We start from the raw sequence: 57,671 nt of genomic DNA, 5'->3' as shown, positions 1-57,671 counted from the left end.
CTCTGGTCTGGTAGGTTCGAAACCAAGGGTAAGGGTACGTGGTACATCAACCTTACTGGGTAACCAGGAACCGGTTTGGGTGGTAGATGGCATTATTCAGGAAGACCCGATTCCTTTCGATTACCAGCAGTTAAATTCAGTTTCAGGCCAAACATCAACCGATGCCATTAAAAATTTGGTAGGCAGTACGGTGGCCTTTTTAAATGTAGATGATATTCAGGACATCACGGTTTTAAAAGATGCCGCCTCTACTGCTATTTATGGGGTTAAGGCTGCTAACGGAGTAATTGTAATTACCACTAAAAAAGGTAAAGTTGGGAAAGCATCAATTAATTACAATACCAATTTTACAATTGCGCAAAAGCCAGGTTATAGTCAGTTTAATTTGATGAATTCGAAAGAACGGATCGATGTATCAAAAGAGATATATGCCAAAGGTTTATTGTTTGGCGTAACTCCCGATCCGATTTCTTACGAAGGTTTATCCGTTAATCTTTTTGATAAAAAAATTACCCAGGAGCAATTTGTTGCAGGTGTAAATAAATTGGAAACCAATAATACCGATTGGTTCGATGTGCTTTTTCAGAATCCAATCAGTCAGAACCACAGTTTAAGTGTTTCAGGAGGTTCAGATAAAACAACCTATTATGCTTCCATCGGATATATGAATGATAGGGGGAACACCAGAGGTAACGAACAGGACCGTTATACGGCTACAGCCAATATCAATAGCAGTTTAACCGATAATTTACGTATTGGTTTTAAGTTAAACGGATCAAGAAGCACAACGAACGGTTTTTATCAGGTAGATCCTTTCAATTATGCATTTAATGTAAGCAGAACTATTCCTGCATATAATGAAGATGGGTCGTGGTACTCGTATGCTGCTCCAAATACCCGGTCTGGTTCTTATTCTTATAACATTTTAAATGAGTTATCGCAAACAGGTAATACCAATAAACTCACTTCAATAAACATGGCTGCTAATCTGGAATACAAATTCTTAAAAGATTTTACATTTCAGTCTTTAGTGGGCTATGGCAGTAACCAAACTACTGCGAATACTTATGCTACAGAAACTTCCAATTACATTACAACTGTTCGCGGCTATGAATATGGTACTGCCTTGCCAGGCTCAATTGCGTACCTGGGTTCGCCACTACCTGTGGGCGGTATTTATAATGCTTTTTCGGTTAACAGCCAGTCTGTTACCTTTAGAAATAATTTAAGCTATGCTAAACGGTTTAGGTCGGGTAAGGATGGATTGAATATTTTGGTGGGTCAGGAAATCAGAAGTTCTAAATATGATGGGTTAACCCAAACCAATTATGGTTATCTGCCGGATAGGGGACAGTCTTTTGTTCAGATTCCTGTTACTTATACGGGTGCCACCGGAACCTTGATTAATAACCTGGTTGCCAGTACCATTCCAGTGATAACCAACAGGGTATCTAACTTTGTTTCCTATTTCGGTACAGCAACATATAATTTCAATCAGAAATATGTAATTAATGCGAACGTACGCACGGATGCTTCTAACCGCTTTGGCCAGTATGCTAACCATCGGTTTTTGCCAGTTTGGTCTGTAGGCGGAAAATGGAATATTGCTGAAGAGCATCTTTTCGATGGCTTGTCCTGGCTAAACCAACTTTCGGCACGGGTGAGTTATGGTTTTCAGGGAAACGTAGCCGAAAACTTCAGCCCTGACCTAATTGCGCAGATTCCATTAGGATCTTCCTCCATAAGCCCAATATCTGGTGATCCGGTATTAAACATTAAAAGCCTCGCCTATAAAGATCTCCGTTGGGAACGTAACAAAACAACTAATTTAGGTTTGGATTTTGCTTTTTTAAATAACCGCATTTCAGGAAGTTTAGATTATTACTTAAAAAAAGGTTATGATGTGATTGTACAAAAAACAATCCCTTTAGAGTATGGCCTACTGACTATGCCAATCAACGCAGGTAATGTAGATAATAAAGGTTTCGAATTATCATTAAACTTTATTCCGGTCAGAACAAGCATTTTCGAATGGAATTTAGGCTTCAATACTTCTAAAACCACATCAAATGTGGTTCAATCAGGTGCAATCTCTTTAAATAACTGGGAAACTGCTGCCTCTGGCGGACTATATAAAGCTGGTTATCCTTCATCAGGCATATTCTCTTTCGATTTTGCAGGACTTGATCCAACCAATGGAAATCCAACATTTAACGGTTTAAATGTAGCAACCAACCCTGAGGCGGCCAGTGATGTGACCAAAGCCATGGTCTATTCAGGTCAGCTTGATCCAAAATTTACAGGTGGAATCACCAATAACTTTAGGTATAAATCTTTCAGTTTAAATACATTTTTTTATTTAAGTACGGGTAACGTAAAAAGGTTAGCGGCATTGTATCCTACGGCAACATCTGCTAGTTCGGCACCATATCCTTTTCAAAATCTTTCGGCTGAGTTAGTTAACAGATGGCGCAATCCTGGTGATGAAGCAAATACAATCATTCCATCATTACCAAGTGCAGGACCTGTTTCGAGTACAAGTTTAGCCATTCCAAGTACTGCAGCTGTTGTTTTAACAAGAACAATGTACGATTATTCCAATGCCAGGGTTGTTGATGCCAGTTTTTTAAGGCTGAGGAACTTATCACTTGGCTATTTAGTACCCAACAAACAAGTTAAACAACTGGGGTTAAGATCATGCCAGATAATGGCTTCGGTTACCAACCTGTTTTATATTGCCGATAAACGCTTAAACGGTCAGGATCCCGAGGTTAATGGCAATAATTTACCCATTCCACGCACCTATTCTCTAACGCTAAACATTGGTTTATAATCAGCAGATGATGAAAAAATATTTTAAAATACTTACGCTAATTTGCTTAACAATAAGTGTTGTTTCCTGCAAAAAAGGCTTCTTAGAAGAAAGTAGCCAGGATTTGGTAAGGCCTACTACTACAACGGCCCTAAATCAGTTAATGGCAGGTGAAGCTTATCCTTTGGCAACAGAAGTTAAACTGAACGATTACCTGGATTTATTAACAGACGATATCCAATCTGATTTTAATGCCAATGCAACCATTGTTGCCGGCTTAAATAAATATGCACCTGTATTTACCTGGCAGCGTAACATGATCGATAAATTATTGGAAGTTGCACCTACAGGTAATAATACTTATTACAACTATTACGCAAGGATTAAGGGTTGCAACGTAATTCTGGATTATGTAGATCAGGTTGAGGGCCCTCAGTCAGAAAAGGAAAATCTTCGCGGTCAGGCATTAGCCTTAAGATCATATTATTATTTAATGCTGGTTAACCTGTTTGGGAAACCTTACACCGGAGCTACATCGCATCCCGACACGGATTTAGGAGTTCCGGTTCTTTTAACGGCCGATGTTTCTGATGCCCCTATTGCCAGATCAACCGTTAAAGAAGTGTATGATCAGATCGAAAAGGATTTATTAATGGCAATTCCATTATTGGATGCATATGGCGCAAATAACCATGCATTTAAATTTAATGGCACAGCGGCGAAATTTTTGCTTTCGAGAGTATATCTGTACCTGGGCAATTGGGATGCAAGTATAAAGTACGCTGATGCGGTGATACAAAAGAAACCTCCCCTACAACAGTATAATGCTATTGTATCTGCAACTGTTCCGGCCACCTTTGCAATCAGTTATCCTGTAACTTCTCCTGAAGTAATTTGGGGTTATGGAAGTGCTGCCGAACTCACTGTTATGCCATTTGGTTTAGCTGCAGGAGTGGCCGCAAAAGCAGCTTTCTCCATATCCGACAGCTTTATCGGTACCTATGAGGCCAGCGATCTTAGATTAACCTATAGTTTTCGGACCACAGCTTATTTTGGTGCTAGCGCTATTGTGAGTTACAGATCTGGCTCGGCCAAGTACCTAACTACCAATGCAACTGCAAGTAATGGAAAAGCTTTTAGAACCGCCGAGGCCTATCTTAACCGTGCGGAGGCTTATATTCAAAAGGCGATTGCAGGTGATGTTTCCGGGGTAACAAAAGCCTTGGCAGATATTAATTTTTTGCGTTCAAACCGGATTAAAACTGCTAATTATGTGCCAATTTCCATTACCGATCCACAGGAATTATTTACCTATTACAAAGCAGAGCGTAGGAGAGAGCTTTGCCTGGAAGATCACCGTTGGTTTGATTTACGCCGTTGGGGGATGCCCGAAATGACGCACACCATCCAGGTAGTTTTAGGTTCGCCACAAACTGTAACAATTAATCAAAACGATAGCCGGTATACCTTAGATATTCCTACCGAAGCTTTAAAACGCAACCCTAATCTGGTTCAAAATCCATAATGCTAACTCAAAAATAAAAATGAAAAACTTAAAATATCTATTGTTTACAGCCGCAATTAGTATGATGCTGTTCGCATGTAAGAAAGAAGAAGTTTTAGCGCCTTCTTTTATAGAAGTTCAATATAAGTTACCGCAAGGAAATCACGATTATGATCCCACCCTGGTAGAATTAAATAAAAGATATGGCTCTTTTTTTCTGTACAAATTTAGCATGGTAGATTTTGCGGCAAATCCTGTGTATTCAAATGGTGGTTTTAACGAATCTTATTTAGTTGATATTGCTGATGAAGCTTACGTTGGTAAAGTATTGACATTTATTCAAAAAAATTGGTTAAATTATTATCCTGATGCTTTTTTAAAGGCAAACCTTCCTTTCAAAGTGCTGCTAGGTCAGAATTTAAGGTTTAAGGCATCGCCAACTACAAAATATACGGTATTGTCAAACTTTAATCAAATCACTTTGAGCAACTTTTCTGTTGATTTTGATTTGATGACTGCCGCACAAATGAAAACGTATGTAAACAATTTACATGCGGAGTTTTTTAACTTTATTTTTACCAGAGGCAAACTAGATATTCCTGGCGAATTCACCACTGTAACTAACTATACCACGGCAACAACAACCACTAATTACAATGCTTTGGGTTATGTATCCTTAGTTGTAGCCCTGCAAACCGGCGACCGTTTAAACAAAGATTTTCTTTCTTATATCGCTTTAATTACCTCAAAAACTAAAGCAGAGCTTGATGCAAGCGTACTGAAACCGACAACCGATACTGGTGGACTGATCAAAAAGAAGTACGATATCATCATCAATTATTATAAAACAAAATATAACATTGATTTACAGGCGATCGGAAACGCTGGTGTAATTTAACTGCTTATGAAAACGAAATTATTAAGTCTATTTTTAATATTGCTCTCCTTTTCAGTGTTTTCTGCTACCATTACAGGAAGAAGGGCAGGTGCAAATGAAAAATCTTCAGGTTTTTTCGTAGAGGCTTTTTCTGCAAAGGGTAGGGTACTTTTTAAGTCACTAAAGTTTGATCAAAACGGGAAATTCACCTTGGATTTTCCAACAAATGAAGCGTTGGTTTACTGGATCGATAACTTTCCGGTTTATGTTTTACCAAATCAGAATCTGGATGTTGTTTTACCGGCTCGCCAATCGGGCGCGTTTGTGATCGGCGGACCAGCAGATCAAAAAGCCGCAACTCCCGAAATGGTGCTGGAAAGCAATATTAAAATAAACGGGAAATCCGACATTAACAGCCTTTTGATTAATGAGATCCATGTAACCTGGGCTGATTTAATTAAGGAAAAAAAAGGGGCACTATCTATCCAAGATATCGATCAGCAGTATATAAATGAGATGAAATTGATCAAAAAAACGAAGGAGCCAGGTTTAGTTTCAACTGCGAATTTTTATAACGATATGCGTTATATGGAAGTGAAACTACAATATTTGCGTAGTCATCAGCCCATTAAAGTGGACAAAAGTTTCTTTAATATCATCGGCAAAATCTCATTGAATAACCCTGCTGTAAATTCGTTAAAAGCCATTGGACTGAGATCGCTGATGACCAATTATTATACTTTTTTAAAGGTAAGCCAGGGAGTGGATATAAAAGAAGATGATTTAATTGATAATGGCTCCGTTGGCAAAATGGAACTTTTAATTAAGCAAGTAAGTAACGAACGGTTGATTAATGAACAATTGAGTCAAAATATCATTTACCATCTTTCAATAAGTGGATGGGACGTTCAATTGGATAAAATAATAGTTGCGGCTATTGGAAAAACTACTGATGAAACAGTAAAACAAAACCTGACCGACCTGCGAGAAAAATACAGTAAAGTTTCTAAAAATGCACTGGCACCAGATTTTTCAATCCCTGACGCCACCGGTAAAATGGTAAATCTGAGCGATTTTAAAGGTAAAGTTGTAGCGATAGATGTGTGGGCCACCTGGTGTATACCTTGTATGCATTCTTTGCCATATTTTCTGAAAATCCGCGATCAATATAAAAATAACCCGAATGTGGTGTTTATGTCGATATCTACCGATAATTCGGCATCAAAAACAAAATGGCTTGATTTCTTGAAATCAAAAAATATGAACGGTGTCGATCTACATGCTGGAGATAAAAGTGCATCAGCTTTCGAAAGAGCATATAATATTACAGGTATACCAAGGTATATATTGATTGGTAAAGATGGTAAAATCATAGAAGATCATGCCCCACAGGCATCAGAACCCGCTTACGAAACCTTAATTCAAGCCGCGCTCCAGGCCAAATAGCTATTAGAGAAAGAAATAAAAATCGATACGAAATGAAAAAAATTAGCAGACTACTTCTGGTCTTATTGCTACCGCTTTGCTTAAATGCACAGCAGAAAGCAGGCTTTTCCGCCGCTAAGAAAAAGGATTTATTTATTCATCATCCTCAAAACTGGCATCTGTTGTCGTTCGGAAAAGATAGTGTATTCGGAACTGAAGTAAACAGGGCTTATGCCGAAATTTTAAAAGGAAAAACTGCTAAAAAAGTTGTGGTCGCGGTAATTGATGCAGGTGTAGATATCAGTCATGAAGATTTGAAATCCATTATCTGGACGAATAAAGATGAAATTCCCGGCAATGGTATAGATGATGATCATAATGGTTATATCGATGATGTACACGGCTGGAACTTTTTGGGCAGTGCAGATGGTAAAACCAATATCGAATTTGCCACCAGCGAAGATGACCGTGAATATTTGCGGTTAAGTAAACTTTACGAACATACCGATACCACAAAACTGAAGCTTGCTGATCAGAAATACTTTAACCTGGTAAAACGTAAATCAGCCTTGGCACAATCAAAACGTTCGTTGGATGGTGTGCAGAATTTAGCGGTCAAAATTGATTCTATTGATCGGTATTTTAACAAAACGTTTCCAAATAAGGTTGTTACCATTCAAACCCTATACAACACCAAACCTGAGTTTGAAAAAGATAAGGAATTGATTTTAATGTACGAATTGTTAAAGATGCGTGCGCAGGCCAGTAAGTACAGTCCGGATCTTCCGATAAATGTGCTTTATAAAATTGCGCCATTTATGATAAACAGTGCAGAGAATAATCTTCAATCACAATTCGTATCTTCTTCAATGGATGGCCGTGCAATAGTAATGGCCGGGTTAAAACCCACAGAAAACTGGGGCAATAACCAATTGAGTTTTAAAAATTCTGATCACGGTACCCACGTGGCAGGTGCCATTGCTGCGGTTAGGGGCAACAATATCGGTATGGATGGTATTGCCGACAATGTAGAAATCATGCCCATCCGTGTGGTGGTACCACAGGGTGATGAATATGATGAGGATGTAGCAAGAGCAATCCGCTATGCCGTTGATAATGGCGCCACCGTAATTAACATGAGTTTTGGTAAACGAATTTCTCCAAAAAAGCAGTTGGTAGACGATGCGATTAAATATGCTGAAAAGAAAGATGTGCTCATCGTTCGCGGTGGTGGTAATTTTACCGAAGACACCGATCAATACGTTTTTTATCCTTCGCAATTTTATGCAAATGGCAAAAAAGCAAGCAATGTAATTACCGTTGGGGCAACAAGTCCTTTTGGCGAAATTATGGGCTTTTCTAACTATGGTAAAAAGTCAGTAGATCTTTTTGCGCCAGGTTTTGATGTGTATTCAACGGGAATAAACAATACGTATTCGGGTATGCACGGCACGAGCATGGCATCGCCGGTGGTTTGTGGTGTGGCTACATTACTTCGTTCCTATTATCCTAAATTATCTGCAGCTGAAGTAAAAAGCATTTTAATGCAAACCGTAACCATTGTACCAGAAGAATGGCAGGGAAAGCAAAAATTACAGAACATTTCGGTTTCGGGTGGAATTGTAAATGCATACCAGGCTTTAAAACTGGCCGATCAACACACACAATCAACTAAATAACATGAAAAAAATATTATTGGTAGGTTTATGCTTATTCGCTAAAGCTGCTTTTGCACAGCAGGAACCTGGAGATGTTCAGATAAAATATGCACTGCAACTCTTCGGACAGAACCTGAAAAAACATAATATAAAAGATATTACTTCGGTATTGGATGAAACCTTCCATATTGCCGAATACCGCGACCGTGATTTAACCAACGTATTGCCACAGTTAATCAATCCGGTAATACTGGATACTGTTTACTATGAAAATATCATTAAAAAGAACAATAGGATTTATGCCAGGCAGATAGCCATTCCACATCAAGGGCCAAAAATGACTTCCTGGGTAAGAATGAACAACTATCTGATGTTCGATAGGATTGGTCATTTTGAACAGCTGATGGGCATGTCAGACCCTGTTGGACAGGAACTACAGCCAGCCAAACTGCTTTCTAAAACTGCTATTAAATGGTCCTCATCCTTAATGTTTATAGAAGTGCAGATCAAAGGAAGCAACAAAGTTTATAGCTTTATGTTTGATAGTGGAGCAGGGGCGACTTCTTTAAGTGAAGATGTAGCGGCTAAATTGGTTTTAAAAGTAAACGAGAAAGTAATTGATATTAAAACAGCTGGAAATGGCGGTCAGTTTAAAACCATTGATACATTAAATTTAAGTATAGGCGGATTAAATGTAAAAGGTAAACAAGTTGTGGTAGCAGATTTAAAAGGTCTGCAAAAAGTAATCGGTCGCCCGATGGATGGTATTATAGGTTTTGATTTATTGAAAGATTATCAGGTAAACATTAATTTAGACGATAGCGAAATGAGTATTTATAATTTTGGCTATTTCGAAGGTGACGATAAAACTAGGCTATCCATCAGATTAACCAACAATATTCCCAAAATTGAAGCCACTTTAAAAGTAGATGGACTTAACTATAAAACCCGTATGCTTTTCGATACGGGCGCAGGGGGTGCTATTTCAGGTAATTATTTTCTAAATGCCTATACCAGTGGTTTAACCGATAAGATGAAAAATAAAATGGCATCTGCAGCTATGGATTTAAGTGGTAATGTAAACAGATCGGAGATGGGTACCATTGATGCCATCACTATAGCAGGTGCTACCCTAAACCATCCCGTTATTTCCTTAGATCTTCCAAAAGAACAGCCATCTTTTGGTTTCGACAGGCATGGTTTATTGGGGATGTCGCTTTTGGGTAGGTTTAATTTTAGGTTTAATTATAACCTGGGCTATATTTCCATTTCGCCAAATAAAACCTTTTCTGCACCAATGGTCCCGTTATATGCTTTAGGATTGGGTTTTGTGCAGGATGGGTCAAAATTTATGGTTACACATGTAGATGAGAAAGGTTTGGCCTATAAAGCAGGATTAAGAACCGGCGACGAGCTAATGAGTATTGACCAGATCAATCCTGCCTCAGTTGATCAGATTACGCAGCAATTGCGGCATTTGGCCAAAAATAAAATCGAAATAGAAGTAACCCGAAACCAGCAAAAGAAAAAGATAGAACTGAAAAAGTTCGAAATCTAAAACCATTTTAAAAAACAAAAGGCTTTCTGATCCGATCAGAAAGCCTTATTTCATTTGTGTGTTTGTGTATTATTTGATTGCTGCAATCTCTTTTTCTACCGCAACAGTTTCTACCGCGCTGATATTGGTTTTTAAAGCTGCAAATCTGTCGATGGTTAATTTTTGTGAGTTACCCATTACCAGGGTATGGTTGTCGGTAGAGCCACTTAATTTCAGATCTGCGTTGTCTGCAATTACAGTATACAAACCTTCAGAGCTGGTATTGATTTCGGCATGCGCATTTCCTTTTAAAAAGATCTGAAGATATTTTGTAGTTAATTTTCCTTCAGTTTTAACTACTGCATTTTCTGAAGCTTCAATTCTATAGAAGTCGTTTACATAAACTGTCAATTTTACTTTATCAATACTGGTAGAGGTAATTCTTAAATTATCACCATCCTGCATCACTTTTGCAGTTCCGGTATTGTCGTCGTTATATGAAATGCCGGCAGTACTTCTCTGGATAATAGTTAATTCTACGTTTCCTTTAACAGAAACTCTTTTAAAAGCTGTCAATTTTGAAATGCTTTCGGGATCTTTTTCTGTTGCAGATACACTTGTAGTAAATACTGCGGATGATAAAACGATAGCTGTTAATGTAGTTGCGATTAGGGATTTGATTGAGGTTTTCATAATATTTTTATTTAAAAATTAAATGTTAATTAATTGTTATATAATTGTTTAAGTATTTTTTTGTTTATGTTTTGTAGATAAGACGCCATGAAATGAAAAACGTTGCAAGCGATGTTGCGTTTTTATACAAGCGAGATGTAATACTCGACGAACAGGCTTTAATTCAAGACGAAAACTTGCAACATTTACTTATCAATTGTAAAATATTTTAAGATTCATTATTGGATTATTCTTTTTCATTATCTTTAAAAAGATTTTAGTCTGTTTATTTATGAAGAAAAAGGTTGTACTTGTTCAGGATAATAAAGATATCCTTGATATCATGGACCAGGTATTGGAAGAAGAGGGCTTTGATGTTACCCCATCGTTAACCACCGAACCGATAGACAAGATAGATGAAATTGATCCAGATGTGGTGATTGTGGATGATCACATTAAGGGAAAAGTGAAGGGATCGGAGATAATTAAAGCACTTAAATCCGATCCAGAAACAGAAGATGTATCTGCTGTATTAACTTCAACATCAAATAATCTGCCCCAACAAGCGGAAGACTGCAAAGCCGATGATTATATCGAAAAACCATTTGATATTGATCATATGGTAGAAGTGGTAAAGAAAAATGCTTAGATTTAGTCAACCAAATCGTATTTTTCCAGATACTAATAAAAAACTAAATTTTATGAAGAAAAATGTTTTTTACTTATCCTGTATAGTTGTATTTTTTCTGATCACTTCCTGTAAAAAGAACCCAGAAATTGGAAAATGGAGCGATAATATAAAATTATCTCAAAAAGCGGTAAATTTTAATGCTAACGTTAATTCAGTTGTGGTAACAACCGAATCAACAGGTTGGTGGTTGAGCGGCATTACCTATAACAATGTAAACGTTGATTTAAAAGATATCAACAGAACGGATCAGGGTTTTGTTGTTACCAAGCCTGATTTTCGTGTGGAGCGGAAAGATGGGAATAAAATTATGATTACCATGAATCAGAATACAACTAATTCTGATCGGTTATTAATCATAGGTCTACAAAACGGGGATTATTTTGATGGTGTGAAAATAACACAATCAAAGTAAAATAGACTTTAAACCCCATCAATTCACTAACACTTATTTTTACTTGTTCAATGTTGGCTTAAAGGTATCGGTTTTAACCGTTGCTTTTAGCTCATGTAAAATGGTATACAATCCGAAATTAGTTCTGTTAACATATATAAAGTGTTTTACCCCTCGCGCCTGTTTAAATTCTGGCATTTTAGAGATTTTTTCGCCATAGATATACAACTGCTCAAAAAAATCAGGTTTACTAAAGTCGAACGATTTACTGGTGTAAGGTCTGGCGAACAAACTGATCATTTCCCTGTAAGATTTATGGTAAAATTCGATCTGATCGGGTGTATCGTCTGCATGGATCATATCCAGTTTTCTAAAAGCGTCAATCGTTTTATTTTTATCGTTGATGACATCCGTAGAAATTAAAGCGAAAAACGGATAATAAAAGTCATCAGGCATCTCTTTAATGCAGCCAAAATCAATTACACCTAGGTTTTCGTCAGGGGTAATCATAAAATTTCCAGGATGTGGATCGGCATGTACGGCCCTGAGTTCGTGCTGTTGGAAATTGTAAAAATCCCACAAAGCCTGACCGATTGTATTCCTTAACTCCTGCGAAGGATTGGTTTGTAAAAATTCTTTCAAGTGTAGTCCATCAATCCAATCCATGGTAATAATCCTTTTTCCGGATAATTCGGGATAATATTTAGGGAAAATAACATGTCCGAGGTTTTTACAGGCTTCAGAAAATTCGATGGAGCGTTTAACTTCCAGTTCATAATCTGTTTCTTCCAGCAAACGTTCTTCAACCTCTTTAATGTAAATATTCAATTCCTTTTCCGACATGCCCAATAAGCGGAATGCGAAGGGTTTTACCAGTTTTAAATCAGAAGAAATACTGTCGCCAACGCCTGGATATTGAATTTTAACAGCGAGTTTTTTGCCATTAAGCGTAGCCTGGTGTACCTGCCCAATAGAAGCTGCATTGCTCGATTTTAAGTTAAAACTATCAAAGATATTTTCGGGTGTTTTACCAAAGTTCTTGGTAAATGTGCGTACAATTAAGGGACCGGAAAGGGGCGGAGCGTTATATTGTGACTGGGTAAATTTATCTACATAAGATTTTGGCAGGATATTTTTATCCATGCTCAGCATCTGCGCAATTTTTAGGGCACTGCCCTTTAATTCGCTTAATGACTTGTAAATGTCGGTTGCATTATCTTCGTTCAGTTGCTCACGGTCCATGTCCGGATTAAACAGTTTCTTGGAATAATGTTTAATGTAATTACCCCCAATCTGAATTCCTGTTTTAACAAATTTTGCAGAACGTTCTACCTTGGTTGTTGGAATACTCTTTTGTGTCTTCATCTGGTGTTTAAAACCTCATCTTATCTGCAAACTTTCCATTTCTAGACAAAAACTTGCCGTATTCCAATAAATTATCAATCGGTGAGTGCTGAAAAAGATCGAAAGTAACATTAATGCCTTTTTCTATTGCTTCATCACTTTTCTCGAAACCCTCGCTATCATCGTTGATCCAGAAATTAACGATAAATGCAAACTGGATCCATAAGGCATCTTTATATCTTTTACTTAAAAATCGGCGTTCGGCAAGCTCTCCGCTGTCCAAACCTTCTTCAATAATTTCCTGTGCAAAGTTTTCAAAAATAGGTTTTACACCAGCCAGAACATCAGGAGTCGAAAATTTACCGCGGTGGTTCTTTAGACTGTAAATTACAAAACTGCGTTCGTTTTTCAGATTTTCAAGGTAACTGTAAAAAAAGGAAAGCATTTTTTCTCTGGCTGTATACTGAAGCCAAACTTCCTGTTCTTTTATTTTGTTAATGGTTTCGAAAGTGAGTTCAAACCAAATGGTTTTTTCAATGCTTTCGAAAGAAGAAAAAAACTGATAAAAATCAGCTTCTGTAATTTTAAGTTTCTTTACAAAAACGTAAACCGATTTTGGTTTTTCGTTGTTTGTTAAAACATAATCTAAATATGCTTTTCTGATTTGTTGAGCGGTTGCCATATAGCTGTTTTTTACAATTATAACGTTTAATTTATTTCCTTGTTTTTGCAAGTAGTTTTTTATCGATCATGAAATTGTAATAATAGCTTTCAAAATATTTGAAAGTTGGTTTTTGGCTAATTTATTTAGTTTTTTATCGCATTTAATGTGGATAATTATTTATAATAAAGCTAAAATATTTAGTATTTTTGCTTTTAATTATTCCCTAATAAAGCAGATGATATGGTTCAGCTAAATGATTTTTTATATGGCAAAATGGAATTGCCTGAGGTGTTTTCTGATCTGTTGAAAACTGATGCCTTAAAACGGTTGTCTGGAGTACATCAAAGTGGTGCTATCTTTTTGGTTAATCCAGACATTTGTCATTCGCGCTTAGAACATTCTATTGGGGTTGCTATGTTAATCAGGATGCTGGGAGGTTCTGAACTTGAGCAGATTGCAGGCTTGCTGCATGATATTTCACATACTGCCTTTTCCCATGTGGGCGATTATGTTTTTGATCACACGGATGAAGATTACCATGAAAAGATTTTTGCAGAAGTTTTATGTAAATCTGAAGTGCCCGATGTAATGTTAAAATATGGCTATAATATTAATCAGATCCTATATGGAAAGTTTGATATTTTAGAACAGCCTTTGCCATTACTTTGCGCTGACCGCTTAGATTATACCTTACGCGATGGCATTCATGGTGGTATCATTTCGCGCCAGCGCGCACGAGAATTTTTAACAGCGATTGTGTTAAAGGATGGAAAAATTGCGGTGAATGTAGAAAATGAAGTATCGTGGATTAACGAGGTATTTGAAAAATTGAATAACGAATTGTTTAAACTGCCACTTCACCTTTACGCCAACGGCAAGATGGCCGAGCTGATTAAGAAGTTTTTGAATAAGGGGATTTTGGTTGAAAGCGATATGTTTAAAACCGATACGATGTTACTGAATAAAATCCGGACATCATATGAAGGATATGAAGCCATTAAATCGATCAAACAATTAAAAGGTTTTGCCGAATTTATGCGACACGGTGCAGTACCAAAGATTAAAAAAAGGACTTTAAATGCTTTGTTGGTTTAGGGTTTTGGTTAGGGGAAGCGCTTGGTATCTTGTTTGTACGTGTTTATTAGTCAGTTAATTATCTGGTTGATTTGCCTTGCGTTTAGGGATAGGCATTTGGCGTCAGTTAACCGATTTAAACAATTAACCGATTAACCCAGTTCACAGCTGTCAGTTTTTAATTTCCAGTTAAACCCATTGATTAATGAACCAATAAACGAATTATTAAGTATCTTGTATAAAATATAAAGAAATGTCTGCAATAGAAATTATTTTAATCGGAGTAGTCATCCTATTAATTTTTGGCGGTAAAAAACTACCAGAATTAATGAGGGGAATAGGGAAGAGTGTGAAAGAGTTTAAGGATGCCAAAAATGAGCCACCTGTTAAATAATTGTTGTAAACAAAACTTTCTGTTGAGGGTAATGTTGTAAATAAAATATAGCTCAACATGGAAAATCAAAATCAAAACCAGGCCAAATCAAAATCCGGTTTTACTGAAGAAAATAAAAAAAATCCTGTTAAAGGACAAAATGACTGGAACGATCGTTTAGATGAAAATCTGGAACCGGAAGATCACAACGATAGTGAAGCAGATGAGAAAGCAAAAGATTTCTCAGCAAAATATGGCAGTGGCGATCAGTCCGACCAAAATAGCAAATGAATATTTATAATCTAGCCAATTTTAACAAAATTGGCTTTTTTGTTTCCGTACCTTTATTCGTTCAAATTTATTCCTGTACCAACTTTTTTACACCACACTATCGCTTTATTACATAAAAGCTGGTTTTTATATTAAAAACTGTTAAAATTCCACTAATTGTTTTTTCTTGTGATTTGATAAATGTTATATTGCATACCCAGATTATCCAGATATGTATAACGTTTTCAACTAAACTGATAGGTAATGAACAGGCATTGGTTATTGGTTTTGTTTTTTTTGCTTTTTGCGAAAACCTTATCTTTTGCTCAGAATACATCTAATAAGGGGAAAGATTTTTGGGTTACCTATAGCGGGCACGTCAACGGAACTTCTTCTAAACTAACACTATTCTTATCTGCAGTTAGAGCAACAACATATACCGTTTACATCGGGAATGCAGTTATAGCAAGCGGCAATATTACGGCAAATACATGTTTGCCAGTCATTATAGATCCCAATAGCCGTCCGGTTTATATAGATGGAAGCGATATCATCGAAAGTAACAAAGGTATACATGTTGTTACCGAATCACCCATATCGCTATATAGTGTAATTTCTTTTAATGCAAGAACAGGTGGTACTTTGGTTTTACCAACCAATACGCTTGGAAAAGAATACTATACTTACAGTTATCAAAGCACCAACACAAACGGGAATTATGCCCAATTTACCATTCTGGCTGTAGAAGATGAAACTGAAATAGAGATTACACCTACAAGTGGAAACGAGCAGCATCTTGCCAATATAACTTTTACCATTACACTCAATAAAGGTCAGATATATCAGTTCCAAGCCAGAAATGATCTGTCTGGAAGTCATATCAGATCAACCAAGGGATGTAAAACAATAGCTGTTTTTTCTGGCAATACCTGGGCATCTTTTTGTGAGCAAGGCAGTGACCGTGCAGCAAATGGTGGAGACAATCTGTATCAACAGTTGTTTCCTGTTACGGCTTGGGGACGGAATTTTGTTACTGCACCTTTTTACAATACGATTCATGGCAATACTGATATTATCAGGGTAATTGTTTCAGAAGATAATACTGTTTTAACGGTAAACGGAAGTACTAACAACGCCAATGGAACTTCGCTTAGCAATCCTTATCGTAAAGGATCGGTTGTGACTTTTTTTTCTACTTCTGCAAATGTAATTTCAGGTTCAAATCCAATTTCGGTTGCACAATATCAAACCTCTCAAACCTGTAACTTAAACAACCGTGCCCAGGTAAATCAAAATGTCCATGATCCCTATGAAGGCGATCCTGAAATAACCGTATTAAATCCGGTAGAGCAAACCCTGAGTAATATAACCGTATATTCTAAACTGAAGAATGTTCCTACCAATATTGTGAAATTCTTTATAAATATAATTATTAAAACTGCCGATATACCTTCGTTCCGCTTGGATGGTAATCCTGTTTCAGGTTTTGTAAATATTGATGCAGAATATAGTTATGCCATTATAGATGTGACTTCAGCTCCACAAGATCAGCACCAGTTAACAGCTGCGGGAGGATTTTCGGCCATTGCATATGGTTATGGCTATGTAGAATCGTATGCTTATTTAGCGGGTGCAAATATCCAGAATTTCATTTTTCAACCACTAAACGAAGCAACAGGCAAGAATGTAACCAGTGGTTGTTTGGGGGAAATAATCAAACTTAAAATTAACCTGCCTTATCAGGCAACCGAATTAATATGGAATGTAAATAATGGTGATGGTGTAATTACGGAGACCGCACCCCATTCCTCTGATACTTTTACCGAAAATGGCATTGTTTATTATACTTATTTTTATCCTAACGAAATTAAGTATAATACTCCGGGTGATTACCAGTTTAAAGTGATTGCCACCAAACCTACTGCTGATGACTGTGGTAATACGGAAGAGTTGATAGCTGATTTTACGGTTGATAATCAACCTACCGCTGATCCTGATGCGCCGGCTACCGGTTGCCAATCTGTCGGGACTCAATTTACAGATAAAAGTAAATCCAATTCAGATACAAGAAGTATTGCAAGCTGGTTATGGGATTTTGGAGATGGGGAAACTTCTACAGAACAGAATCCAGTTCATATTTTTAAAAAGGCAGGGCTTTTCAATGTAATTTTAACGGCAACAACCGATTCTAAATGTTCGGATACACATGTACCGGTTTCCATTCTTATTAATCCCCAACCGCTATCTGATTTTGATGTACGTGCATTGTGTAAGGGAGAACCGATCAAAATAACTGAAAAATCAAAGATAGAAAGCCCAGGGAAGATTGTGAAATGGACCTGGAATTTTGGCGATGGTTCTGCTGATGATACCAATCAAGTCCCTGTACATCAGTATGCGGATCTTGGTTCTTATGTTATTACCTTAACCACCGAAAGTGACAAGGGCTGTGTAAGTGTTGTGAAAACTAAAACAGTAACCGTTGTTGACCCGAGACCGGCAGAATTTGAATTACCAGATTTTTGTTTAGCTGATGGGATTGCTAAGTTTAAAAATATCTCTAAAAATCCTGATGGTACCATAACAGGTTTAACCCCACAATGGACGTATGCTGATAACAATGGCAATGTATTAGCCAGTTCTGTAGGATTTGAGGGTGCTTTTCAGCCTATTCATACGGGAGATTATATCATAACGCTTACCCTGACCAACCAAGATGGATGTGTGGTGCAAACCGCTAAAAGATTTACGGTTAATGGTGATGTTAGGGAAGCTAATTTTGATATTGTAAATAACCGTAGTTGTGTTAGTGACGACATTCTTATCAAAAATACATCTACTGTATTTAGCGGCAAGATTACCAAAATTGAAATTTATAGAGACAATGATCGTGAAAGCACCATCTATAAAACCATTAACTATCCCGATGATAGTGATATTGTTTTGACATATAATACATTCGGGGGGACTGTTGACCGTAAGTTTAATATCAAGCTCGTTGCTTATTCAGGGGAGAGCTGTTCGAAATTTGTGATTAAAGAACTTACTTTAAAGCCAATTCCACAATTGATATTTAATGATATGCCAGCGGTTTGCGAAGCAGATGGAACCGTACTGATTACCCAGGCAAGGCAGAAAGCCGGAGAAGAAATGGCCGGAACTGGTGTATACAGTGGTGATGGCATTAGAGAAGACGGTGCTTTTAACCCTAAAATTGCCGGAGTAGGTTTTCACGAAATCACCTATACCTATTCTGGCAATAATGGTTGCCCAATATCGGTTACCAAAAGCATAGAAGTGTACAAATCGCCAATAGTCGACGCAGGCTCATCGATTTATATCTTGGCAGGTGGACAGATCCAAATCCAGGCTACCGCGGAGGGTACAAATTTAAAATATGCATGGTCGCCTGCCACAGGTCTGAACAGAACAGATGTGTTAAACCCAATTGCCTCTCCCGAAAAAGATACAGAATATACAGTTACTGCAACTACACAGCCAGATGGATGTACAACAACATCAAAAGTATTGATCAAGGTTTTACAATCTTTAAATCCGCCAAATGCTTTTACACCAAATGGAGACAATGTAAACGATACCTGGATCATTAAGTATTTAGAATCTTACCCAAATGCCACGGTAGAAATTTTTAACAGAAACGGAAACAAAGTGTTTTTCAGCAACGGATACAAGATCCCTTTCGATGGAAACTACCAGAATGAGCCTCTTCCCGTAGGCGTTTACTATTACATTATTAATCCACGGAATGGGCGAAAAACAATAACAGGACCTCTCACCATAATTAGATAAAATTGAAAAAATTCATCATCATATTTGCGCTTTGTATATCATTTAAAGGTTTTGCGCAACAAAAGCCGCAGTATACCCAATACATTTTTAACCAGTATCTGTTAAATCCGGCACTCTCTGGAATTGAAAATTATTTGGATTTTAAGGCGGGTTACCGGAAACAATGGTCGGGCATTAACGATGCGCCGCAAACTTCTTTTGTATCGGCTCATTGGGCCTTGGGCGACAAGCAGTTGTGGAGCAATGCTTTAACATCTTTTCCTGAGCAAACAGGAAATCCGATGGACCGGAATTTTATGCAAAACTACATGTCGTCGCCATCACATCATGGAATGGGGGTAACCGCTGTGCTGGATAAAACCGGCCCGATAAAAAGATTGGATGCAAATATTACTTATGCTTATCACTTACAGTTGAGTAATGATTTTAATTTATCTGCTGGTGTTGCAGCAGGGATTTCGAGTATTTCGTTAGATGTGAATGCACTTTCTTTTGATACGCCAATAGATCCGGTAATGAATAGAGCACTTATTAATCAGATAAAACCCGATTTAAGCATTGGTTTATGGTTATATGGCGCAAGGTTGTTTGCTGGTTTGGCTGTACAGCAGATTTTACCGCAAAAATTGAGCTTTTCCGGAGATAACAATTATAATTTAGGTAAAGAAGCACCACATTATTTTGCCACAGCCGGATATAAGTTTTTTGTGGACGACGAAATCTCAGCAATACCCTCGGTGATGGTGAAGTATGTATCACCTGCACCGGTATCTGTTGATTTAAATCTGAAACTGGCTTTTAAGGATAAAATCTGGTTGGGGGGAAGCTATCGTAAAGATGATTCCTTTGCCGCAATGGCGGGGTTTAATATCGGTAAGATGGTCAATTTAACCTATTCTTACGATTTTACCACTTCTGAATTGAATCAGGTGAGTAACGGCAGTCACGAAATTGTGTTGGGGCTTTTGCTTAATAATATCTACAAGGTACCGTCGTATATTAGAATGTGGTAACTCAGTTGGCAGTTGGTAGTTTTCAGTTGGCAGTTTGGAATTGGAAATTGCAGTGAAATGAAAACCAATTACTGAATACTGCCAACTGAACTAAAGTTCTTTTCTCAACCTGGCAACCGGGATATTCATTTGCTCACGGTATTTGGCAACTGTTCTTCGGGCAATGTTATAACCTCTTTCCTTTAAAATTTCGGTCAGTTTTTCATCTGCCAAAGGTTTGCGTTTGTCTTCATTACCGATGCAGTCTTCTAATATTTTCTTCACTTCCTTATTTGAAACTTCCTCACCGTTTTCTGTTTGTATCGCTTCCGAGAAGAAAGATTTTAATAAGAAAGTACCAAATTCAGTCTGTACATATTTAGAATTCGCCACCCTCGATACGGTAGAAATATCCATATCAATTTTATCCGCAATATCTTTTAAGATCATCGGGCGCATTTTACGCTCATCAGCCGTTAAAAAATATTCGTATTGATAGTGCATAATGGCATTCATCGTTTTCAACAAAGTTTGTTGTCTTTGTTTGATGGCATCGATAAACCACCTGGCCGAATCCAACTTCTGTTTCACAAACTGAACGGCTTCTTTCAGTTTTTTATCTTTCGATGAAGCTTTGTCATAATGCTCGAACATTTCCTGGTACGAACGGCTTACCTTTAGTTCAGGCGCATTTTTAGAGTTTAAGGTTAAAATCAGAATGCCATCATTATTGCTGATGTGAAAATCAGGGATAATCTGCATTTGTTTGGTGGTAACCTGGTTGGCATCACCCGGCTTAGGGTTTAAACGCAAAATTTCGTTAACAACCTCCTTCAGTTCTTCGCTATCTAAACCTAAACTTTTTTCTAATTTATCGTAATGTTTGCGTGTAAACTCATCGAGGTAGTTTTCTACCACATTCATGGCTTTCACAATGATAGGATTGCCAGGATCTTTTCTTTTTAACTGGATCAATAAACATTCTTTCAGATCCCTTGCACCAATCCCTGGAGGATCAAAACTCTGGATCAGTTTTAACATCTCCAGTACATCCTCTTCTTCAACCATCACATTTTGAGAGAAGGCAAGGTCATCAATCATCGAACCCAGTGGGCGGCGTAAATAACCATCGTCGTCTAAGCTGCCGATAATCTGTTTACCGATGATAAAATCCTGATCGGATAGGGGGATAAGGTCTAATTGTTCCTGTAAACTTTCGAAAAAGGTACTTTCGATGGCGATAGGGGTTTCTTTTTTCTCCTCATCGTCATCGCCGTTATTGTAGTTGGTGCTATAGTCGTTGGCAGCGTCGTCCTGCAGATAGTCATCCACATTAAACTCATCCATGCCCGTGTCTTCTGATGATTTTTCGTAATCCTCTGGTCCGTCGTTCAAATCATCATATTCGCTTTTTGGCTCATCCTGAGTCATTAAACTTGGATCTTCAAGCGCTGGATTTTCTTCCAGTTCTTCTTTTACCCGGGTATCTAAAGCAACGGTTGGCACCTGCAACAGTTTGATAAACTGTATTTGTTGAGGTGATAACTTTTGTAATAATTTTTGTTGTAAGTGTTGCTTTAGCATATTAAATATAAAAGAATGGGGCAAAAATAAACAATAGATTTCAGATATTATGCTGATTTGACCTAAATGCTATCGATATGTGTGGTTTTAAAATTATTTCCTAAACATTTGTATTGAGTTTAATGTTTGCTACTTTAGTAAATAAAAAAACTAAAACTGAATAAAATATGGGCTTTGTAAAAGAATTTAAGGATTTTGCGGTTAAGGGAAACGTACTTGACCTGGCTGTTGGTGTAATCATTGGCGCTGCATTCGGAAAAATTGTTAGCTCTTTGGTTGAAGATATTATTACACCAGCGGTTTTGGGGCCGGCACTAAAAGCGGCGGGTTTAGAAGATTTAAGTAAACTTACCATTGCGGGTACCGCTATTAAGTATGGTAATTTCCTTTCGCAGGTCATATCATTTATTATCGTTGCATTGGTTCTTTTCCTTATTATTAAAGCGGCCAACAACCTGAAGAAAAAAGAAGCCGCTGCTCCGGCAGCAGCACCCGTACCAACAAAAGAAGAGGTACTTTTAACCGAAATCAGAGATTTGTTAAAAGCTAAAGCATAATATAAAAAAAGCCGTCCGGATGTCAATCTGAACGGCTTTTGAATTTAATAGCTTCTTTTTACCGTAGGATCTGTGATAATGATATAATCACCAAGGTTTTTAAACTTCTCCCAATGGGGCTGAGCAAAATTTTCATCAGAAAAGGATGAAATGTTCAGAATTTTTAGTTTTGGATTCAATTTTGCCAGTTTCGACAGCGTACCCAGTTTTTCGTCACTATGAAAACGACCGTTGAGCTGTAAAACCTTTACACCCTTATTTGCTTTTACAAACTTATTGATAGCCCATGCCATAGTTGCATCCCATAAGTTTTGGGTTTGATAAATCTGCATCGATCCCATGGTATGGCCGCCTAAAGTTTCTGTGAATTTTTCATAATACCTGCCCTGGGTAGTATCAACAGGCAAGGGCGGCAAAAAATTAAATGATGTTTTGGGGAATTTTTCCAATACCTTCAGTCCGCCCATGGTTACCGCATTACTGTAACGTGTGGCCGCGTTGGACGCAACTATTTTAAGTTGATGCTGTTTCGCATACTCTACTAAAGGCCTGTAGTCTTTGTAATTCCCCCAGGCCCTTCCTTCTTTAATAAAGTTCTTTTCCGAAATTAATCCTGCTAAGTATTCATCTACCTGGGGCTGTATATCGGTATGAAACATTTCGAAAGACAGTGCAGTTTTTTGTGGGTATCGCGTGCTAAGTTTTTTAAATAGCTCTGCTTCTAAATAGTGCCCGATGGAATCATTATGGTCTTCGCCAAAAAACAGCACATCGTTTCCATTCATTTCAGTAATAATATCATCTATCGAAATGTTTTTCTGTTTTTTTACATCATAGATCTTATAATGGCTACTCATTTCCTGTGCATATAAGCCAGTAGAAATCGTAAAAACAAATATTAATAGGGAAAATTTCATGCCCTCAAAATAACAAAATAATTTTCACCGATAAAATAAGGGCACTTACCGCTTTTTACCGAGTTTTTGCATGCTACCTCTGTTATGAACGGGTGCTTAACCATACTTTTGGATTATTAATATGAACACACATGGAAAATCTAAATAATAACGGTAACAACCAGCTTAAAAACTCAGGAAGGGTTTGGAGCGGTTTCCTCATAGTCATCATCGGATTTGCATTTCTATTGAACAATATGGGACTAAATATTCCGAGATGGATATTCAGTTGGTCTAATTTTTTAATCGTACTTGGTGTATTTATCGGTGTCCGTCGTAACTTTAAGGGAGTAGCCTGGTTGATCCTGATTTTGATCGGCGTTTACAATACATTAAATGATATACCTGGATTGGATATAGATTTGTCTAAATATGCTTTAGGGTTGGGTTTGGTCATTGTGGGCGGTTTTTTAATCTTCAGACCAAAAGATACCGGGTTTTTAGGAAAGAGACGGAAGAATAAAGATAAAAACAAAGCTGATTTTGATTTTGGGACAGCTACCAACGATAAAACCGCAAATAATAACGATATTATTGATGTAATGGCTGTTTTTGGAGGCAGTAACCAGACCGTTTACTCTAAAAACTTTCAGGGTGGTGATATTACCGCTGTATTTGGTGGAGCTGATATCGTAATGACCCAGGCCGATTTCCCTGAAACGGTATCGCTTGATGTAACAGCGGTTTTTGGTGGGATTAAATTGATTGTACCACAAAATTGGGCCATCAAATCGAATGTAACTGCCCTATTTGGGAGTGTAGAAGACAAAAGATCGCATTTAACGCCAGTGGCAGAAATGACAAAGACATTAATTTTAGATGGGACGGCTTTGTTTGGGGGGATAGAGATAAAAAGTTTCTAAACATTTATTAAAAAACATCGCCTATGAAATGGTTTGCAGTAAATTGTATCTATCAGGTAATTTGTGGTGAGGGGAAGCATGCACCCCAGTTTAATGAGCAAACGCGTTTAATACTGGCAGAAGGTATAACGCAGGCCTTAGATAAAGCCAATTTGAATGCCGTACATTTTAATCCGTCTTTTAACAATTGCCAGGGAGATAAAGTAGTATGGAAATTTATAGGTGTAGGTGGAATATCGGAGGTTGCAGAACTCGCCGATGGTGTAGAAATAAGTTCCAAAATTGTTGAGCCCAAATCGGTTGATCAATATCTGGAAAAACTAAAACACCGCAATAAATCATTAACTAATCAAAACCATTTTGACAACTAGACCTTTATCCGTTCCACAAATACAGAAAATATCCCTTTCCATTGCCATCGTATGGACTGTATTGTGCGCTGTAGGATTGCATTATGTGGTGAATTTTTCCTGGTGGATATCGGTAACAGATAGCTTTATCAATAATTTTTTACTCGCACTGGCCTGTATTGGGATCAGCAATATGTTGGGTTATTATCAGCCTAAAAACGAGCGGATACTTTACGTGCTCATTATTACGCTTGCGCTCACATTTGTAATCATTTTCGCTGCAAAATATGCTGTACTTTATATCTTTGCCGATTATAAAGAGTATAAAGATTTCTATAATTTCTCTTTTGCTTTCCGTGGGTTGATTTCTTTTATGTGTTTGGCCTGGTGTGCTTTGGCCAATATTCTCTGGTATAGATTGGAAGAACAATCGGAAACGCACGAAAGGCTTTCTGCTGTTAAAAATCTGGCTAAAGAAGCAGAATTGAATAAACTGAGACATCAATTACAACCACATTTTCTTTTTAACAGTTTAAACTCTGTGTTTGCATTAACCATGGTTAACCCAAAAGAAGCAGGGGTAATGATTATGAAATTAGCTTCATTTCTTCGTGGAACCTTAAAACGTGATGACGAATTATGGGTTTCGGTAGAGGAGGAAATGGAGTATATCCAATTGTATCTTGATATCGAAAAGGTAAGGTTTAGCCATCGGTTAAATATCGAAGTTAATGTGGCGGAAGATACGTTAAATCTTTGTTTACCAGGTACCTTATTACAGCCCATAGTAGAAAACGCCATTAAATTCGGACTTTATAATACCTCGGCAGGGATTACCATTAAGGTAGATGTTACTGTAGAGCATAACATTTTGCAGCTCCGTGTACAAAATCCTTTTGATCCGGAAATGAAAGCCGCCGGGGGAACCGGATTTGGTTTAAGTGCTATTAAACGTAGGTTATATCTGTTATTTGCGAATACTCATCTGTTACAAACCGATATTGAGGCAAATAATTTATATATTACCACCCTAAAAATTCCACAAAAAAATGATCAGAACAATACTAATTGACGATGAGCCTTTAGCAAGAGATATTGTAAAATATTACCTTTCAGATCATGCAGAAATAGAAATTGTAGCCGAATGTGGTGATGGCTTTGAAGGCTTAAAAGCAATTACCTTACATAAACCTGATTTAATCTTTCTGGATATCCAGATGCCAAAAATAAGCGGTTTCGAAATGCTCGAACTCGTTGAAGATAAACCTGCGGTAATTTTTACAACCGCTTTTGATGAGTATGCCATTAAAGCTTTTGAGGTGAATGCAGTAGATTACCTGCTTAAGCCGATCGATAAATCACGATTTGATGCGGCCATTAAAAAACTGCCCAACAAATTAAACCAGCCGGAAAATACCGAAGCTGTTTTGGATGCAGCGGCTTTAAGCCCGGCACAGAACAATAGGGTAGTGGTGAAGAAAGATGGTGTAATCAAAATTATTCCGGTTGCGGATATCAACTATTTAGAGGCTGATGATGATTATGTGAAATTAAGTACAATTGATGGTGCTTTCTATAAAAATAAAACCATGGGCTATTTCGAGCAAACGCTCGATGCCAGTCAGTTTATCCGTATACACCGGTCTTATATCATTAATCTGGCCCAGGTGACCAAAATTGAGCTCAAAGAGAAGGATAGTTATGTGGTGCTGTTAAAATCTGATATCTGGTTACCGGTAAGCAAAACGGGTTATGTGAAGTTAAAAGCGGCGTTGGGATTGTAAAAGTTTACGAATTAATCAGAAATCAATAAATAGATAAAATCTATTATCGTATTCTATTATACTGTGCCATTTTTGGGGTTTTTCTTTTCCCATTTGGTATTTTAAATACAATGGTAAGCCTAAAATATGAAACAGATGGTGGAAGTGATTGTATTTCTAAAATAAGTGGAGATAACCTTTGCCAATCAATTTTGCTAATGGAAATTCTTTCTGTAATATCTTGTTTGTTAGTGTTAGCGCTTTTGGTTTTTAAACGGAAGATCGTAAAATTACGATAACTAATTCTATCGGTTAATATCTCACCGAACGAAATAAAAATCTTTTTTTGGAAAGCAATTGCGTGCTAAAATTATTGTTAGCCCTGCTTTCCATTACTCCCGAAGAAGAATCGGGATCATTTCACTCAGGTTTATTTTATTGCTGTGGTTGCTGCTATTTGGGGCAGCTCCCTTCTACCGTTTCATTTCCATTCGTGTAGGTATCCTGCTCGTCCCATCGGGACGGATCGTGGGTAGAAAAAAAATATTTATATTTTCGTTCCGTAGGAACGTTTGATGAACAGCAACAAATTAAGCAAACAGTCAATTATAAATATGCCATTAGTCGAGTTTTTCAAAAGATTTTCTACATTTGCATTAAATAGAACAAAATAATAATTAATCACTCTTGCATTTGTAGAGAAATCACTTTATATTTGCACCTCTTAAATTTTACAATAGATAATATACAGTCATGAAAAGAACATACCAACCTTCGCAAAGAAAGAGAAGAAACAAACACGGCTTCCGCGAAAGAATGGCAACAGCTAACGGCAGACGAGTATTAGCATCACGTCGTGCTAAAGGAAGAAAAAGATTAACAGTTTCTGACGAACGCAAGCATAAAGCATAATTTTTGATTGCTTTTCCGTTCATTCGGAATTGGCAGATCAAAATCTGCAGTTATCAATCAAAAATATATGTACACATTCAGGAAAGAAGAACGGTTATGCAGCAGGAAATATTTAGACCTGTTGTTTAAAAACGGTTCTTCTTTTTTATTATACCCATTCCGGGTGTCCTATCTTTTCGTCGATCAAGCAGCTGATGTGCAGGCACAGGTGGTGATCAACGTTCCTAAAAAGAGATATAAGCGGGCAGTAGATCGAAATTTGCTCAAACGTCGCATACGCGAAGCTTATCGACTAAACAAACAAGACAAATTATATATTCCATTGCCAACCGATAAAGGATTACTTTTGTTTTCCATTCAGTTTGTAGGTAAGGAAAAATATGAATTTGCTTTTATCGAGAAAAAGCTGATTGCAACCTTTAAACGCTTTCAGAATTTAATCCAGCCCAATGAAATTCATTAATAAAATTTTCGGGTGGTTCTTTTTAGGACTTATTAAAGTATATCAATATGCCATTTCTCCTATGTTGGGTGCAAACTGCCGGTTCACACCAACATGCTCTCAGTATGGAATAGAGGCCATCAACAAACATGGCCCATTTAAAGGTGGTTGGTTGGCGCTGAAACGCATTGGCCGCTGTCATCCATGGGGAAAACATGGGCACGATCCGGTTCCTTAAAGGAATTCATTAGTTTATTTGCCATTGGTTCATTGGGTTTAATCGGTTAACTGAGGTCAAACCTCTATCTTCAACCCAAGGCTGACTAATCCGTTAATTTGGCGCCAAAAGCTCACCGCCAAGCGCTACCCATCTTTCATAATCCCTCTTCCATCTTCCATTTTATTAATATCTTTGCCTAATGGCTAAAATACTTCAAATAGAAACGGCTACTGCAGTTTGTTCTGTGGCGTTATCTGTCAACGGCGAAACGATTTCATTTAAAGAAGAGCAAGGGCAAAACCTGCATGCGGCTAATCTAACCTTGTTTATTAATGAGGTGCTTAAAACTGCAGGCTTAAGTTATCAGGATCTGGATGCTGTTGCAGTAAGTAAGGGCCCAGGATCTTACACAGGTCTTCGGATTGGTGTTTCCACCGCAAAAGGTCTCTGTTATGCATTAGATAAACCATTAATTGCTATTGAGACATTGGAGATGATGGCTGCAGGTTTTTTAACAAAGTACCCTGATTATACTGGTTTAATCTGCCCGATGATTGACGCCAGAAGGATGGAGGTTTATACCTCAGTTTTTGATCCTGCATTAAATATTCTGGCACCAACAGAAGCAAAGATTATTGATGAAACAAGTTTCGCAGATTTTCTTTCTCAGCAGCCTGTTACTTTTTTGGGTGATGGCGCGGCAAAATGTGCGGCAGTTTTGATACAGCAAAATGCAAAATTCGACACTGCAAATTTTAATTCAGCCATATATATGTCGCGTTTGGCTAACGAAACTTTCGATAAAGGTAATTTTGAAGATGTAGCTTATTTTGAGCCTTTTTATTTGAAAGATTTTGTGGTTACACCATCTAAAAAACAACAGGTGCAAAGTTAAGTCATTTTATCTCCGCTTAAATACTGAAAAGAGGCTTTTAAAGAAACTGCCCCCACTATCATTGTCGTTTATACCTGGTATTATATCTGCAAACTGCGGATGATTAACCGTTCTTCCGAATTTAATGCCAACCCCCATATAAAAAGAAGCGCCATTTGGTCCGTTGCCCACATTGGCGTCGTTTTTAAGTAGTCCATAAGCCTGGAAACTGGTCGCTACTAAATTATCGGAACCCATAAATATCTCGAAATTCGGAGTCTGGTATTTTCCCTGTAGCCCCACCATAAAAAAACCATTTAAATTGTATAATGGTGTAATACTGCCAGAAAGATCGTTAACAATAAAGGTGTTTACAAAAGCAATGTCTCCACCTTTATAAAATAGGTTTTTCGAAACAGCCAATGCCGGTTTGTAAAAACCGTAGCGCTTAGACAGGTATGCATCCAGTTTGGCATTTGTAGGTGCCAGAAACTTTTTGCGCTGCTCCGAAACTATAAAGATATCCTTTATTTCTTGATTGGTATTGGATTGATCTTCTAAATTTTGGATCACTTTATATTGATCTATCATCGATCGTTGTGTGTTGCTTCTCCACCAGATAAAACCTAAATCCTTGATGTTAGCCATTAGGAACAGACCTTTCTTTGTGGTATAATTGGTTCCAAGACTTAGCGATAAGCCTGGGTTTTTAAAACTAGGAAAGAAATTTTTTGAATCTATATTATCAAAACCTGAGAAGTTACTGGAGTAGGTGCCATTTAATCCGATCAATAATGCCGATACTTCAGGATCTATGTATAAGTAAGAATTAGCGATATCGAGCTTGTTATAAACGATCCCGCTCAATATACTCGCCTTTAGCCCAAAAGCAAGCCTTTTGTTCCAGTTTTCTCTGTAAGTAAAGCTAAACTGGTGGTAGCTTTGTTCATAGCCTTTAGTGTTGAATATCCCGTAGTATGGTTGTCCTCTGTTAAATCTTTCGAAAGAATCAAAAATCGCAAGTGTCTCGTTGGTGTATTGGATATTGGCATCAGATCTGATCTGCCATGCAAAGCCCATCTCTTTTTGGTATTTATAGGATTGAAATAACCGGAATGTGGCGAGATAGATATTGCTGTTTTCCTCAAAATGATTAACTGCTTCAGTCCCGATTGGCAAACCGTTTGTATTGAACTCACCTTTCTGCGTCAACCTGCGTATAATAAATTGAGAACTTCCCTTATTGAGGGCATTCACACCAAAATAGGGCAAGAAGAAATTTGAAGAGAATTTTCGGGACGAATCGAGCGTGAACGACTTTTGAGAAGGGTTTTCGAACGCATCAAACATGGTTTTGGTGCCGAAAAGTGCATATTGTTGCGCATTTGCAACCCCGAAGCTGGCTAAAGCCAGTAACGCAAGTAAAAGTTTCTTCATGTAAAATAGTTTTTTTGGCTTGTTTCTTATTAACGGTTACTTAACGAATCTGGTATTTCTGAACTTAAATATTTGTTTAAAAGCAAGTTAGTGATAAACTTATTTTTGTCAGCACTCATTTGATAATAAAAAGTGTCGAAACGCTTTAGTCCGCTATCTGCCCTCAGATGTTTGTAAAAGGGAAGTAGGATATTGTTTCTGAAAATATCTGCCGAATTTTTGGTGTTGATGTAATAGCTCACGTTAGAGGTTGTCGAAATTTGGTTTACCGCATCTAAATATTGAGGTGTTTGAATCAGCAATTTGTTCTTTTTATAATCATTTAAAAATGATTGCACTGTGCTTGCATTATTGGCTACAACCAAATTGTTATCTACAATGGTATAATATGGCCGGCCAAATTTTTTAAATGGTTCGCCAAAGTAGCTGTATAAGATATCAGATGATTTAAATAATTTAATATCTTCATTATAATCGGCACTCACATCAAGTAATAGCTGTTTCACTTTTTCACCATTGATTAAGGAAATAGCACCTAGTTTTTCGGTTGTACTTAATTGAAAAAGTATAAATTGATTTTTTGTATAGGCAGGAAATATCGCATTCAAATCTATCCGGTATTCATCTTTGATGTTTTTAATCACTGCATTGGCTTTATCTGTTCCATTAGTTAGCGCTTGCCAGTTGTTTAGCTTTTTAAGCCAATGACCATAATCATCATAAGCATAAAGCGCATAATTGGCGGTATTATCTGGTAAAATATTCTGTATTGATGTAGTTTGTGCAGCTGTGTTTTCGAAAAGTTTAAGGTAATTGAGTTGGTCCTTTAACTCGGTATTCCCGTTGAAAAGAATTTTTTCTTTGCTGAAATTATAATTGAGTACAGCAAAACTGTTCTGTTTATTAAAAATGCCAATTTCTCCATTAATATTGCCAGCAATAATGTTTTTGAGCAATAGGGGTGCTTGATTAAAATTGATATAAACATGGGCCAAAACGTTTTTAATCTGTCGGTTATTCTCTTTAATATATTCGGTAAATGGATTTTCCGTTAAGCGGATATTGGCGTCATTGATCAGTTTCAGAGAAGTTGAAACCGTTAATACCTGATTATGAATACCCAGATAAACAGATAAGCTGTCGTTAACCTTAACCGTGTAAAGTTCCTTTGATTTTTCATTGATCGCTTTTTTGAGTTTTAGCTGATCATAAAACTTTTTAATGTCGTTATCTTGCTGAATCTGTAAAGTGATCAGAAAGTTAAGTGTTTTATTAGAATCGGGCAGTACGCTGATATAAACCTGTTGATCTCTAAGGTAGCGGTTCAGAACGTGATCATCAATTACGCTGGACTTTAATTGTTTTAGCAGGTTCATTTTATCTTTTCCCAAAACCTGTTGCAGGAGTTGCTGTCCTTCAATAATATCGTAAAAACCTTTGTCGTTCTGAAAAGAAAAGACCAACGCAGCATTATTAGTTGCCGATTGCAGAGCCAGATCTTTCGCATCATTATCTATACCCAATTTCGAAAAATAGAAGTAGGCCATAAAGGCTACACCTAAAAATAATGCACTTGTTAGAATTGCGATTTTTTTCATCTGTTGTGCAACAAATTTAATTTATTACATTGATTAGTGAGAAGTTCTTTGTCAATTTATTAATTTAGCGATTGCTACTAGCAAATAAATATGAATAAACGAATAATCCTTACCGCTTCTTTTTTTGGTGCAGTTGCTGTTTTACTGGGTGCATTTGGTGCCCATGGCTTAAAAGCCTTAATTGATGGGCCGTCATTAGAAATATGGCAAAAAGGTGTTGATTATCAGTTCTATCATACGTTCGCATTATTATATCTATCTACCTTTGCCCGCTACCGGAACAAACTGATTAATATTGCTTATTTCTGTTTTACTTTTGGTGTCATTCTATTTTCTGGGTCCTTATATTTATTGGCTACCCGAAACATATCACACTTAGGTTTTACAGAATTTATTGGTCCGCTAACACCAATAGGCGGCCTTTTATTTGTGTTGGGATGGATAATGCTCTTTTTTGCAGCATTTAAAGATAAATAATGAATACTTACGAAAACGATATTTTTGCAGAAAGAGAAACTCTTTTTGTTGAAGTTATTTTGCCGTTATCTTTGGCAAAAAACTATACTTATCGTGTGCCTTTTGATCTCAATGACCAAATTGCAATTGGGAAACGCGTGGTGGTTCAGTTTGGGAAACATAAAATTTACACTGCTTTAATTAGCGGGATTTCTAAGTTGCCACCAACAGTTTATGAGGCAAAATATATTATCGATGTAGTAGATCACGAACCCGTAATTACACCAACTCAGCTTAGGTTCTGGACGTGGATGACCAATTATTACATGTGCAACGAAGGCGATGTAATGGCTGCTGCCTTACCAGCAAGTTTAAAGCTGGCCAGCGAAACCATTCTGATGCTCCGCGATGAGTATAATGAAGATACCGAACTTACTGATAAGGAAGAAATCATTATCCAGGCACTAAAACAACAGCAGAAGCTTACCGTAAACGATGTTTCTAAATTATTAGGACAGAAAACCGTATATCCAATCATCAACCATTTATTGGATAAAGAACTGGTCCTGGTAGCTGAAGAAGTGGTCCAGAAATATAAGCCATTGCTAAAATCATTCGTCATATTAAATGATTTTTATAGTGATCAAGAAAATCTTAGAGAACTTTTTAATGTTCTGGATAGGGCGCCAAAACAATTGGATGCCTTGCTTGCTTACCTGAAATTGCAAAAATCGAATCTGCCCATTTCCAAAGAACAGCTTTTAGAAGAAAGCAATTGCGGACCAGCTGCATTAAAAGCTTTGACTGATAAAGATATTTTTGTGGTCATGAAAAGGCCGGTAAGCCGTTTGGCCGCTCATGACGAAGAATTTAGTCTAAATTTCGAGCTTAATGATGGTCAGCAGAAAGCTTTAAGCAAGATTAATGCATATTTTGAAGAAAAAGAAGTGGTTTTACTGCATGGTGTTACCGCATCAGGTAAAACACAGGTTTACATCAAGCTGATCGAAAAAATCATTCAAAATACGGATGGACAAGTATTGTTCTTGTTGCCCGAAATTGCCTTAACCACACAGATTGTAGAACGAATTAAACGTTATTTTGGTAATGCGATAGGTGTTTACCATTCTAAATTTAACAATAGTGAGCGGGTAGAGATCTGGAACAAAGTGCGTACAGGTGCTTATAAGGTTATTCTTGGTGCGCGTTCAGCAGTTTTTCTCCCTTTTGAAAACCTGAAGTTGATCGTGGTTGATGAAGAACACGAACCATCTTACAAGCAATACGACCCGGCGCCACGCTATCAGGCCAGAGATGCGGCTATTTATTTAGGTTATCTACATCAGGCTAAAGTAGTACTGGGTTCGGCTACACCGTCTTTAGAAAGTTATTATAATGCTTTACAGGGTAAATATGGACTTGTAGAGATGAAAGAACGTTTTGGCGGGGTTCAGCTTCCAAACCAGCAAGTGGTGAGTATCTCCGAAGAAACAAAGAAAAAAACGATGAGTTCGTATTTTTCAAGCGTTCTCATCAAGGATATCGATCTGGCGCTTTCTAAAAAAGAACAGATCGTACTGTTTCAGAATAGAAGGGGCTATGCCACCATTCTGATCTGTGCAACCTGTGGTTACACCCCAAAATGTGTAAACTGTGATGTAAGTTTAACTTATCATAAAAGCAGTGGGAAATTGCATTGCCACTATTGCGGTTATCAGCAGAGCAGCGTAAATATTTGTCCGGCTTGTGGTTCAGTGCATGTAGAGCAAAAAGGATTTGGTACCGAACGGATTGAAGAGGAACTCAGATTACTTTACCCGGAAGTTACTATTGCACGCCTGGATATGGATAGTACCCGTACAAAAAATGGTTTACAGCAGATTTTAAATGATTTTCAGGAAAAGAAAACGGATATTCTGATCGGTACACAGATGGTGGCCAAAGGCCTGGATTTCGATAACCTCAATCTTATTGGGGTAATTAATGCCGATACACTATTAGGTTACCCCGATTTCCGTGCATACGAACGGAGTTTTCAGCTATTGGCGCAGGTGGCGGGCCGGGCCGGTAGAAGGGCCGATCAGGGCAATGTTTGTATCCAGACATACGATGCCGAGAACCGCATCATCAAACAGGTGGTGAACAACGATTACGAAGGCATGTACAACGATGAAATTGTGGAACGCGAGAAATTTCTCTATCCGCCATTTTCGCGCATGATATTCCTATACGTCAAACATAAAGATTCGCATGTTTTGGATCATGCTGCATTTACCCTGGCCAATATCCTCAAAGGGAAGTTCGGTAAAAGGGTTTTAGGACCCGAACAGCCCTTGGTAAGCAGAGTGCGGAATCTTTACATCAAACAGATCATTATTAAAGCCGATAAACATACCGCCATTCAAAAAGTTAAAGACGCGCTCAGGGAAACTTTGACTCAATTTAATGCTACAAAAGAGTTTAAGGGCGTTTTTACGCAAATAGATGTAGATCCTTATTAATCATAGAATGACAGATGGAGTGAATGATTGAATTATGTGTCCTCATTCAATCATTCACTAATGCTCTTATTCACTAATTGTCAATTGTGGATAATGTATCATTCTCTAATTCAGGGAATCATTTACCAATTCAATCATTCTCTCATTTTACGTTTGTATTGCCGTTCAAGAAACGCTAATTTTGAAAGGCATGGCGTATAAATTTGTTGATAATTACCGGGAACGTGGCGCGAGAAAAAAGCTGGTTGAGTTATTAAGATCCCGTGGGATTGAAGATGAAAACGTATTAACGGCAATTGGTAAAGTACCACGGCATTTCTTTTTTGATGAAACCTTTTGGAACCAATCTTACAAAGATATTGCTTTTCCGATAGGCGACGGGCAAACCATATCCCAACCTTATACCGTTGCTTACCAAAGTGAGTTATTACACATTAAAAAAGGAGATAAGGTACTCGAAATCGGAACGGGTTCGGGTTATCAAACCTGTATTTTAATGGAACTGGGTGCATCCGTTTTTACAATAGAGCGGCAAGAAAATATTTACAACAGAACCATTCAGGTTTTACCGGGAATGGGATACAGACCTACCTTTTATTGTGGTGATGGCTCAAAAGGAATTGCAGACCATGCACCTTACGATAAAATAATCGTTACGGCTGGAGCACCATTAGTTCCTGAGATATTATTGAAACAGCTAAAAATAGGTGGTATCCTTGTTATTCCGGTAGGAGATGAGAAAACGCAGAAAATGGTCACAGTGATCCGAGTTAGTGAAACGGATTACGAAAAGATCGTATTGGATACCTTTAGGTTTGTACCTTTAGTAGGCGACCAGGCATGGTGATTGAGTTTGGAGACTGGAGTTTGAGTAAAACTCCAATATAAAATTAATGCCTTCCAATTTTAAGCTATACTAAACAGGATGTTAATAGTTTTTGGCCTTTAACTCCGGCTCCAAACCCTCAACTCCAAACTAATTTACCTCTTCATCGCTCTATCGAGCTCCCTTTTCGTATCCCTATCTTTAATGCTATCGCGTTTGTCGAATTCTTTTTTACCCTGGGCCAGTGCAATTTCCATTTTGGCGAAACCTCTTTCGTTAATAAAAATACGTAACGGAACAATGGTATAGCCTTTTTCTTCGCCTTTAAGCTTTAGTTTTCTGATTTCTTTCTTCTGAAGTAATAAAGCACGGTCGCGCTTAATATCGTGATGATAAAAAGAGCTGTGGGTATATTCGGAAACATGAAGGTTGCGCACATAAAGATTCCCGCCAATAAACATACAGAAAGCGTCCGTCATGTTTGCCTTACCCTGTCTGATTGCTTTTATTTCAGTTCCTAAAAGGGCTATCCCTGCAACGTACTTATCTAAAAGACTGTAGTCGAAATAAGCTCTTTTATTTTTTATGTTGATGTCGTTTTTCAAAATTTAATAAATATAGGTTATTGTAATATCCAACAATTGTGTGAAATAACAATGCCGGGATGCAAATATCCTAAAAATTGATTGATAATTTTGTTTTTATTTATTTCTTGGTGAATGCGATCGTCATGCTGTTCCGGAGCTTCGGAATCAGTATCTTTCATACGAAAAATGTCCTGATTCTTATGGTAGTCTTTACAGGATGATGACTTCATGCAATTTATTATTAGGAAATGTGCGGGCAACGCTTTTGGTATCTTCAGTCCTGCTTTTTGCTACAACAAAAGCAGAAAAAGCTTTTGGTTTCCGCGTCAATCAGGTTTATTATTCTCAGTCCGTGCAGGAAAACAAACCTTTCATTAGCCTACCAATAATCTGAATCTCTTGTACGAAAAATGTTCATTCATTTGTAAAAGCTAAGGATATATTATTATGTTCGTATTTATTCATTTAAGTTTGAACTTTAAATATCTAAAATGAAATTCAGGAATCTACTTCTAATCTTATTGTTAGCCATTACTTTTCAGGTAAAGGCACAGCAGCCAACATTATTGCCCCAATTTACCTTTTACCGTTTGGATGGAAAGGCTTTTTCGAATACCGATATCAAACAGGGAAAAAAGAATCTTTTTATCCTATTTGATTGTACCTGTGAACACTGCCAGCGGGAAAGTAAAATCCTGAATGCCAATTATGCCAAATTCAAGGATGTAAATATTTACATGATTACTATGGATGAAGGCTATATTATCCCCCAGTTTTTCAATTCATACGCTAAAGGGTTAAATGCAAAGCCCAATGTATTGGTATTGCAGGACAAAAAACGCATGTTCATTCCTACTTTCTTACCTAAACAGTACCCGGCAATGTACCTGTATTCGGCTGCGGGCAAATTGTTAATGTACCAGTCTGGAGATGGTGGTATAAACAACCTGATGAAGGTAGTGAATAAATAATTTTACCTAATAATCAATACCGGAATTTTAACCTTATGTCTAACCGAATCAACCGTGGTGCCGAAAATAAGGTCTTTTAATCCCTTGTGTCCATGTGCACCCATTACCAATAGCTCCATTTCATTTTTATTGCTGATATCGGCGATGGCTTTGCCTGTATTTCCGAATCCGATAAACGGCGTGGAGTCGTAACCAAGATCTTCGAGATTGACCCTGTATTTCTCCAGGTTTGCGGCATCACTCTGTGTTTCATGGTCCATAACATCGTTGCCATGGTAACGGGCTGCCGCAGTTTCCACCACATGGATCAGGTAATAATGGGCATCTTTGCCGCCTTGAATTAAAGCATGACGGATGGTATTCCTGTCATTTTTAGAAAAATCAACTGCAATACCAATGCGTTTGTAATTGATCTTGTCTATTTTGCCGATATCCAAAGCATTTCCATGCGGAACCATTTGCCTGGCTTCGTTTCTCTTTTTTTCTAATAATGGATGGAAAAAAACATACAGCAACAATAAAACAATCAGAATTAAGGCCGGTATCACAATCACATAAATCCACCAGTTGTTTGCTTCTTTCGCCCAGCCACTGATCTCTTCTATTACCAGTTTTACATTCAGTGCGATAATGGCTATGGCACTTGCCCAGGCCAATACCTTCACCCAGGTTTTAATCGCGAAATCTTTCATCAGTTTTTTATCTGACGTAAAATGGATTAATGGAATAATGGCAAAACCCAGTTGCAAACTTAAAACGACCTGACTTAATACCAATAATCCTCCCAGGGCATCATCTCCGTAATGTAAAATGGTGAAAAATGCAGGAATGATAGCCAATAAACGGGTGATCAAACGCCTTAACCAGGGTTGAATCCGCAGGTTAATGTGGCCTTCCATAATAATCTGACCCGCCAAAGTCCCTGTAACTGTAGAGCTCTGTCCGGCAGCAATTAAGGCAATGGCAAATAGTGTTGGAGCTACGTTTCCAAAAATATTTGAAAGCAATTTATGTGCATCCTGAATTTCGGCTACTTCATGTAAACCATTTTTATAGAAGGCCGCCGCGGCAAGGATTAATATCGCCGCATTAACGAAAAAGGCCAGGTTTAGGGCAACCGTGGTATCAATCAGGTTGAATTTCAAGGCCTCTTTTATTCCCTTATTGCTGCGTTCGATTTTTCTGGTCTGTACAAGTGATGAATGCAGGTATAAATTGTGCGGCATCACAGTGGCGCCAATAATCCCGATGGCAATATACAATGCATCGCCATTTAGTATGGAAGGCTCAAATCCTTTTGCGACCTCTTTTAAAGAGGGTTCTACAATAAACATTTCAACCAGAAAGGAAATTCCGACAATAAAAACCATCGAGACGATAAAACCTTCCATCGCCCTCATGCCTTTGTTGAGCAGGAAGAGCAGTAGAATGGTGTCGAAAATGGTGATGGAAATCCCCCAGATTAATGGCAAACCAAAAAGCAATTGTAAACCAATGGCCATCCCGATAATTTCGGCCAGATCGCAGGCAATAATTGCGGTTTGTGCCAAAGCGAATAAGGGAATGTTGGCCCAGCGGGGGTAGGCCTGTTTGGAGGCCTGTGCTAAATCCAATCCTCGGACTATGCCGAGACGGGCACTCAACGATTGTAAAAGTAACGCGATAAGGTTCGACATTAGTAAAACCCAGATCAATTGGTATCCGAATTTACTACCGCCTGCTAAATCGGTAGCCCAGTTGCCCGGGTCCATATAACCTACACTAATTAAATAAGCGGGACCAATGAAAGCCAAAATCCGCTTCCAGCCTTTTCTTTTATCTGTATTTACGCTTTGATGTACTTCACTTAAAGACTCAGTTTTTGCCATTACTGCTGATTAAAATATGTTTCGCAACTTCTCTACTAATATTAACTTGTTTATCGGATAACAGGATTTCTACTGAACCATCGAAATCGGTAACATCATTGATCTGGATTTGTTTGCCCAAAGTGAGACCTAACTTTTCTAAATGTTTTAAAAATGCCGAACTGTGCTGACTAACACCGGTAATTGTGCCCGAATCGCCTATTTTTAACTCAATGAGTTTAATGAACTGGGTTTTGGCAAACCTGCCATTTTTATCAGGAATGGGATCGCCATGCGGATCTGCCTTTGGGAAACCCAAAAATTCATCTAATCTTTCTATTAATTCAACAGATTTGATGTGTTCTAATTCTTCTGCAACATCATGCACCTCATCCCACTTGAAGTTTAACTTATCTACCAAAAAAACTTCCCATAAACGGTGTTTACGAACAATTTCTATCGCCGTATTTTTTCCGGTCTCGGTTAAAGTAACACCCTGGTATTTAATATAATCAACTAAACCTTTATCGGCCAATTTCTTAATCATGTCGGTTACAGATGCTGGTTTTGTTTGCATTTGCTCCGCGATGGCATTGGTTTGAACGTTGGTTGTTTGCTCCGCCAGATGATAAATAGTCTTTAGATAGTTCTCTTCCGTGTAACTTTGCATTTATGTTTATCTAATTTTATTTTTAGGTAAATCTAAAAATTATTATTTAAAATATATATGATAAATTATGTTAAATTTTAGAATATAATTTGGTTATGTTTGTAATCTCAAATACCTTTAACACCCTATGGCATCTGAATTAGATAAAATTGACTTTAAAATTTTAAGAATTCTCCAGGAAAATGGAAGAATTACCAATTTGCTTTTATCCCAGGAAATTGGGCTATCACCTGCACCCACTTTAGAACGCGTGCGCAAGCTCGAAATGGCAGGATATATCAAAAGTTATCATGCACTGGTAGATGAAGAAAAACTGGGTTTAGGGATTAAAACCTTTATTCAGATTCAGCTTGATTTTCATAAAAACAATACCATCCAGATTTTTTTGGATGAAGTAAACCAGATTAAAGAAATCACCGAATGCCACCACGTTACGGGTCAGGCAGATTTTCTGTTGAAGGTTTATGTGAAGGATATCAAAGCCTACGAACGCTTAATTATGGATAAAATCAGTAAGATTTCTGTGGTTAAAACCTTCCAAACCATGATGATCATGTCGACCACGAAGAAGGAACCAATTGTGCCTTTAGAGTATTAATCCAAACGTGGAGTGTTGAAAAAGCTAAGGTGTACTAAGGTGGCTTAGGTGGTTCAATATTTTAATCGCTTAAGCTACTTAAACCAATATATTAAATTGTTGCGCTTTTAGTTTTTTCAACCACCTAAGTCAGCTAAGGTCATCCAAGTTGGGTATATACATTGCCACTTCCAATGCTAAGGCATTACGAAAGCCAGCTAAATTTGGAGTTATGGAATTGCGAATTAAGGATTAATATCATACATAAATTCATTTACGAAGCACTTTTTACCATTATGGACTATATTGGTTGAATTGAAATTAACCAGTAAGCCCTTTGGTATTCGAAGCAATTTCATGTAGGTCAAAATTTGTGCTTCATGGATTGGCAATATGTTCTCAACTGCTTTCAATTCCAAAACCAGGCAGTTTTCAATAACCAAATCTACCTTAAGTTCTGTATCTAGTAGCGTATCTTATTAAGAAAGTACAATAGGATGTTCTGCTTGAAAATTTATGTTTTGCATTTGCAGTTCTCTCATTAAACACTTTTGATAAACACTTTCGAGTAATCCTGGGCCAAGAATTTTATTTACCTCTATACAAGCACCAGTAACTTTGTATTCCAATTGATCGAGAAAAGACTTATATATCATCATAAAATGCATTAACTATTGAATAATGTTATTTGGGATGATTTTTAGATAATTCTTCAGTTGGTAGAATTACATGAGCAATTTATCAATAATTCCCGAAATTTCCGCTGCATTTTGGTAAACCATAAAATGGGTTCCCTTTTCGATTACAAAATCGGGCCGGGCCACATTTGAATATAAGATTTTATCATTGGTGCCATGGATGTGGTAAATGCCTTCCGGACGGGTTTTATTTTTCCAGTTTAGGATGCTCTCAATTGCCCATTTTAAAAAATAAGGATCGGTATCTTTAATAATCTTGCTCAGTAATGATTTCTCACTGCTCGTGTGGGTGCCAAAATAATAGTTCTGAGTGAGCTTGTTCGATGATTTTAAGAGTTTTGCAGGGATCAGTTTTAATAACCTGAGCTGGCCTGCAAGACGGTAAATTGCTGGCAGTTGGGCTGCCAGCATCGTACTCGAAATAATAATCGTTTTCACCGGGTTTAAAATTTTAGCCATCTCCACTGCAATCATTCCGCCAAAAGAAACGCCAACCAGTGCAAAAGGTTGTGATTGATCAATCACTTTACTTAAACGTTCGGCATATAAAGCCAGGGATTCATTTTTATTTGGTGTAATCCAATTGATATGAATAATATTAATCTTCTCGTTAAGATTTAACTTAGAAAAGATTCTTTTATCGGCACCTAAACCGCTAATAAAATAAGCATTCATTAGGCAGGCAGATTCCAGTCGATCGGTTTTAAGTTATTCTGCACCAACAGTTGATTTGCTTTTGAAAAATGTTTCGAACCGAAAAATCCATTATAAGCCGAAAAGGGTGAAGGATGTGCAGCTGTAAGTACGTAATGTTTTTTCTGATCGATTAAGGCTGCTTTTTGCTGGGCGTATTTGCCCCATAACAAGAAAACAATATGTTCGCGTTTTTGGGATAAAGCTTTAATAATCTCATCGGTAAAAATTTCCCAGCCACGGTTTTGGTGTGAGCCCGCTTCAGAAGCACGGACGGTTAAGGTTGCATTTAACAGTAAAACACCTTGCTCGGCCCAGTGGGTTAAATGGCCATGATGAGGCGTTTTAAAACCTTCAATGTCCGTTTCTAATTCCTTGTAAATATTTTTTAACGAAGGCGGAACGGCTACACCGCGCTGTACCGAAAAGGATAAGCCATGCGCTTGTCCAACACCGTGGTAAGGATCCTGACCCAAAATCACCACCTTAACCTGATCAAAAGGTGTCGTATTTAAAGCATTGAAAATATCAGCACCTTTCGGATAAACCGTTGCACCGTTATTTTTCTCTTCCTGTAAAAAAGACTTGAGGTTTTTCATGTAGTCTTTTTCAAATTCTTCTTCTAGTACGGCTAACCAACCTGGCTCTAATGCTGCAGACATGTTTTTTAATGTAAGTTGTATAATATTTTATTTTTGATCAATGGTTTGATGGCCTATTGTCAATAGTTTGGATGTTCATTTTGAGCGGTAGGCTAGGGCTACCTGGCTATCAATCATGGACCATTAACTTATTCACTTAAATTTTAAGGTTTTTTCTGGTATATCGCTAACAAATCACCTTCTAGTGTAGTTTTTGGCCCCTCAACAATCCTTCCCAATTCTTTTCCTTTTTTATCATATACAATAAAAGTAGGTACCCTTAAAATGTCCAGACCATCTAAAATGCCATTTTCGGCTTTCTTATTTCCGTCAACGGCAATGATTTCTACATTTTTGCCTTTAAAATGAAGCGCGTCTAAAATTTTAAAAAAGTTGGGAACATTTACCTTACTGTCGCCGCACCAGGTACCAAAAACAATTTTAATTTTCTCGTTTTTAATGAGTTTTTTCAGTTCGATCATTGTGGCCGCATCTGGTACATAGGCCGCATAAAGCGGATCGTACATTTCCTTAAACTCTGGGAAAGTGCTAATTCCCTCACGCGTACAGGCGTTAATCAGAATATCTTTATTGTGGACTTGATCGTGGATTTTTTTATTCACTTCTTGTGCAGAAACGTTCATTGCAAGTACGATTAGGGTTATGGATAAGAGGATTTTCATATTTGTGAGATGATTTTTAAATGCTTTGAAATTTTTAATGAAATTATTGTTTTAAAATCTAATTTCTGCCATTTAAACACGATATTTGCAAAAAAAAATAATTAGAATAAAATTTTATGCCAAATATTATCAGATTAATTGCGGGGTTTGCTTTACTGGGTGGCGCAGTAGCTTTATTTATTTTCGGTTTCTGGCCGTGGGGTATTGTTGCCATCTTATTGGGGATAATTGTACTCGTTACTTACTTCTTTAATGAGAACATGCTTTTAGCACAATGGTTCCTTAGAAAAGATAACATGCCTAAAGCAAAAATGTTTTTAGATCGGATTACCAATTACGAAAGCCAGTTGATCAAAGTCCAACATGGTTATTATAATTTATTGGTGGGTTTAATTGAAAGTAGAACTGCACCAATGCAGAGTGAGAAATATTTCAAAAAATCACTTGCTTTAGGGATGCAGATGGACCATAACATTGCATTGGCAAAGCTAAGCTTAGCGGGTATTGCCATGGCTAAACGCAACAAACGTGAAGCAACCATGTATCTTGCTGAGGCAAAAAAGGCAGATAAAAGCAAATTATTAGCCGATCAGATTAAACAAATGAAGGACCAGATGGGCATGATGGACAAACAACAGCAAGTTCGTTATAGATAGCATTGATTGTACTTATAGAAAGCCATTTCATCATTTGAAATGGCTTTTTTTATTGGTTAGTTTTTTGTTCTTATTGGAAACGAAAGGGCAGTATTTCATTGGGGCTGTAGTCCCGTTTTCCGTTATAAGCGCCGCTGAAAAGAGGAGGCTTTACACGTCAATCGGACTTATAATGAAAGGGCTCGCCTGAAATACAAGATGTTAATTGCCTTGGGGTGTCATCCTGAGCTTGTCGAAGGACCCTTAGCAATAATTACGGTTTATCCCTCCCGATAAATCTTTCTTCGCCTAAAAGAAACCGGATAGCCCGTTTAACATTTTTATCTACAGAATCTTCCGTTTTAAGGTTAGTAATATAGCGTGTAATTTCTTTTTGTAAATAGGGGGCAAGGCTGTCAAATATTTTTTTAGCCTTTGTGTTTTCTGCCAGTGCCTGGGTCAGTTTTGGGTGCATGCTTATTAAACGCTCTTCTGCATCAAACTCAATTTCGAAGTTTGCCCTATCGCCAACATCTTTACCTGCTGCCTGGCGCATAGGCGTATTTAGGTATAATCGCCAATCACCTGCGTATTTTACCAGGGTTTGCTTAAATTCATGACCGTCAATTTTCATGATAACGGGTAATTGCCCCTTGTTTTTACCTGCTTGTTTAAAGATATATCCTAAGGTTTCTACGGGTACAAATACAAAAGGATTAATGCCTATAATTTTAATCACAGCATTAAAAGGTTTCGGTTTTTTAATCTCCATTGCTTAAAGATATTGCCTTTCATTAAAAATCCATAATCATAGTCCAATAAATTCATCCCCTCTGGCTTTGCTTTGCATCGCCCCACGCACTCCGTCAATCACAAAAATTCAAAACCAAATTCTATTTTCTATTGTAGTTTATATAAAATCTTATACTTATGGCAACATCACAAGAAGGAAGTACTAACAATACTCAGGAAGAAAATAATATAAAAGATCTGGACGGTAAAGCGGCTATCGAAAAACTTAGAGAACTGGCAGGGAAAGCAGAAAGCTGCTTTTTTTGTACCAATATTAAAACTGGTATACCTTTATCGGTAAGACCTATGGCCATTCAACAGGTTGATGATGAAGGCAATATCTGGTTTATGAGTATGAAAGACAGTCATAAAAATGATGAAATTTCAACAGATCCTTTCACGCATTTATTGTTTCAGGCCGGTGCACACTCAGGTTTTGTAAATATTTATGGTATTTCTGAAATCAGTAGAGACCAGGCGAAAATAGATGAATTATGGAGCCCGTTTATAAAAACCTGGTTTCAGGGTGGAAAGGACGATCCTAATATTACCTTGATTAAAGTAATCCCGTCGGAAGGGTACTACTGGGATACCAAACACGGCACTGCCGTAGCATTTTTGAAAATGGCAGCGTCTGTGATTACTGGAAAAACTATGGATGATTCTGTAGAAGGGACTTTGGAGGTGGATTAAATTTTACGTCATGCTGAATTTATTTTACAAGTTGAAATACCATTTTCAATTGCCTTGTAGCTACTTCGTGCTCAGCATCTTATAGACCCTTAAATAATTCAGTATGACGAGTATTTATTATTTATCACCTAAATAATCAAATCCTTCTAATTCTTCTCTCTGAGCTCTATTACGTAAGATATCTTCTTCTTCGGCCTGAACTCTTGAGAAGAATAAAGCTTCGGCCTGGATTCTTTTTATTAATTGGCGAACCAAAGTTAAATCGAAAGCATCTTTACTTAATTTGATGCAGTATTCTCTTTCGTTGATTTCTAAACTTGACGTATACATATCGCAATGATTTTTAATTATCGATTGCTGTAAATATAGAGAAGGCTTGCTAAATAATTGTTAGCAAGCCTTTTAAGTTTGTGTTATATTTGTGTTAACACTAAATTCATGATTTTCCCGTTGGGGTGCGTTGAATCCGTTTATTTATGCGATAGAAACAAACCTTTGTCGGCTTTGGCAACTTTTAAAATGCCTTTACCGGTTAATGCTTTTAATGTTGTATCCCATTTTTTGTTGCTCCAATCGGCCAGTTTTGCTCTTATTTCTGTTAACAGGTATTGTTCGCCTTCCGAAACCAATGCATATAATTCTGCTTCTTCTGGTGTTAACTCTATTTTCTTTTTCTCCGGACGCATCTGAGGGAAGAATAAAACTTCCTGGATGGTACTTTGATTGGTCATTAGCATGACGATACGATCGATCCCGAAACCTAAACCTGAGGTAGGAGGCATGCCATACTCTAAAGCACGGACAAAATCATCATCCATTGCCATTGCCTCGGCATCGCCACGATCGGCTAATTTCAACTGATCTTCGAAACGCTCTTTTTGATCTATCGGATCGTTCAGTTCCGAATAGGCATTTCCGATTTCTTTACCATTCACAAATATTTCGAAACGCTCTACCAATCCTTCTGCACTGCGGTGTTTTTTAGCCAATGGGGTCATTTCGATTGGATAATCGGTAATGAATGTAGGCTGTATTAAATTGGCTTCTACTTTATCGCTGAAAATTTCGTCTACTAATTTACCACGGCCCATTGTAGAATCGGTTTCGATACCTAAAGAAGCACAGGTTTGTAACAATTCCTCTTCGGTCATTTTCGAAACATCAATTCCGGTATATTTTTGGATCGATTCGTACATGGTTAGTTTTTCGTATGGTCCTTCGAAATTGATTTCGTTTTCGCCAACTTTAACCACGGCTGAACCATTGGTTGCGATGGCTACTTTTTCTAAACATTCTTCAACCATAGCCATCATCCAGATATAATCTTTGTAGGCTACATATATTTCCATCGAGGTGTACTCCGGGTTATGCGTACGGTCCATCCCTTCGTTGCGGAACATTTTACCGAACTCATAAACACCGTCGAAACCTGCAACGATTAGTCTTTTCAGATACAGCTCATTTGCAATACGAAGGTAAAGCGGCATATCCAATGTATTGTGGTGCGTAGCAAAAGGACGTGCTGCGGCACCACCATGGATAGGCTGCAGGATAGGGGTTTCTACTTCCATCCAACCTTGCTCATCAAAGTAATTGCGCATGCTGTTAATAACCTTGCTGCGTTTGATAAAGATCTGTTTATAATCTGGATTTACCGTTAAATCTACGTAACGCATGCGGTAACGCAATTCAGGATTTGTAAAGCCATCGTATACATTGCCCTGATCGTCGCGCTTAACAATCGGTAATGGACGCAAAGATTTAGAAAGCACTTTAAATTCAGTTACATGGACAGAAATTTCTCCTGTTTGTGTAGTGAATACATAACCTTTAACACCAATAAAATCACCTATATCAAGCAATTTTTTAAATACGGTATTGTATAGGGTTTTATCATCACCGGGGCAGAGTTCATCACGCTTTAAATAAATTTGAATTCTGCCGGTCGAATCCTGTAATTCGGTAAAAGAAGCAGCACCCATAATATTGCGGCTCATAATTCTACCTGCCAATACTACCGTCTTGTATGCGGTCTTATCCACATCATAGTTGGCTAATATGTCTGCAGCATATGCATTTACTTCATAAGCTTCGGCAGGATAAGGCTCTATGCCCAACTCGCGTAATTGTTTTAGCGACTCACGTCGTAGTATCTCTTGTTCTGATAATCCTATACTCATTTCAGGTATTTTTTGCAAATTAATGGTTTGCAATATGTTTAATAATTGTGATTAAAATCTGGCAAATAAAAAAAATCAATCATGACGGATTTCTCTCCTTTAAATTTAGATGTGCGCAAAGATAAGAAAGCTATTGTAATTACTAAATGCTTTATTCGATATAACGTTGCATTTTAAGGTGATGTAATCGGGCTGGCAATGTTCAACGAAGAACTATTCCAGGTCATTTAATGGGTCCCAAAATACCTTTCGAAGGTTTTGGACTTTTAGGTTTTTAATCTCTACGCCTTCGCGCTCCAACAATTGCTGTCTTTTATCTGTAGAGGACGGATCTCCGCTAAGTAAACCGTTACTGCTGATTACCCGGTAATAGGGTACTGGTGGCTGGGCACGCCCACATGCACCAATGGCACGGGCAACCATCCTCGAAAGATTAGGCATACCGATGGCTTTGGCAATCGCTCCGTAAGAAGTTACCCTGCCTTTGGGGATTTCTCTGGTTAAATCCCATACCTGTTCAAAAAAGAGATCCTGATCCATGGTGAATTAAATGATTATAAAGCTAGCCAATATCGTGCTCTTTTGAGTAATTAGATCTCAAATTTAATGCACTAACCCCCAAATTTACGTACCCTGTAGATCAGTGACAACATAAAATAACGGCCCAAGCGATTCACCTGCCTATCTACAATCACGTTATCAAATACATCTCTCGAAATACCTGAATTCTGGTCAAAAAGATCGAATCCCTCAACGCGGATGGCAGCCATATCATTCTTCATAAATTTATATTCCATGGATAGGCGCAACAATGTGGGATTACGCACGGCTCCATTGTCAAAGCCCGAATTCACCTGTTTTGTGAAATCATAGCCCAGAGTAAGGTCTTTAAAGAAATAGTTGCGACCTTCTATGCCACATTCGAAGCGGTTCGATTGGCGGTCGGCAAAGGTATCGCTACTGTAATTGGTTAGATTTTGAGAATAAGAAGTCTCAACCTCGAAATTGGCAATATCTTTAAGATCAACCCTAAATTCGAGTTCCTGTCGCCAGGCAATGTTTCTGGCTTCAATTCTGCTATTGTCGGTAAATGTAATGTTATTGTTCAGTTGCCCTGAGCCAGAATAGCCAATGGTAAATTTTCGTTCTGCAGAAAGTGGTCTGCTAATGTTATAATCGCCTTGTAGGGTATAATAACCATCCGCATTTATGTAACTGGTAAGCTGATTAACTGTGCCAGGTACACGCTCTTTGGTGGTTACAATCCTGTCGTCGGTACGCTCGTACTTAAAATTGGCCATTATGATATTACCCGCACTCCAATCGGCCTGTTTGTAATGTGCATTAATGCTTTGGATAAATTCTGGTTTTAAGTTTGGATTTCCGGTAACCACGTTCTGTAGGTTAGAATTGTCGGATATGGGCTGTAACTGCAAGAAACCAGGCTGGTTGTTTCTTCCCCAGTAATTGATATCCAATGATTCCTGATTGGAAAACTTATACGAAAACCGTCCTGATGGGATCAGGTTAAAAGTACGGTTTACGGTTTGAATACCATTGCTTAGGTTTTGTCCGCTTAGCAATGCAGGTTGCGCATTTAAACCCAGCGTATAATTTAATTTTTCGCCGATATAACGATAATTTAATCCAGCTTTATTGGTGATGAACTGATAATCATAAATATTGCTCAGGTTCGCGTTGAACACCTGATTGCCATCCACTACATCATAGGCATCTCTCGAATTGTTTGTTGCCGATCGGTTCCAGTTGTAATTGACTTCTAAAAAGGTTTTTTTCCAGAGTGGTTCCATGTATGACACGCCAGCGTTAAGGCCAAAATTCTTGCTATCCTGATTGTTCAGCTGGTTTTGGATCACTGAATCGGCTGCATTGCCATGGGTATTGATATACTGGTTAAATACCTCTCTGTAGTTTTCACCGTTCGAATAATTAATGTTGCTCCAGGCGCTGAGGTTGCGTCCTTTCTTTGGGAATTTATGATTATAGAAGGCGTTGGCCCTTGCATTGATGTTATTGGTGTTACTGAAGTTTGTACTTTCTTTGCGGGTAAAGAGGGTATCCTGTGTAATTAAAGAACCTCCAGTGCTGTTCCCGGCATTTGTACTATAAGAAAAATTTGGAGAGATCTTCAGGTAATTCATCGTATCAATTTTATACTCCAGGTTACCACCAATCCAATGGTTGTAATTGTTGCTCTTACCATTGTTGTGCGCATCTTCAATCCGGCTGATCGGGTTCTGGTTTGCATCCTGTAAAGCATTCTGTGTATAGGTCGAACTGATGGTATTATTTTTATCGTTGTTAAAGTTGTAAGCAGCATCTGCAGACAATTTGGTGCTGAACTCGTTTTTATAGTTAAGTCCAATGGCATTTCTCGTCGTGATACCATCACCGCCACCACCACGCATATTGGCATTGGCAGAAGTTCCATCAAAGGAAATCTGCTGTTCGCCTCTCATGCTATTGCCCCTTATATTGGTATTGTAGCGGTCTGAATTGCCTACACCTGCAGAAGCCCTGGCAAAATAACCTTTCTTTTTATCCTCCTGAATGGTAAGGTTTAATATTTTCTCTGGCTCACCCGTTTTGATCCCTGTGAGCTTTGCCTGGTCGCCATAGTCGTCTATAAACTGAAGATTCTTTATAATATCGGCCGGAAGATTCTTGATGGCTGTGGCCACGTCGGTCCCAAAGAAGTCCTTGCCGTTCACCCTTATCTTGGTTACAGGTGTACCCTGACTGGTTACATTACCATCCTTATCTACTTTGATTCCAGGAAGTTTTTTGAGCATTTCATCAACCGCATCGCCATCTCTTACCGGGAAAGCCCTGGCATTAAAGCTTACGGTATCTTCGGTTACCTTAACTGGTGGAACGCCCGAAATGACCACGGCATCGAGGGTATTCGACGACGGCTTCAACTTAATATCGGTAATGTTTAAGGCATTGCCTTTTTCGATCAGATATTGTTTGATAAAGGTATCATAGCCAATAAAGGCGGCCGATAAAGTAAATTGTTTGGATTTAATTTTGCCCAATATAAAACTTCCGTCAGGATTTGCAGAAATGCCCACACTGTCGGTACCAGATTTTATCCTTACCACGGCGCCAGGGAGCGGCTGACCGGCAGTATCTAACACCATACCCTTAACAGTGTAATTTTGTGCGTTACTGTTTGTGAAAAAGCCCGCAAAGAGCAGGAGTAGCAAAATCGATTTAGTAAAAAGCTTCATGAATGATTTGTGTGTGCCATAAAAATACGGAGTGCAACGCTAAACCTGTTCAGCGTAATCAACATGTTACGGATGTGGGATGCTGTAAATGTGGCGATTGCAAAGTCAATCAGCGATGCTTACAGTCTCCTGAGTGTGTATATGGCAGAATTTTTTGTTCGGGATAAGATCTCCTTTGATCAGTAATTAAATTTTTTACTAAAAATATTAGTATTTTAAAAAGAAAAATTGTAAGTTTGATTTAGATATAAAAATACAATTGTTTATAAAATCCAATACAACATAGGAATTACCAATGCTGATCGATCTAGATTATTTCTTTAAAAACCCTGACGGGGAAACGCTGATTTATCGGCTGATCCAGTTTTCAATAAACGGGCCCTGGTCTGTATTGGAAGGGGATGAATTTTTAGGAAGCATTGAAAAAAGAGAAGGGAAATGGATGCCGGTTTTAGGTGAATATCTATCTCCTGCAATGGTACAAGAGGCAGGTAAACTGATCGACCAGCAGCATTATCACACTTTACCAGCTGAAATCTGTGCGAGATGGCCTAAATTAATTGCTGAAGTGATCGCAAAAACCGATCGCGAATATGTGGTTGTTTGTAAACCACTGATCAACTTTGAAACCTTCGAACGTATTTTTACCAAATTCGTTCCTGGTTTGATCAAGGATGAATGGTCTGTTGATTTCCAGGTCTATAACCATGATTTTAGCGAAGATTTTGTATTGGAGTCCATTGGGAGGGAAGAAGCGTTTCGTAATGAATCTATTAACCGTTGGAGATATTAGCACAACTTGCGATTTTGCTTGAATAAGGCCCGGCAAGAAGTTGAAAGGGATCAGTTTGATATAATTTTTAAAAGCAATTATGTTGCATTTATTTGGAATAATCAATTGTGATCATTATTTTTGATCAGGTATTAGGTTAATGAGTTGATTGTTTGGAGGGGTAGTGGTTCACCCCTCCTTATTTAAGCATTAGGTATAGGTGAACAGATTTCAATTAAAAATCCGTTAATATCCTGAACATAAGCCACTTCCTGTCCCCAGGGTTTTATTTTTATTTTTTCTAAAGGGTTAGCACCCATTTCTACCGCTTGATTAAAAACAAGTTCTACATTTTCGGTTGTAAAGCCCAGCTCTACGCCAAAAGGCTTTTCACCTTTTCTACTTTCCTGAAAACCGTTTGATAGATTTGAATTGGCAAGTTGTACATCTGCAAATGATATTACCGTATCACCACTTAGCAGTTCTCCATAATTATTTTCAGGGGTAATAAATTTTCTTTTAAAACCGAATGCCTTTTCATAAAATTCTATCGATTCGGTCACATTATTAACGTAGAGTATTGTATAGCTAAATTTCACCATGATTTTGTTTTTTATCTCATCAAATATAGGGTGAAAAGTAAGAATTGACTTTGTAAAAATGCGTCAAAATCTACAGCTGCGAAGGAGCTGATCCCGTAAATCTTTTTATCTCTTTTGTAAGGTGGGCATGATCATAGTAACCAGACTCGAACGCGATTTCGGCTAAACATTTACCGGCAGTATTGTTTTTTATTTGTCGGCTGGTAAACTGGTAACGTACAAGACTGATCAAATCTTTTGGACTTACACCGACTGAATTTTTAAAATGCCTTTCCAACTGTCTTGGTGTGGTAAAGTGTTTCTTAGCAAGGTCGCTTACTTTTAACTGGCCATTTAACGCATGTATATCCTGAATAATCGGTAAGATAGAGTATCTGGGTAAAGATAATTTTCTAAGAAAAAAACGATCAAGGTGGGTTATAGTATTTTCGTCGATACGCTGAATTATAGGAAATTCAATATTCCTAAGTTCAATACTTTGGTCCGTAAATTCATGTAAAGATGAAAGTTTAAAAAAATAACAGAATGCCGCCGGTTTAAACCGGACACCCAAAAGTTTGACTTTACCGATAGTATTATATTCTTTGAAGCGCATCATCGTACCGATCAGATAAATGGCTTCACTTTTCATCAATAAGGTTCCGTTATCAGTTCGGTAATCATCCTCAACATTGAAAATAATATCTATACAGCCATCCGGAAGGATTTTGGTTTTGTGAAGGGCATCATCAGTAATTTCAGATACCCAATAGGCATCGATATAAGTTTGTAATGCCGGATGTGGGTGTATTTCTGAATAGGCCATTATTTAATATGCTACAAATACGATCTATTACTAGATTATTTTCGAAAAGGAGGCATCTTAGATTTGCTTTTACTCGGCTTCAATGCCTTCTTCATACATCTCATTAATCGCCTCGGCATATTTCTTTTCTACAATACGGCGTTTTACCTTCATAGTTGGGGTGATTTCTCCCTCATCTATATTGAAAGGATTGCGCTTGATTTTAAAGTTTTTAATACGCTCGAATTTGGCCAGTTCATTGGAGATTTTTTTAATATCCTGTTCCATCCAGTCCATAATTTCCTGATTGCGGATAAAGGGGTCGGTCTCTTCGAAAAACGATGGTTTAAGCTTAAAGGTCTCTTCTAAAGTTTCTCTGTTCGGAATAATGATGGCAGTAATAAATTCACGCTTATCCCCAATTAAAAAGAGTTGATCAATCTTAGGACTTTTTAAATAAATATTTTCGACTGGCGTAGGGTAAACGTTTTTGCCATAAGCGTTTACGATCATATTTTTTAAACGATCGGTAATCTGTAAATTACCTTTGTAAAAACGGCCAATATCTCCGGTATGGAACCACATGTCCTTATCTATCGCTTCTGCCGTTTCTGCGGGTTTGTTAAAATAACCTTTCATCACACAATGACCACGAACGATCACTTCACCTTCGGCGCATTCGAATTCTTCGTTAAAGGTATGATGTGTTTGAATGTTTAATATTTCCTTGCTTTCCACATCTTGTATTCCTACTTCAATCCCTGGAATTATGCGACCAACGGTACCGTAAACTTGTCGGTGGTATTCGGTAACCGACATCACTGGTGAAGTTTCTGTTAAGCCAAAGCCCTCTAATATTTTAATGCCCAGGTCGCCAAAAAACTCACCTACATTTTTAGGCAATGCGGCACCACCCGAAATCATAAACTTTAAACGTCCGCCGGTTTTTTCCTTAATTTTACTGAAGACCAGTTTTTCTGCTATTCCTTTTTTAACAGACAACATTAAGCCTGGGTTTTTGCCAGCCTCTTTTGCCACACGGTATTTATTTCCGGTTTCTAAAGCCCAGGTAAATATTTTTGCTTTTGTACCACCGCCAGCAGTGCCTCCCTTGATCGCTTTATCATGTATCCGCTCTAACAATCGGGGAACACAGCTCATTACTGTAGGACGTACTTCGCCCATATTTTTGGCCAAAAGTTCCAAGCTTTGTGCAAAAGCTATTTTACAGCCCTGTGCACAGCAAACGTGATAGGTTGCTGTACGCTCGAATACATGCGAGAGTGGTAAGAAAGAAAGAAAGGTTTCTGTTTGATCGATCACCGGGATCTGTTGTAAACAAACTTCAACATTTTTTACAAAATTATAATGGGTAAGCATTACGCCTTTTGGTGTTCCGGTTGTTCCGGAAGTATAAATCAATGAAGATACATCTTCAGGTAACACCAAACTTCTGCATTGGTCGATCTCTGCTTTTTCGGCAGCTGTAACCTGATGCTTGAGTGCAAGGATATCCGAAAAGGCAATTACTTCTACGTTGACATCGGTAGGGATTACCACTTTTTCGAAATCTTTAAAAGCGGGAATGATATATTTTAGTGCTTTACAGTTGGATGCTACCTTAAGCACCTTGCGGTATAAAAAATTATTCCCAACAAGAATGGCTTTTATTCCCGAATCATTAATGATATAAGCCACTTCCTGTTCAGAAAGTGTAGGGTAGATCGATACATTAATTACCCCGATCTGTTGTATCCCCTGATCGTAATAAACATATTCAGGCGAATTTTCGATCATTAAACCTAAACGGTCTCCTTTTTTTATTCCCTTTTCTAAAAAGAATGCAGAAACAGCGTCGGCTCTTTTTAACGTATCTTCATAAGAAATTTCAGTCCATTCGGTACCTTGTTTATGGATTAAAAATGTTTCCTGAGGTTTATGGATGTTTTTTACAACATTCCGCAACAAGGTAGGTACAGTTGAAAACTCGTTTATTAATGGCATGCTCGTATTGGTTCGCTAATTATAATTAACAATTATAAGGCTTTTTGGTTTAAAAATACAAATTGGTGTTAGCGTTCATTGCGCCATTCCGCAGATTATGCAGGGAAGAAAGGCAGATTCAAGGCGATTTTAACTTAGATAAATATGATTTCTATATTTGGCCCAAATTGAAAATACAATATTAGATTAAATTTGTACACCTTAGGATTTTAGATCTGCGAAAATCTATGAGAGAAAATATCAAAATCTGGTTAAACGCAAAAAAGGTTTCATAAAATGAAACCTTTTTTATAAGTTATGTCGATTCAATTAAACTGAAAAGCTTTCGCCACAGCCACAACTGCGACTGGCATTTGGGTTTATAAAGTTGAATCCCTTTCCATTTAAACCATCTGTGAAATCTAATTCAGTACCGGCTAAGTAAAGGAAAGATTTCATATCCAAAGCAATTTTGATTCCTCTGTCTTCAAAAAACTGATCGCCTTTTTGTTCTTCGTTATCAAAATCTAAATTGTATGATAAACCCGAGCAACCACCACCTTTTACCGAAACGCGTAAAAAGTAATCAGAACCCATTTCCGAATCCTGCATTAAGTGGGTGATTTTTTCTTTTGCTTTATCTGTTATTGTGATCATTGTGATAGAGATTTGAGATTTGAGATGTTGGATTTGAGATTTATTCGAACATATATCGCTCATATCTCAAATCTATTGTCTCACATCTATTCTTAGTGGTGAGATTTTTCCAATACAATTGCCTCTAAGCCATTTTTAACACGGTAATCGTTAATAGCCGATTTAATTGCATCTTCTGCTAAAACTGAGCAGTGGATTTTTACCGGAGGTAAAGCCAATTCTTCAACAATATCCATGTTATCGATAGATAAAGCCTCATCAATTGTTTTTCCCTTTAACCATTCAGTAGCTAAAGAAGAAGAAGCAATAGCCGAACCGCAACCAAATGTTTTAAATTTAGCGTCAGTGATTACGTTATCTTCTCCAACCTCAATCTGTAAACGCATTACGTCGCCACACTCAGGTGCACCAACTAATCCTGTTCCTACAAATTTACTGTCTTTATTTAATGTACCTACGTTACGCGGGTTATTGTAATGGTCAATTACTTTTTCTGAATATGCCATGATTTCTATTTCTTAAACCTCCTTTCGGAGATAGTTTTATTTATTAATTATTAGTTGCCAGTTTTCAATTATCAGTTAGCAACTCAAAACTGCGAACTCCAAACTGTCCTAGTGTTCTGCCCACTCAATTTTACTCAAGTCAATTCCTTCTTTAAACATTTCCCAAAGTGGAGAAAGTTCTCTTAAGTGATTAACCGCTTTTTGCGTTACTTCAATGGCCTGATCGATTTCAGCTTCTGTTGTAAACCTTCCTAAACCATAACGGATAGAAGAGTGTGCCAGATCATCAGATAAACCTAAGCTTTTTAAAACGTATGATGGTTCTAAAGATGCTGAAGTACAAGCCGATCCTGACGATACTGCCAAATCACTCATGGCCATCATTAAACCTTCGCCCTCAACATATTTGAAAGAGATATTGGCTACATGTGGTAAACGGTGTTGTGTATTACCATTCACATAACTCTCTTCCATTTTGTTCAAAGTAGTTTCCAACTTATCGCGCAAAGCCGATAAACGGATTGATTCGCTTTCCATTTCCAAGCGGCAAAGTTCACAGGCTTTACCTAAACCCACGATACCAGGAACGTTTAAAGTACCAGAACGCATTCCGCGCTCGTGGCCACCACCGTCCATTTGTGCAGTAACCTTAACCCTTGGGTTTTTACGGCGAACATAAAGTACACCAACACCTTTCGGACCGTACATTTTGTGTGCCGAGAAAGCCATTAAGTCGATTCCATCAGCATTTACATCAACTGGTATTTTACCAACTGCCTGCGTAGCATCAGTCATAAATAAAGCACCAAATTTGTGCGCAATAGCTGCAATTTCTTTAACCGGTTGGATCACACCAATTTCGTTGTTGCCATACATGATCGAAACCAAAATAGTTTCCGGCGTCATGGCAGCTTCTAATTCAGCTAAATCAATTAAACCATCTTCTTTAACACCTAAATAGGTAACACGTGCTCCGTTTTTCTCCAGATGTTTGCAAGTATCTAAAACCGCTTTATGCTCAGTAACCGCAGTAATAATGTGGTTACCTTTTTCCTTGTACATTTCAAACACACCTTTAATCGCCAGGTTATCGGCTTCGGTGGCACCTGATGTAAAAATAATTTCTTTTTCAGTACAGCCGATTAATTTGGCTACCTGCTCACGGGCATAATCTACACCCTCTTCAGCCACCCAGCCAAACGCGTGATTACGACTTGCGGCATTTCCAAATTTCTCTGTAAAGTAAGGTAGCATTGCTTCCAGTACCCTTGGATCTAATGGGGTGGTAGCATTATTATCTAAATATATCGGCTGTTTCATCTCTATTCTGTTAATTATAACACAAAGATACGAAAAAACTTATTTAACAATTATAAATAATAGCTATGACCTTATAGAGAAAAGCTGCATTTTTACATTCACATAACCTTATAATCTATGAATAAGATAGAACACATTGGCATTGCGGTAAAAGACCTTAACAGTTCTATAGATATTTATCAGAAACTATTGAATACCGATTGCTATAAAACTGAGCAGGTTGCATCCGAATTTGTAAATACGGCTTTCTTTAAAACCGGCGAAAATAAAGTAGAACTGCTTCAGGCCACTACCCCCGAAAGTGCAATTGCTAAATTTATCGAAAAAAAAGGGGAGGGGATCCATCATATCGCTTTTCTGGTTGATGATATCCTGGCTGAAATGGAGCGTTTGCATAAAGAAGGTTTTGTGCTGCTGAGCGAATCGCCAAAAAAAGGGGCAGATAATAAAATGGTGTGTTTCGTGCATCCAAAAGATACCAATGGGGTGCTGATTGAAATTTGTCAGGAAATTAAATGGATTTGATGGATGTAAGATGGAAAGTGGAAGGATATCGTCATCCTCGCGTATGCGGTGATTTTAAAGCGGTCAGTTTTGCTTATAAATTTGAAAACGAAGGGCTCCGTATTCCATCGTATCTGTAGCCCTGCTGTACATTTTAGGCCTTCCTTACCGTCAGGCGCTGCCATTTCC

General features: G+C 37.8%; 55 protein-coding genes and 1 pseudogene (1 of these 56 running past the window's edge). 31 read left to right on the top strand and 25 right to left on the bottom strand.

Features of this window, described 5'->3' with window-relative positions; translation table 11 throughout:
- The 6 genes in view from AC04Q1_RS14040 to AC04Q1_RS14015 are tightly spaced (at most 32 nt apart) and all read left to right on the top strand, a layout consistent with a single transcriptional unit that may run on beyond the window.
- Positions 1-2,833 carry the 3' portion of a SusC/RagA family TonB-linked outer membrane protein gene (locus tag AC04Q1_RS14040; protein WP_478365215.1) on the top strand. 791 nt of this gene lie to the left of the window's left edge, so the window shows 2,833 of its 3,624 coding nt (coding positions 792-3,624); the start codon falls outside the window, past its left edge; it ends in the stop codon at positions 2,831-2,833.
- Positions 2,834-2,840: 7 nt separating this feature from the next.
- A complete protein-coding gene (locus AC04Q1_RS14035; protein WP_478365214.1) occupies positions 2,841-4,337 on the top strand; it encodes a RagB/SusD family nutrient uptake outer membrane protein in 1,497 nt (498 codons plus the stop codon).
- A gap of 19 nt (positions 4,338-4,356) precedes the next feature.
- Positions 4,357-5,214 carry a putative zinc-binding metallopeptidase gene (locus AC04Q1_RS14030; protein WP_478365213.1) on the top strand — a complete coding sequence of 286 codons (858 nt, stop codon included), beginning with the start codon at positions 4,357-4,359 and terminating at the stop codon, positions 5,212-5,214.
- A gap of 6 nt (positions 5,215-5,220) precedes the next feature.
- Positions 5,221-6,639 carry a TlpA family protein disulfide reductase gene (locus AC04Q1_RS14025; RefSeq protein WP_478365212.1) on the top strand — a complete coding sequence of 473 codons (1,419 nt, stop codon included), beginning with the start codon at positions 5,221-5,223 and terminating at the stop codon, positions 6,637-6,639.
- 32 nt (positions 6,640-6,671) lie between these two features.
- Entirely contained in the window at positions 6,672-8,297 is a 1,626-nt protein-coding gene (locus AC04Q1_RS14020; RefSeq protein ID WP_478365211.1) for a S8 family serine peptidase, read from the top strand.
- A 1-nt stretch (position 8,298) separates the two neighbouring features.
- Positions 8,299-9,834: an aspartyl protease family protein gene (locus AC04Q1_RS14015; protein ID WP_478365210.1), complete on the top strand. Its 1,536-nt coding sequence runs from the start codon at positions 8,299-8,301 to the stop codon at positions 9,832-9,834.
- A 69-nt stretch (positions 9,835-9,903) separates the two neighbouring features.
- Here AC04Q1_RS14015 and AC04Q1_RS14010 read toward each other — a convergent pair whose 3' ends face one another.
- Positions 9,904-10,506 carry a GIN domain-containing protein gene (locus AC04Q1_RS14010; RefSeq protein ID WP_478365209.1) on the bottom strand — a complete coding sequence of 201 codons (603 nt, stop codon included), beginning with the start codon at positions 10,504-10,506 and terminating at the stop codon, positions 9,904-9,906.
- A gap of 271 nt (positions 10,507-10,777) precedes the next feature.
- Here AC04Q1_RS14010 and AC04Q1_RS14005 point away from each other — a divergent pair, with 271 nt between their 5' ends.
- Together AC04Q1_RS14005 and AC04Q1_RS14000 are read left to right on the top strand one after the other, a co-directional pair.
- The gene (locus tag AC04Q1_RS14005) at positions 10,778-11,134 is read left to right on the top strand and encodes a response regulator (RefSeq protein WP_478365208.1); all 357 of its coding nucleotides are present in this window, start codon (positions 10,778-10,780) and stop codon (positions 11,132-11,134) included.
- 52 nt (positions 11,135-11,186) lie between these two features.
- Positions 11,187-11,588, top strand: a complete 402-nt coding sequence (locus tag AC04Q1_RS14000) for a hypothetical protein (RefSeq protein ID WP_478365207.1) — start codon at positions 11,187-11,189, stop codon at positions 11,586-11,588.
- 39 nt (positions 11,589-11,627) lie between these two features.
- Here AC04Q1_RS14000 and AC04Q1_RS13995 read toward each other — a convergent pair whose 3' ends face one another.
- Both AC04Q1_RS13995 and AC04Q1_RS13990 read right to left on the bottom strand, forming a co-directional pair.
- Complete coding sequence (locus AC04Q1_RS13995; protein ID WP_478365206.1) at positions 11,628-12,932, bottom strand: ABC1 kinase family protein; 1,305 nt, start codon at positions 12,930-12,932, stop codon at positions 11,628-11,630.
- 7 nt (positions 12,933-12,939) lie between these two features.
- Entirely contained in the window at positions 12,940-13,593 is a 654-nt protein-coding gene (locus AC04Q1_RS13990) for a TetR family transcriptional regulator C-terminal domain-containing protein (RefSeq protein ID WP_478365205.1), read from the bottom strand.
- A gap of 222 nt (positions 13,594-13,815) precedes the next feature.
- Here AC04Q1_RS13990 and AC04Q1_RS13985 point away from each other — a divergent pair, with 222 nt between their 5' ends.
- From AC04Q1_RS13985 to AC04Q1_RS13965, 5 genes are all read left to right on the top strand, one after another.
- Positions 13,816-14,670, top strand: coding sequence for an HD domain-containing protein (locus AC04Q1_RS13985; protein ID WP_478365204.1), 855 nt, complete (start codon positions 13,816-13,818; stop codon positions 14,668-14,670).
- Positions 14,671-14,902: 232 nt separating this feature from the next.
- A complete protein-coding gene (locus AC04Q1_RS13980) occupies positions 14,903-15,043 on the top strand; it encodes a Sec-independent protein translocase subunit TatA/TatB (RefSeq protein ID WP_084153034.1) in 141 nt (46 codons plus the stop codon).
- Positions 15,044-15,100: 57 nt separating this feature from the next.
- Positions 15,101-15,313, top strand: a complete 213-nt coding sequence (locus AC04Q1_RS13975; RefSeq protein ID WP_478365203.1) for a hypothetical protein — start codon at positions 15,101-15,103, stop codon at positions 15,311-15,313.
- A gap of 243 nt (positions 15,314-15,556) precedes the next feature.
- Positions 15,557-19,102 carry a PKD domain-containing protein gene (locus AC04Q1_RS13970; RefSeq protein WP_478365202.1) on the top strand — a complete coding sequence of 1,182 codons (3,546 nt, stop codon included), beginning with the start codon at positions 15,557-15,559 and terminating at the stop codon, positions 19,100-19,102.
- Between the two features lie 2 nt (positions 19,103-19,104).
- Positions 19,105-20,115 (top strand): PorP/SprF family type IX secretion system membrane protein, encoded by a 1,011-nt coding sequence (locus tag AC04Q1_RS13965; RefSeq protein ID WP_478365201.1) that lies wholly within the window; start codon positions 19,105-19,107, stop codon positions 20,113-20,115.
- Positions 20,116-20,205: 90 nt separating this feature from the next.
- Here the strand turns inward: AC04Q1_RS13965 and rpoN are convergent, their stop codons facing one another.
- On the bottom strand, positions 20,206-21,678 hold the full coding sequence (gene rpoN / locus AC04Q1_RS13960) for an RNA polymerase factor sigma-54 (protein ID WP_478365200.1): 1,473 nt from the start codon (positions 21,676-21,678) through the stop codon (positions 20,206-20,208).
- A gap of 167 nt (positions 21,679-21,845) precedes the next feature.
- On the opposite strand from rpoN, the gene mscL reads away from it, so the two are divergent.
- Positions 21,846-22,235, top strand: a complete 390-nt coding sequence (gene mscL, locus AC04Q1_RS13955) for a large-conductance mechanosensitive channel protein MscL (RefSeq protein WP_478365199.1) — start codon at positions 21,846-21,848, stop codon at positions 22,233-22,235.
- A gap of 44 nt (positions 22,236-22,279) precedes the next feature.
- On the opposite strand, the gene AC04Q1_RS13950 is transcribed toward mscL, so the two are convergent.
- The gene (locus tag AC04Q1_RS13950; protein WP_478365198.1) at positions 22,280-23,152 is read right to left on the bottom strand and encodes a ChaN family lipoprotein; all 873 of its coding nucleotides are present in this window, start codon (positions 23,150-23,152) and stop codon (positions 22,280-22,282) included.
- A 131-nt stretch (positions 23,153-23,283) separates the two neighbouring features.
- On the opposite strand from AC04Q1_RS13950, the gene AC04Q1_RS13945 reads away from it, so the two are divergent.
- The 8 genes from AC04Q1_RS13945 (at position 23,284) to tsaB (ending at position 28,636) form a co-directional block, all read left to right on the top strand.
- Entirely contained in the window at positions 23,284-24,054 is a 771-nt protein-coding gene (locus AC04Q1_RS13945; protein WP_478365197.1) for a LiaF transmembrane domain-containing protein, read from the top strand.
- A gap of 23 nt (positions 24,055-24,077) precedes the next feature.
- Positions 24,078-24,425, top strand: coding sequence for a DUF4288 domain-containing protein (locus AC04Q1_RS13940; RefSeq protein ID WP_478365196.1), 348 nt, complete (start codon positions 24,078-24,080; stop codon positions 24,423-24,425).
- Positions 24,415-25,476 (top strand): sensor histidine kinase, encoded by a 1,062-nt coding sequence (locus AC04Q1_RS13935; RefSeq protein ID WP_478365195.1) that lies wholly within the window; start codon positions 24,415-24,417, stop codon positions 25,474-25,476. Before AC04Q1_RS13940 ends, AC04Q1_RS13935 begins: the two co-directional genes overlap by 11 nt.
- Positions 25,454-26,188, top strand: coding sequence for a LytR/AlgR family response regulator transcription factor (locus AC04Q1_RS13930; RefSeq protein WP_478365194.1), 735 nt, complete (start codon positions 25,454-25,456; stop codon positions 26,186-26,188). Before AC04Q1_RS13935 ends, AC04Q1_RS13930 begins: the two co-directional genes overlap by 23 nt.
- A 732-nt stretch (positions 26,189-26,920) precedes the next feature.
- Positions 26,921-27,079, top strand: a complete 159-nt coding sequence (rpmH, locus tag AC04Q1_RS13925; protein WP_010601723.1) for a 50S ribosomal protein L34 — start codon at positions 26,921-26,923, stop codon at positions 27,077-27,079.
- A 67-nt stretch (positions 27,080-27,146) separates the two neighbouring features.
- Positions 27,147-27,542, top strand: coding sequence for a ribonuclease P protein component (locus AC04Q1_RS13920; protein ID WP_478365193.1), 396 nt, complete (start codon positions 27,147-27,149; stop codon positions 27,540-27,542).
- Positions 27,529-27,759 (top strand): membrane protein insertion efficiency factor YidD, encoded by a 231-nt coding sequence (gene yidD / locus AC04Q1_RS13915; protein ID WP_478365192.1) that lies wholly within the window; start codon positions 27,529-27,531, stop codon positions 27,757-27,759. Before AC04Q1_RS13920 ends, yidD begins: the two co-directional genes overlap by 14 nt.
- Before the next feature lie 181 nt (positions 27,760-27,940).
- Positions 27,941-28,636 (top strand): tRNA (adenosine(37)-N6)-threonylcarbamoyltransferase complex dimerization subunit type 1 TsaB, encoded by a 696-nt coding sequence (gene tsaB / locus AC04Q1_RS13910; protein ID WP_478365191.1) that lies wholly within the window; start codon positions 27,941-27,943, stop codon positions 28,634-28,636.
- Between the two features lie 6 nt (positions 28,637-28,642).
- Here the strand turns inward: tsaB and AC04Q1_RS13905 are convergent, their stop codons facing one another.
- Entirely contained in the window at positions 28,643-30,052 is a 1,410-nt protein-coding gene (locus tag AC04Q1_RS13905; RefSeq protein WP_478365190.1) for a DUF5723 family protein, read from the bottom strand.
- Positions 30,053-30,081: 29 nt separating this feature from the next.
- Positions 30,082-31,650 carry a hypothetical protein gene (locus tag AC04Q1_RS13900; protein ID WP_478365189.1) on the bottom strand — a complete coding sequence of 523 codons (1,569 nt, stop codon included), beginning with the start codon at positions 31,648-31,650 and terminating at the stop codon, positions 30,082-30,084.
- Positions 31,651-31,740: 90 nt separating this feature from the next.
- Between AC04Q1_RS13900 and AC04Q1_RS13895 the strand changes: the two genes are divergently transcribed.
- The 3 genes from AC04Q1_RS13895 to AC04Q1_RS13885 all read left to right on the top strand — a co-directional run bounded on the left by AC04Q1_RS13895 (position 31,741) and on the right by AC04Q1_RS13885 (position 35,454).
- Positions 31,741-32,127, top strand: coding sequence for a DUF423 domain-containing protein (locus tag AC04Q1_RS13895; protein WP_478365188.1), 387 nt, complete (start codon positions 31,741-31,743; stop codon positions 32,125-32,127).
- Positions 32,127-34,607 (top strand): replication restart helicase PriA, encoded by a 2,481-nt coding sequence (gene priA, locus AC04Q1_RS13890; RefSeq protein ID WP_478365187.1) that lies wholly within the window; start codon positions 32,127-32,129, stop codon positions 34,605-34,607. Before AC04Q1_RS13895 ends, priA begins: the two co-directional genes overlap by 1 nt.
- A 190-nt stretch (positions 34,608-34,797) precedes the next feature.
- Positions 34,798-35,454 (top strand): protein-L-isoaspartate(D-aspartate) O-methyltransferase, encoded by a 657-nt coding sequence (locus tag AC04Q1_RS13885; RefSeq protein ID WP_478365186.1) that lies wholly within the window; start codon positions 34,798-34,800, stop codon positions 35,452-35,454.
- A gap of 134 nt (positions 35,455-35,588) precedes the next feature.
- Here the strand turns inward: AC04Q1_RS13885 and smpB are convergent, their stop codons facing one another.
- Positions 35,589-36,038, bottom strand: coding sequence for an SsrA-binding protein (gene smpB, locus AC04Q1_RS13880; protein ID WP_316847515.1), 450 nt, complete (start codon positions 36,036-36,038; stop codon positions 35,589-35,591).
- Between the two features lie 473 nt (positions 36,039-36,511).
- Between smpB and AC04Q1_RS13875 the strand changes: the two genes are divergently transcribed.
- Positions 36,512-36,991: a TlpA family protein disulfide reductase gene (locus AC04Q1_RS13875; protein WP_478365185.1), complete on the top strand. Its 480-nt coding sequence runs from the start codon at positions 36,512-36,514 to the stop codon at positions 36,989-36,991.
- A gap of 2 nt (positions 36,992-36,993) precedes the next feature.
- On the opposite strand, the gene AC04Q1_RS13870 is transcribed toward AC04Q1_RS13875, so the two are convergent.
- Both AC04Q1_RS13870 and AC04Q1_RS13865 read right to left on the bottom strand, forming a co-directional pair.
- On the bottom strand, positions 36,994-38,859 hold the full coding sequence (locus AC04Q1_RS13870) for an Nramp family divalent metal transporter (RefSeq protein WP_478365184.1): 1,866 nt from the start codon (positions 38,857-38,859) through the stop codon (positions 36,994-36,996).
- Positions 38,846-39,508 (bottom strand): metal-dependent transcriptional regulator, encoded by a 663-nt coding sequence (locus tag AC04Q1_RS13865; RefSeq protein ID WP_478365183.1) that lies wholly within the window; start codon positions 39,506-39,508, stop codon positions 38,846-38,848. Before AC04Q1_RS13865 ends, AC04Q1_RS13870 begins: the two co-directional genes overlap by 14 nt.
- 127 nt (positions 39,509-39,635) lie before the next feature.
- Between AC04Q1_RS13865 and AC04Q1_RS13860 the strand changes: the two genes are divergently transcribed.
- Entirely contained in the window at positions 39,636-40,106 is a 471-nt protein-coding gene (locus AC04Q1_RS13860) for an Lrp/AsnC family transcriptional regulator (RefSeq protein WP_025142637.1), read from the top strand.
- Between the two features lie 224 nt (positions 40,107-40,330).
- On the opposite strand, the pseudogene AC04Q1_RS13855 reads toward AC04Q1_RS13860, so the two are convergent.
- The 4 genes and pseudogenes from AC04Q1_RS13855 to AC04Q1_RS13840 all read right to left on the bottom strand — a co-directional run bounded on the left by AC04Q1_RS13855 (position 40,331) and on the right by AC04Q1_RS13840 (position 42,800).
- Positions 40,331-40,741: pseudogene (locus AC04Q1_RS13855) on the bottom strand (GxxExxY protein).
- A 69-nt stretch (positions 40,742-40,810) separates the two neighbouring features.
- On the bottom strand, positions 40,811-41,458 hold the full coding sequence (locus AC04Q1_RS13850; RefSeq protein ID WP_478365182.1) for an alpha/beta hydrolase: 648 nt from the start codon (positions 41,456-41,458) through the stop codon (positions 40,811-40,813).
- Positions 41,458-42,138, bottom strand: a complete 681-nt coding sequence (gene ung / locus AC04Q1_RS13845; RefSeq protein WP_478365181.1) for a uracil-DNA glycosylase — start codon at positions 42,136-42,138, stop codon at positions 41,458-41,460. Before ung ends, AC04Q1_RS13850 begins: the two co-directional genes overlap by 1 nt.
- A gap of 143 nt (positions 42,139-42,281) precedes the next feature.
- Complete coding sequence (locus AC04Q1_RS13840; protein WP_478365180.1) at positions 42,282-42,800, bottom strand: thioredoxin family protein; 519 nt, start codon at positions 42,798-42,800, stop codon at positions 42,282-42,284.
- A gap of 116 nt (positions 42,801-42,916) precedes the next feature.
- On the opposite strand from AC04Q1_RS13840, the gene AC04Q1_RS13835 reads away from it, so the two are divergent.
- Positions 42,917-43,456: a DUF2892 domain-containing protein gene (locus AC04Q1_RS13835; RefSeq protein ID WP_316847522.1), complete on the top strand. Its 540-nt coding sequence runs from the start codon at positions 42,917-42,919 to the stop codon at positions 43,454-43,456.
- 253 nt (positions 43,457-43,709) lie between these two features.
- On the opposite strand, the gene AC04Q1_RS13830 is transcribed toward AC04Q1_RS13835, so the two are convergent.
- Positions 43,710-44,207 (bottom strand): YdeI/OmpD-associated family protein, encoded by a 498-nt coding sequence (locus tag AC04Q1_RS13830; RefSeq protein WP_478365179.1) that lies wholly within the window; start codon positions 44,205-44,207, stop codon positions 43,710-43,712.
- A 158-nt stretch (positions 44,208-44,365) separates the two neighbouring features.
- On the opposite strand from AC04Q1_RS13830, the gene AC04Q1_RS13825 reads away from it, so the two are divergent.
- A complete protein-coding gene (locus AC04Q1_RS13825; protein ID WP_478365178.1) occupies positions 44,366-44,920 on the top strand; it encodes a pyridoxamine 5'-phosphate oxidase family protein in 555 nt (184 codons plus the stop codon).
- Between the two features lie 117 nt (positions 44,921-45,037).
- On the opposite strand, the gene AC04Q1_RS13820 is transcribed toward AC04Q1_RS13825, so the two are convergent.
- The 4 genes from AC04Q1_RS13820 to AC04Q1_RS13805 all read right to left on the bottom strand — a co-directional run bounded on the left by AC04Q1_RS13820 (position 45,038) and on the right by AC04Q1_RS13805 (position 50,354).
- Positions 45,038-45,250, bottom strand: coding sequence for a hypothetical protein (locus AC04Q1_RS13820; RefSeq protein ID WP_478365177.1), 213 nt, complete (start codon positions 45,248-45,250; stop codon positions 45,038-45,040).
- 140 nt (positions 45,251-45,390) lie between these two features.
- Positions 45,391-47,100 carry a lysine--tRNA ligase gene (gene lysS / locus AC04Q1_RS13815; RefSeq protein ID WP_478365176.1) on the bottom strand — a complete coding sequence of 570 codons (1,710 nt, stop codon included), beginning with the start codon at positions 47,098-47,100 and terminating at the stop codon, positions 45,391-45,393.
- A 213-nt stretch (positions 47,101-47,313) separates the two neighbouring features.
- Positions 47,314-47,640 (bottom strand): MGMT family protein, encoded by a 327-nt coding sequence (locus AC04Q1_RS13810; protein ID WP_478365175.1) that lies wholly within the window; start codon positions 47,638-47,640, stop codon positions 47,314-47,316.
- A 71-nt stretch (positions 47,641-47,711) separates the two neighbouring features.
- Positions 47,712-50,354: an outer membrane beta-barrel protein gene (locus AC04Q1_RS13805; protein ID WP_478365174.1), complete on the bottom strand. Its 2,643-nt coding sequence runs from the start codon at positions 50,352-50,354 to the stop codon at positions 47,712-47,714.
- A gap of 295 nt (positions 50,355-50,649) precedes the next feature.
- Between AC04Q1_RS13805 and AC04Q1_RS13800 the strand changes: the two genes are divergently transcribed.
- Positions 50,650-51,147 (top strand): hypothetical protein, encoded by a 498-nt coding sequence (locus AC04Q1_RS13800; RefSeq protein ID WP_478365173.1) that lies wholly within the window; start codon positions 50,650-50,652, stop codon positions 51,145-51,147.
- Positions 51,148-51,329: 182 nt separating this feature from the next.
- On the opposite strand, the gene AC04Q1_RS13795 is transcribed toward AC04Q1_RS13800, so the two are convergent.
- The 6 genes from AC04Q1_RS13795 to AC04Q1_RS13770 all read right to left on the bottom strand — a co-directional run bounded on the left by AC04Q1_RS13795 (position 51,330) and on the right by AC04Q1_RS13770 (position 56,978).
- Positions 51,330-51,728, bottom strand: a complete 399-nt coding sequence (locus tag AC04Q1_RS13795) for a VOC family protein (RefSeq protein WP_478365172.1) — start codon at positions 51,726-51,728, stop codon at positions 51,330-51,332.
- 70 nt (positions 51,729-51,798) lie between these two features.
- Positions 51,799-52,533, bottom strand: a complete 735-nt coding sequence (locus AC04Q1_RS13790) for a DUF6597 domain-containing transcriptional factor (protein WP_478365171.1) — start codon at positions 52,531-52,533, stop codon at positions 51,799-51,801.
- 69 nt (positions 52,534-52,602) lie between these two features.
- Positions 52,603-54,516: an AMP-dependent synthetase/ligase gene (locus tag AC04Q1_RS13785; protein WP_478365170.1), complete on the bottom strand. Its 1,914-nt coding sequence runs from the start codon at positions 54,514-54,516 to the stop codon at positions 52,603-52,605.
- Between the two features lie 309 nt (positions 54,517-54,825).
- Entirely contained in the window at positions 54,826-55,152 is a 327-nt protein-coding gene (locus AC04Q1_RS13780; protein WP_025142623.1) for a HesB/IscA family protein, read from the bottom strand.
- 92 nt (positions 55,153-55,244) lie between these two features.
- Entirely contained in the window at positions 55,245-55,658 is a 414-nt protein-coding gene (gene iscU / locus AC04Q1_RS13775) for a Fe-S cluster assembly scaffold IscU (RefSeq protein ID WP_025142622.1), read from the bottom strand.
- 108 nt (positions 55,659-55,766) lie between these two features.
- The gene (locus tag AC04Q1_RS13770; protein ID WP_478365169.1) at positions 55,767-56,978 is read right to left on the bottom strand and encodes an IscS subfamily cysteine desulfurase; all 1,212 of its coding nucleotides are present in this window, start codon (positions 56,976-56,978) and stop codon (positions 55,767-55,769) included.
- Between the two features lie 117 nt (positions 56,979-57,095).
- Between AC04Q1_RS13770 and mce the strand changes: the two genes are divergently transcribed.
- Positions 57,096-57,503, top strand: a complete 408-nt coding sequence (mce, locus tag AC04Q1_RS13765) for a methylmalonyl-CoA epimerase (RefSeq protein ID WP_478365168.1) — start codon at positions 57,096-57,098, stop codon at positions 57,501-57,503.
- Positions 57,504-57,671: the final 168 nt, after the last annotated feature.

This window comes from Pedobacter humicola (assembly GCF_056490705.1).
The sequence above is the reverse complement of the archived record's forward strand: the minus strand, read 5'-3'. Positions and strand labels throughout refer to the sequence as shown.

Coding starts and splice junctions, on each gene's coding strand:
- AC04Q1_RS13870 (WP_478365184.1), bottom strand. CDS start 38,859: ATGGCAAAAACTGAGTCTTTAAGTGAAGTACATCAAAGCGTAAATACA.
- AC04Q1_RS13825 (WP_478365178.1), top strand. CDS start 44,366: ATGGCAACATCACAAGAAGGAAGTACTAACAATACTCAGGAAGAAAAT.
- AC04Q1_RS13980 (WP_084153034.1), top strand. CDS start 14,903: ATGTCTGCAATAGAAATTATTTTAATCGGAGTAGTCATCCTATTAATT.
- AC04Q1_RS14010 (WP_478365209.1), bottom strand. CDS start 10,506: ATGAAAACCTCAATCAAATCCCTAATCGCAACTACATTAACAGCTATC.
- AC04Q1_RS13865 (WP_478365183.1), bottom strand. CDS start 39,508: ATGCAAAGTTACACGGAAGAGAACTATCTAAAGACTATTTATCATCTG.
- AC04Q1_RS14020 (WP_478365211.1), top strand. CDS start 6,672: ATGAAAAAAATTAGCAGACTACTTCTGGTCTTATTGCTACCGCTTTGC.
- AC04Q1_RS13885 (WP_478365186.1), top strand. CDS start 34,798: ATGGCGTATAAATTTGTTGATAATTACCGGGAACGTGGCGCGAGAAAA.
- iscU (WP_025142622.1), bottom strand. CDS start 55,658: ATGGCATATTCAGAAAAAGTAATTGACCATTACAATAACCCGCGTAAC.
- AC04Q1_RS13770 (WP_478365169.1), bottom strand. CDS start 56,978: ATGAAACAGCCGATATATTTAGATAATAATGCTACCACCCCATTAGAT.
- AC04Q1_RS13970 (WP_478365202.1), top strand. CDS start 15,557: ATGAACAGGCATTGGTTATTGGTTTTGTTTTTTTTGCTTTTTGCGAAA.
- AC04Q1_RS14035 (WP_478365214.1), top strand. CDS start 2,841: ATGATGAAAAAATATTTTAAAATACTTACGCTAATTTGCTTAACAATA.
- AC04Q1_RS13800 (WP_478365173.1), top strand. CDS start 50,650: ATGCTGATCGATCTAGATTATTTCTTTAAAAACCCTGACGGGGAAACG.
- AC04Q1_RS13930 (WP_478365194.1), top strand. CDS start 25,454: ATGATCAGAACAATACTAATTGACGATGAGCCTTTAGCAAGAGATATT.
- AC04Q1_RS13840 (WP_478365180.1), bottom strand. CDS start 42,800: ATGAAAATCCTCTTATCCATAACCCTAATCGTACTTGCAATGAACGTT.
- AC04Q1_RS13985 (WP_478365204.1), top strand. CDS start 13,816: ATGGTTCAGCTAAATGATTTTTTATATGGCAAAATGGAATTGCCTGAG.
- AC04Q1_RS13940 (WP_478365196.1), top strand. CDS start 24,078: ATGAAATGGTTTGCAGTAAATTGTATCTATCAGGTAATTTGTGGTGAG.
- AC04Q1_RS13785 (WP_478365170.1), bottom strand. CDS start 54,516: ATGCCATTAATAAACGAGTTTTCAACTGTACCTACCTTGTTGCGGAAT.
- AC04Q1_RS13905 (WP_478365190.1), bottom strand. CDS start 30,052: ATGAAGAAACTTTTACTTGCGTTACTGGCTTTAGCCAGCTTCGGGGTT.
- AC04Q1_RS13835 (WP_316847522.1), top strand. CDS start 42,917: ATGCCAAATATTATCAGATTAATTGCGGGGTTTGCTTTACTGGGTGGC.
- AC04Q1_RS13990 (WP_478365205.1), bottom strand. CDS start 13,593: ATGGCAACCGCTCAACAAATCAGAAAAGCATATTTAGATTATGTTTTA.
- AC04Q1_RS13900 (WP_478365189.1), bottom strand. CDS start 31,650: ATGAAAAAAATCGCAATTCTAACAAGTGCATTATTTTTAGGTGTAGCC.
- rpmH (WP_010601723.1), top strand. CDS start 26,921: ATGAAAAGAACATACCAACCTTCGCAAAGAAAGAGAAGAAACAAACAC.
- AC04Q1_RS13895 (WP_478365188.1), top strand. CDS start 31,741: ATGAATAAACGAATAATCCTTACCGCTTCTTTTTTTGGTGCAGTTGCT.
- ung (WP_478365181.1), bottom strand. CDS start 42,138: ATGTCTGCAGCATTAGAGCCAGGTTGGTTAGCCGTACTAGAAGAAGAA.
- AC04Q1_RS13830 (WP_478365179.1), bottom strand. CDS start 44,207: ATGGAGATTAAAAAACCGAAACCTTTTAATGCTGTGATTAAAATTATA.
- AC04Q1_RS14005 (WP_478365208.1), top strand. CDS start 10,778: ATGAAGAAAAAGGTTGTACTTGTTCAGGATAATAAAGATATCCTTGAT.
- AC04Q1_RS14030 (WP_478365213.1), top strand. CDS start 4,357: ATGAAAAACTTAAAATATCTATTGTTTACAGCCGCAATTAGTATGATG.
- AC04Q1_RS13795 (WP_478365172.1), bottom strand. CDS start 51,728: ATGGTGAAATTTAGCTATACAATACTCTACGTTAATAATGTGACCGAA.
- mscL (WP_478365199.1), top strand. CDS start 21,846: ATGGGCTTTGTAAAAGAATTTAAGGATTTTGCGGTTAAGGGAAACGTA.
- AC04Q1_RS13805 (WP_478365174.1), bottom strand. CDS start 50,354: ATGAAGCTTTTTACTAAATCGATTTTGCTACTCCTGCTCTTTGCGGGC.
- AC04Q1_RS13850 (WP_478365182.1), bottom strand. CDS start 41,458: ATGAATGCTTATTTTATTAGCGGTTTAGGTGCCGATAAAAGAATCTTT.
- AC04Q1_RS13810 (WP_478365175.1), bottom strand. CDS start 47,640: ATGGATCAGGATCTCTTTTTTGAACAGGTATGGGATTTAACCAGAGAA.
- lysS (WP_478365176.1), bottom strand. CDS start 47,100: ATGAGTATAGGATTATCAGAACAAGAGATACTACGACGTGAGTCGCTA.
- mce (WP_478365168.1), top strand. CDS start 57,096: ATGAATAAGATAGAACACATTGGCATTGCGGTAAAAGACCTTAACAGT.
- priA (WP_478365187.1), top strand. CDS start 32,127: ATGAATACTTACGAAAACGATATTTTTGCAGAAAGAGAAACTCTTTTT.
- yidD (WP_478365192.1), top strand. CDS start 27,529: ATGAAATTCATTAATAAAATTTTCGGGTGGTTCTTTTTAGGACTTATT.
- AC04Q1_RS13995 (WP_478365206.1), bottom strand. CDS start 12,932: ATGAAGACACAAAAGAGTATTCCAACAACCAAGGTAGAACGTTCTGCA.
- AC04Q1_RS14015 (WP_478365210.1), top strand. CDS start 8,299: ATGAAAAAAATATTATTGGTAGGTTTATGCTTATTCGCTAAAGCTGCT.
- AC04Q1_RS13920 (WP_478365193.1), top strand. CDS start 27,147: ATGTACACATTCAGGAAAGAAGAACGGTTATGCAGCAGGAAATATTTA.
- AC04Q1_RS13790 (WP_478365171.1), bottom strand. CDS start 52,533: ATGGCCTATTCAGAAATACACCCACATCCGGCATTACAAACTTATATC.
- AC04Q1_RS13780 (WP_025142623.1), bottom strand. CDS start 55,152: ATGATCACAATAACAGATAAAGCAAAAGAAAAAATCACCCACTTAATG.
- AC04Q1_RS14000 (WP_478365207.1), top strand. CDS start 11,187: ATGAAGAAAAATGTTTTTTACTTATCCTGTATAGTTGTATTTTTTCTG.
- AC04Q1_RS13950 (WP_478365198.1), bottom strand. CDS start 23,152: ATGAAATTTTCCCTATTAATATTTGTTTTTACGATTTCTACTGGCTTA.
- AC04Q1_RS13875 (WP_478365185.1), top strand. CDS start 36,512: ATGAAATTCAGGAATCTACTTCTAATCTTATTGTTAGCCATTACTTTT.
- AC04Q1_RS13860 (WP_025142637.1), top strand. CDS start 39,636: ATGGCATCTGAATTAGATAAAATTGACTTTAAAATTTTAAGAATTCTC.
- AC04Q1_RS14025 (WP_478365212.1), top strand. CDS start 5,221: ATGAAAACGAAATTATTAAGTCTATTTTTAATATTGCTCTCCTTTTCA.
- AC04Q1_RS13820 (WP_478365177.1), bottom strand. CDS start 45,250: ATGTATACGTCAAGTTTAGAAATCAACGAAAGAGAATACTGCATCAAA.
- AC04Q1_RS13945 (WP_478365197.1), top strand. CDS start 23,284: ATGGAAAATCTAAATAATAACGGTAACAACCAGCTTAAAAACTCAGGA.
- tsaB (WP_478365191.1), top strand. CDS start 27,941: ATGGCTAAAATACTTCAAATAGAAACGGCTACTGCAGTTTGTTCTGTG.
- rpoN (WP_478365200.1), bottom strand. CDS start 21,678: ATGCTAAAGCAACACTTACAACAAAAATTATTACAAAAGTTATCACCT.
- AC04Q1_RS13975 (WP_478365203.1), top strand. CDS start 15,101: ATGGAAAATCAAAATCAAAACCAGGCCAAATCAAAATCCGGTTTTACT.